This window comes from Arthrobacter sp. ISL-30 (assembly GCF_018613855.1).
In the GTDB taxonomy this organism is placed as follows: domain Bacteria; phylum Actinomycetota; class Actinomycetes; order Actinomycetales; family Micrococcaceae; genus Arthrobacter.
This window is the reverse complement of sequence record NZ_JAGGPK010000025.1, coordinates 113,503-155,983: the sequence shown is the minus strand read 5'-3', so window position 1 is coordinate 155,983 and position 42,481 is coordinate 113,503. Positions and strand designations below refer to the sequence as shown.

At 63.6% G+C, this 42,481-nt stretch carries 34 protein-coding genes and 2 tRNA genes (1 of these 36 cut by a window edge); 16 read left to right on the top strand and 20 right to left on the bottom strand.

Features of this window, described 5'->3' with window-relative positions:
- Positions 1-35: 35 nt before the first annotated feature.
- The 8 genes from metG to ilvD all read right to left on the bottom strand — a co-directional run bounded on the left by metG (position 36) and on the right by ilvD (position 12,847).
- A complete protein-coding gene (gene metG / locus J7E82_RS10955; RefSeq protein ID WP_214862632.1) occupies positions 36-1,595 on the bottom strand; it encodes a methionine--tRNA ligase in 1,560 nt (519 codons plus the stop codon).
- Positions 1,596-1,656: 61 nt separating this feature from the next.
- Positions 1,657-2,412: an ABC transporter ATP-binding protein gene (locus tag J7E82_RS10950; RefSeq protein ID WP_214862631.1), complete on the bottom strand. Its 756-nt coding sequence runs from the start codon at positions 2,410-2,412 to the stop codon at positions 1,657-1,659.
- Positions 2,409-5,213: an ABC transporter permease gene (locus J7E82_RS10945; RefSeq protein WP_214862630.1), complete on the bottom strand. Its 2,805-nt coding sequence runs from the start codon at positions 5,211-5,213 to the stop codon at positions 2,409-2,411. Before J7E82_RS10945 ends, J7E82_RS10950 begins: the two co-directional genes overlap by 4 nt.
- 204 nt (positions 5,214-5,417) lie before the next feature.
- Positions 5,418-7,013, bottom strand: a complete 1,596-nt coding sequence (gene serA, locus J7E82_RS10940; protein WP_214862629.1) for a phosphoglycerate dehydrogenase — start codon at positions 7,011-7,013, stop codon at positions 5,418-5,420.
- A gap of 191 nt (positions 7,014-7,204) precedes the next feature.
- On the bottom strand, positions 7,205-8,230 hold the full coding sequence (gene ilvC / locus J7E82_RS10935) for a ketol-acid reductoisomerase (RefSeq protein ID WP_214862628.1): 1,026 nt from the start codon (positions 8,228-8,230) through the stop codon (positions 7,205-7,207).
- Positions 8,231-8,326: 96 nt separating this feature from the next.
- Entirely contained in the window at positions 8,327-8,839 is a 513-nt protein-coding gene (gene ilvN / locus J7E82_RS10930) for an acetolactate synthase small subunit (protein WP_214862627.1), read from the bottom strand.
- 2 nt (positions 8,840-8,841) lie between these two features.
- Positions 8,842-10,743, bottom strand: coding sequence for an acetolactate synthase large subunit (locus J7E82_RS10925; RefSeq protein WP_214862626.1), 1,902 nt, complete (start codon positions 10,741-10,743; stop codon positions 8,842-8,844).
- A 382-nt stretch (positions 10,744-11,125) separates the two neighbouring features.
- Positions 11,126-12,847, bottom strand: a complete 1,722-nt coding sequence (gene ilvD, locus J7E82_RS10920) for a dihydroxy-acid dehydratase (RefSeq protein WP_214862625.1) — start codon at positions 12,845-12,847, stop codon at positions 11,126-11,128.
- Positions 12,848-13,098: 251 nt separating this feature from the next.
- On the opposite strand from ilvD, the gene J7E82_RS10915 reads away from it, so the two are divergent.
- The 3 genes from J7E82_RS10915 (at position 13,099) to J7E82_RS10905 (ending at position 15,537) form a co-directional block, all read left to right on the top strand.
- Complete coding sequence (locus J7E82_RS10915) at positions 13,099-14,193, top strand: hypothetical protein (RefSeq protein ID WP_214862624.1); 1,095 nt, start codon at positions 13,099-13,101, stop codon at positions 14,191-14,193.
- Between the two features lie 17 nt (positions 14,194-14,210).
- Positions 14,211-15,347: a PQQ-dependent sugar dehydrogenase gene (locus tag J7E82_RS10910; RefSeq protein WP_214862623.1), complete on the top strand. Its 1,137-nt coding sequence runs from the start codon at positions 14,211-14,213 to the stop codon at positions 15,345-15,347.
- A 117-nt stretch (positions 15,348-15,464) separates the two neighbouring features.
- Positions 15,465-15,537 (top strand) — tRNA-Lys (locus J7E82_RS10905).
- Positions 15,538-15,644: 107 nt separating this feature from the next.
- Here J7E82_RS10905 and J7E82_RS10900 read toward each other — a convergent pair.
- Entirely contained in the window at positions 15,645-16,112 is a 468-nt protein-coding gene (locus tag J7E82_RS10900) for a MarR family winged helix-turn-helix transcriptional regulator (RefSeq protein ID WP_214862643.1), read from the bottom strand.
- A 182-nt stretch (positions 16,113-16,294) separates the two neighbouring features.
- Here J7E82_RS10900 and bcp point away from each other — a divergent pair, with 182 nt between their 5' ends.
- The 7 genes from bcp to J7E82_RS10865 all read left to right on the top strand — a co-directional run bounded on the left by bcp (position 16,295) and on the right by J7E82_RS10865 (position 25,272).
- Positions 16,295-16,768 (top strand): thioredoxin-dependent thiol peroxidase, encoded by a 474-nt coding sequence (bcp, locus tag J7E82_RS10895; protein ID WP_214862622.1) that lies wholly within the window; start codon positions 16,295-16,297, stop codon positions 16,766-16,768.
- Positions 16,769-16,845: 77 nt separating this feature from the next.
- Positions 16,846-16,930: transfer RNA gene (locus J7E82_RS10890), tRNA-Leu, on the top strand.
- Between the two features lie 197 nt (positions 16,931-17,127).
- Positions 17,128-18,732 (top strand): ABC transporter substrate-binding protein, encoded by a 1,605-nt coding sequence (locus J7E82_RS10885; protein ID WP_214862642.1) that lies wholly within the window; start codon positions 17,128-17,130, stop codon positions 18,730-18,732.
- 79 nt (positions 18,733-18,811) lie between these two features.
- Positions 18,812-20,314 carry a malate:quinone oxidoreductase gene (locus J7E82_RS10880; protein ID WP_214862621.1) on the top strand — a complete coding sequence of 501 codons (1,503 nt, stop codon included), beginning with the start codon at positions 18,812-18,814 and terminating at the stop codon, positions 20,312-20,314.
- Positions 20,315-20,353: 39 nt separating this feature from the next.
- Positions 20,354-23,536 carry an efflux RND transporter permease subunit gene (locus J7E82_RS10875; protein ID WP_214862620.1) on the top strand — a complete coding sequence of 1,061 codons (3,183 nt, stop codon included), beginning with the start codon at positions 20,354-20,356 and terminating at the stop codon, positions 23,534-23,536.
- 111 nt (positions 23,537-23,647) lie between these two features.
- Positions 23,648-24,808, top strand: coding sequence for an LLM class flavin-dependent oxidoreductase (locus J7E82_RS10870; RefSeq protein WP_251041760.1), 1,161 nt, complete (start codon positions 23,648-23,650; stop codon positions 24,806-24,808).
- Positions 24,808-25,272: a MarR family winged helix-turn-helix transcriptional regulator gene (locus tag J7E82_RS10865; protein ID WP_214862619.1), complete on the top strand. Its 465-nt coding sequence runs from the start codon at positions 24,808-24,810 to the stop codon at positions 25,270-25,272. Before J7E82_RS10870 ends, J7E82_RS10865 begins: the two co-directional genes overlap by 1 nt.
- A 60-nt stretch (positions 25,273-25,332) precedes the next feature.
- Here J7E82_RS10865 and J7E82_RS10860 read toward each other — a convergent pair whose 3' ends face one another.
- Both J7E82_RS10860 and J7E82_RS10855 read right to left on the bottom strand, forming a co-directional pair.
- The gene (locus tag J7E82_RS10860) at positions 25,333-26,139 is read right to left on the bottom strand and encodes a transglutaminase family protein (protein ID WP_214862618.1); all 807 of its coding nucleotides are present in this window, start codon (positions 26,137-26,139) and stop codon (positions 25,333-25,335) included.
- Between the two features lie 72 nt (positions 26,140-26,211).
- The gene (locus J7E82_RS10855) at positions 26,212-27,045 is read right to left on the bottom strand and encodes a hypothetical protein (RefSeq protein ID WP_214862617.1); all 834 of its coding nucleotides are present in this window, start codon (positions 27,043-27,045) and stop codon (positions 26,212-26,214) included.
- A gap of 72 nt (positions 27,046-27,117) precedes the next feature.
- Between J7E82_RS10855 and J7E82_RS10850 the strand changes: the two genes are divergently transcribed.
- On the top strand, positions 27,118-27,798 hold the full coding sequence (locus tag J7E82_RS10850) for a DUF1684 domain-containing protein (RefSeq protein WP_214862616.1): 681 nt from the start codon (positions 27,118-27,120) through the stop codon (positions 27,796-27,798).
- Positions 27,799-27,880: 82 nt separating this feature from the next.
- On the top strand, positions 27,881-28,489 hold the full coding sequence (locus tag J7E82_RS10845) for a DM13 domain-containing protein (protein WP_214862615.1): 609 nt from the start codon (positions 27,881-27,883) through the stop codon (positions 28,487-28,489).
- A gap of 89 nt (positions 28,490-28,578) precedes the next feature.
- On the opposite strand, the gene J7E82_RS10840 is transcribed toward J7E82_RS10845, so the two are convergent.
- From J7E82_RS10840 to J7E82_RS10820, 5 genes are all read right to left on the bottom strand, one after another.
- A complete protein-coding gene (locus J7E82_RS10840) occupies positions 28,579-29,736 on the bottom strand; it encodes a cysteine desulfurase family protein (protein ID WP_214862614.1) in 1,158 nt (385 codons plus the stop codon).
- 7 nt (positions 29,737-29,743) lie between these two features.
- Positions 29,744-30,643 (bottom strand): carboxylating nicotinate-nucleotide diphosphorylase, encoded by a 900-nt coding sequence (gene nadC, locus J7E82_RS10835; RefSeq protein ID WP_214862613.1) that lies wholly within the window; start codon positions 30,641-30,643, stop codon positions 29,744-29,746.
- Positions 30,640-32,337: an L-aspartate oxidase gene (nadB, locus tag J7E82_RS10830; protein ID WP_214862612.1), complete on the bottom strand. Its 1,698-nt coding sequence runs from the start codon at positions 32,335-32,337 to the stop codon at positions 30,640-30,642. Before nadB ends, nadC begins: the two co-directional genes overlap by 4 nt.
- A gap of 80 nt (positions 32,338-32,417) precedes the next feature.
- Positions 32,418-33,725 (bottom strand): quinolinate synthase NadA, encoded by a 1,308-nt coding sequence (gene nadA, locus J7E82_RS10825; protein WP_214862611.1) that lies wholly within the window; start codon positions 33,723-33,725, stop codon positions 32,418-32,420.
- Positions 33,722-34,435, bottom strand: a complete 714-nt coding sequence (locus J7E82_RS10820; RefSeq protein ID WP_214862610.1) for an NUDIX domain-containing protein — start codon at positions 34,433-34,435, stop codon at positions 33,722-33,724. Before J7E82_RS10820 ends, nadA begins: the two co-directional genes overlap by 4 nt.
- A 324-nt stretch (positions 34,436-34,759) precedes the next feature.
- Here J7E82_RS10820 and J7E82_RS10815 point away from each other — a divergent pair, with 324 nt between their 5' ends.
- Together J7E82_RS10815 and J7E82_RS10810 are read left to right on the top strand one after the other, a co-directional pair.
- Positions 34,760-36,166, top strand: a complete 1,407-nt coding sequence (locus tag J7E82_RS10815) for an amino acid permease (protein WP_214862609.1) — start codon at positions 34,760-34,762, stop codon at positions 36,164-36,166.
- 52 nt (positions 36,167-36,218) lie between these two features.
- Positions 36,219-37,052: an alpha/beta fold hydrolase gene (locus J7E82_RS10810; RefSeq protein ID WP_214862608.1), complete on the top strand. Its 834-nt coding sequence runs from the start codon at positions 36,219-36,221 to the stop codon at positions 37,050-37,052.
- Positions 37,053-37,113: 61 nt separating this feature from the next.
- On the opposite strand, the gene J7E82_RS10805 is transcribed toward J7E82_RS10810, so the two are convergent.
- Positions 37,114-37,527 (bottom strand): MarR family transcriptional regulator, encoded by a 414-nt coding sequence (locus tag J7E82_RS10805; protein ID WP_214862607.1) that lies wholly within the window; start codon positions 37,525-37,527, stop codon positions 37,114-37,116.
- Between the two features lie 95 nt (positions 37,528-37,622).
- Between J7E82_RS10805 and J7E82_RS10800 the strand changes: the two genes are divergently transcribed.
- Entirely contained in the window at positions 37,623-38,300 is a 678-nt protein-coding gene (locus tag J7E82_RS10800) for a phosphoribosyltransferase (protein WP_214862606.1), read from the top strand.
- Between the two features lie 84 nt (positions 38,301-38,384).
- Here J7E82_RS10800 and J7E82_RS10795 read toward each other — a convergent pair whose 3' ends face one another.
- The 3 genes from J7E82_RS10795 to J7E82_RS10785 all read right to left on the bottom strand — a co-directional run bounded on the left by J7E82_RS10795 (position 38,385) and on the right by J7E82_RS10785 (position 41,917).
- The gene (locus J7E82_RS10795; protein WP_214862605.1) at positions 38,385-39,716 is read right to left on the bottom strand and encodes an MFS transporter; all 1,332 of its coding nucleotides are present in this window, start codon (positions 39,714-39,716) and stop codon (positions 38,385-38,387) included.
- A 136-nt stretch (positions 39,717-39,852) separates the two neighbouring features.
- Positions 39,853-41,307: a 4-hydroxyphenylacetate 3-monooxygenase, oxygenase component gene (gene hpaB, locus J7E82_RS10790; RefSeq protein ID WP_214862604.1), complete on the bottom strand. Its 1,455-nt coding sequence runs from the start codon at positions 41,305-41,307 to the stop codon at positions 39,853-39,855.
- Between the two features lie 73 nt (positions 41,308-41,380).
- A complete protein-coding gene (locus J7E82_RS10785; RefSeq protein ID WP_214862603.1) occupies positions 41,381-41,917 on the bottom strand; it encodes a flavin reductase family protein in 537 nt (178 codons plus the stop codon).
- Positions 41,918-42,083: 166 nt separating this feature from the next.
- Here J7E82_RS10785 and J7E82_RS10780 point away from each other — a divergent pair, with 166 nt between their 5' ends.
- On the top strand, positions 42,084-42,481 hold the 5' portion of the coding sequence (locus tag J7E82_RS10780; protein WP_214862602.1) for an IclR family transcriptional regulator. The gene runs 376 nt beyond the window's last position; the window shows 398 of its 774 coding nt (coding positions 1-398); its start codon is at positions 42,084-42,086; its stop codon lies off the right edge, out of view.

Here is a 42,481-nt window from a genome sequence, read left to right as displayed (position 1 = left end):
ACTTAAGACACGCTGCACTAGTCGATTGAATCGGCTCAGGCCTCAGCGGGCTCCTCGTACTTCGGGAACACGGGCGTCGGCGCCGGAAGCACGATTCCGGCTTTAATCGGGGTCCCGATCGCAGCAAATTGGCGGGCGAGGCCCTCCGACTGGCCGAGGACGTCGAGCAGCCTGCCCGCCGAGCCAGGCATCACCGGCTGAACCAGGATGGCCACGATGCGGACAACCTCGAGGGTGACGTACAGGACCGTATTCATGCGTTCGACGTCGGTCTTTCGCAACACCCAGGGGGCCTGCTCGGCGAAGTAGGCGTTGGTGTCGCCCAACACCGTCCAGATCGCCTCAAGGGCGCGGCTGAATTCCTGCTTGTCGAAAGCGGCGCGGGCGGTTTCCAGGAGCTCGCCCGCCCGGCCCAGCAAGGCAGTGTCTTCAGCACTGAAGGCGCCCGGTGCAGGGACCTTGCCCTCGCAGTTCTTGGCCACCATGGACAGCGAACGCTGCGCAAGGTTTCCGAAGTTGTTGGCGAGATCCGCGTTCATGCGGCCCACGATGGCCTCGTGGTTGTAACTTCCGTCGGCCCCGAACGGTACCTCGCGAAGGAAGAAGAAGCGGACCTGGTCGAGTCCGTACTGTTCCACGAAGTCCTCCGGCGCCACCACGTTGCCAAGGGACTTGGACATCTTGACGCCGTTATTGGTCAGGAAGCCGTGGATCATGACGCGCTTTGGCAGCTCGAGTCCGGCGCTCATAAGGAAGGCCGGCCAGAAGATGGCGTGGAACCGGGAAATGTCCTTGCCGATCACGTGGACGTCCGCGGGCCAGTACTTGCGGAATGCCTCGGACTCGGTTTGCGGATAACCGACCCCTGTGAGGTAGTTGGTCAGAGCGTCGACCCACACGTACATCACGTGCTTGTCGTTCCCCGGCACCGGTACGCCCCAATCGAACGTGGTGCGGCTGATGGACAAGTCCTCCAGGCCCCGCTTGACGAAGCTGATGACCTCGTTGAACCGGTACTGGGGAGCACCAAATTCCGGCTGCTCCTCGTAGAGGGCCAACAGCTTGTCCTGGTAGGCGGACAGCCTGAAGAAGTAGCTCTCCTCGGCGGTCCAGGTGACCTCGGTGTCGGTTTCCTTGGAGTAGCGGACTCCGTCTTCCTTCACCAGGGTGTCGTCCTCGGCGTAGTACGCTTCGTCGCGGACCGAGTACCAGCCTTCGTACTTGGAGAGGTAGATGTCCCCGTTGGCTTCCATCCTCTTCCAGATGGCCTGCGACGCAGCATAGTGGTCCGCATCGGTGGTGCGGATGAACCGATCATAGGAGATGCCGAGGGTGGCATGGGCGGCCTTGTAGACTTCGGCGTTCCGGTCCACTAGCTCCTTGGGGGTGATGCCTTCCTTCTCCGCCGTCTGGGCAATCTTCATGCCGTGCTCGTCCGTGCCAGTCAGGAACATCACGTCGTAACCGTCCAGGCGCTTGAAGCGCGCCATCGCATCGGTGGCAATGTACTCGTAGGCGTGGCCGATGTGCGGAACGCCATTCGGGTACGTGATGGCCGTGGTGATGTAGAACGGAGATTTCTCTGGAGACGTCACTCTATGAAGTTACCTTCTCTTTGGGGTGGAATGACCGCGCGGGGCCGCATATGACGACCGGCTAGTTCAGTTCGGTCAGGGAGTCGCTGAGCCGGACGAGCTCATGGTCGTGCGAGGCCACCAGGACTGCGATGCCGTCGGACGTGGTGTCCTTCAGGATGCTGATGATGCGGTTGGCAGACGTACGGTCCAAGCTGGCTGTGGGCTCGTCCACCACCAGGACGCGGGTGCCGAGGATGAGTGCACGAGCGATGGCTACCCGCTGGCGTTCACCGCCGGACAGCTGGGCGGGGCGGTGCCGCATGCGCCGTCCAAGGCCCACCAGGTCCAGGAGGTCCTTGGCCATGTCCCGGCGCTGTTCCACCTCGCCATCGGGCACGGCCGGCAGGAGGACGTTTTCCAAAGCGCTCATGCCATCGATCAGGGCACCACCCTGATCGACGTAACCGATCAGCGCACGGCGACGATCCGCAATTTCGTCGTCGCCCATGGTCTCAAGGGACTGTCCCTCCCAGAGGACGCGGCCCGACGTCGGAAGCGTCAGTCCTGCGCCCACGGTGAGGATACTGGTCTTGCCTGACCCGCTACGGCCGGCGACGCAGTGCATCTCGCCGGCGTGAAGCGTCAGGTTGAAGCCCTCGACCACGTTGACCGGCTCGGCTCCGCCCTTGCCGCCGCCGTAGCGGATGGTGATATTGCTCAGCTCGAGCGGGGTGGCGTGGTCCGATGCCCTGACGATGGTGTTGGCGCGGGTCTGGTAAGGATCTCCAGCCGGATCCTGGGTCGGAATCGGCTCAGAGTGGGAATTGAGAGTCATTTGACCACTTTCGTTGCAATCGGAATCCAGCAGAGAACGGCCAGGAACCCGGCCAGGGCGGCCCAAAGGGCCGCATAGGGTGCCAGCACGAGCCCCAGCCCCAGCGCCCCCACGACGCCCAGCGGCAGTGCCACGGTACCAACAAGGGCATTCTCGAAGAACCTGACCTGGCCCAGCATGTCCGGATTCCAGCCCATGGCCTCGAGGATGCCAAGATACTGGCGCTTGGCCTGAAGCTCGAAACGTCCTGTCACGAGCGTCAGCACCAGTCCCACCGCCACGCCGGCGACCGCGAGGACAATGCTCGGCAGCGCTACGCTCGTCGCCGCGGCGCCGCTCAGCGCGCTCGCTCCGGCAGCCCGGGGGATGTCGATCAGGACGGCGATGAGTGCTCCCACTGCAGCGCCGAAGACGCCAACCGCCACGGCTAGCGATACCGAGTTGAACCGGTTGGTGGTCAGCTGGCGGTTGGCAAAAGTCAGCGGAGAATCGACTGCGATGAGCTTATCGTCGTGCTGCGGCTCCTGGTCCACAACATCCTGGTGCCGCAACTGGTGGGTCGTGAAGTAGGCAGCTGCCAGATAGATGACCAGAACCGACACGGACACGAGCACGGTGGCAAGGTTCCAGCTGAGCAGGCTCAATGCCAGGCCCGCGACGGCGATCAGCCCGGCCCCAATAGCGAACTCCTCGAGGACCCAGGAACGGATCTTGCGCTGGGTCCAGCCCATGGCACGGAGGACGCCGGCTTCCTTCCGGCGCTGGCGGATGTAACTGACGGTCGACGCGCCGGTCAGCAGGGTGGCGCCGCACAGGGTCAGGAACAGCAGCGTGAGGTTGGTGCCGGTCAGGGAGCCAGAGACGGCATCAGCTGCATCCTGGCGGACCCACGACTGCTGGACGGTGCCCAGCGGGGCTTCCTTGCCGGCGTCGTCCTTGGAATATCCGGGGACGAAGATGTTGGCCTCTTCGCGGGCAGAGCCGGCCACAACAGTGGCCTCAAGACCAAGGCTGCGGATCTCGGCCGCCAGTTTTTCAACTTCCGGCTGGGCCTGCTTCCAGCTGCCGGCGGCGGTGGCGCGAACACGTACGGCGTCGATGACGTCTGCGTTGTTCTCGTAGCCGCGCGCCGCTGCCAGGCCGTAGTAGTCGGTGATGGCGCCTGCAGACTGGCTGACCAGTCCGGTGGCGCTCAGCGACGGCTTGAGTTCGGTGTTGCCAGCGTCCTTGCCGTCCGCGTCCTTGTTCAGGGTCAAGGGCGTGGGGTCATAGCCGCCGAGCGGGAGCCTGTTGATATCCCCCGCTGCTTCCTTGACCTTGTCCGCGTTGAACGTGCCGTACACCATCGGCAGCGGTTTGGCGGGCTCCTTGCCGGTTTCCAGTCCTTCGCGGTAGGAGCGCTCATCAACGGGTTTGCGCTGGGTCTGGTCCACCGGGGTCCCGGAAATCGAGCTCTCGGGAAGGCGATTGACCGTCACCCAGTCGCCTGGCGTGGCGGTCTTGTCCACGGCGCCGTTGGACTGGGTGCCGCCGTCCTGGTACTTGGGCGCGGCGGCGAAATCGGTGCTCCATTGTGCCGGGTTGTACAGGCCCTGGCCGAAGTTCCCGGGATTGCCGAGCAGTTGGCTGTGGTCAGTGGAACCGGGCCAGGAAAGGGCAAACGGTGAGCGGGACACGAAAGGCAGATAGTCCTTGTCCAGCGAACGCGTCACCGTGCCGACGTCCTTGACGACCTTTCCACTGGCATCGATTTCCTCGATTTTCACCGAGTACTTCAGGTCAAGTGAGGTCCCCTCGCGCACGATGAGCGGGATGGCCTGGGAGTCTGCGGTCAGTTCCCCGTTGCGTTTGGCCTGCTGGTACTGCGTCATGAGCGGCGCCCAGTACTTAAGCTTGACGCCCAGGAAGTCCGGGCCCTCCTCGAGCTCATCCATGCCGATTCCGTTGGTGAAGAGGCTCTCGAAGTGCCGGCCGATGGCGCCGGCATCCCGAGCATCTGCGGGCGGCGCCTTTTCCAGCGGAGCCAGGAAGTCCCCGGCCGAGCCCAGGAGGGCACGCTCCGCAGCGGGGTCGACGGCAACCACGGACTCTGTCACCTCCGGTGCGAGGGGCAGTGCCACAGAGAGGTTGAAGAGGTTGTGCTCGGAGCCTCCGGCGGGTGCGGGGAACTTGATGCCGGTCTCCCCTGCCGGGCCGGCGATCCGGATGCTCTTGCCGCCCAGGGTCTGTTCCTCGACGAACCTGCCCTTCCCCAGGCTGCCCTCGGCGCTGGTCTTGAACAGTGTCCGTTCAGAGACACCATCGGAGCTCACGGCGGTGGCGGTGAGCCGGTAGTTCTTTGGCTGTGCATCCAGCACAGACTCCGCTGCCGGCCACTTTGCGGCTTCGGTACCGGCGGGGGCTCCGACGGTTGCGGAACCGACGAGTCCGGCGTTGTAGCCCAGGTAGTCCATGGCGTCGAGCCTTGGCGCCTGGAGGTTCTGCGTGACCCGGGAGACGAGGCTGATAGGGGCAGCGACTGCGGTGCCGCCCATCGTCCGGATCTTCTCCAGCTGGTCAAAGCTGATGCCGCCCTGTCCCCCGGCGATTTCGGGCTGGATAAGGGCACCCTTCCCGCTGGAGGTGTCCGCCTTCGCCCGGACGAGGATGTCATAGAGGCCCCGCGAGTTCTCGTCCACCGTTCGATTGAGCGCCGCCTGGGACTGTCCTTGGATGAGGACCGACAGGCCCATCGCGATGATCAAGATGGCCGCGGTCAGCAGCAGCACTCGGCTTCTGATGAACCTCTGGACGGCGTTCATGGGGCTCCCTGAGTCCTTGATTGCGGGTGCACACACCTGGCCGCATCATAGGGATGCAAAGGTAGTCCCGCGCTGGTGTGGAAAAAGTATTGGCCGGCCTGCCGCCGGATCCGGAAATCGGACCAAGCCATTGTACGCAGACCGGCCAATCGAAAAGTTTCGGAGTTGCCCCCGGTCACATGAATTTCAGGTAAGTTCCCAGCTTCAGTCTTCCAGATCCACTTCGCGAACCATTTCAGCACCGATTCCGGCCTTGATGGCGTCGAGGACCTGCTGCGGCACAGAGCTGTCAATGGTCAGCAGCGCGAGCACCTGGCCACCCTCGGCCTGGCGCGCAACCTGCATGCCGCCGATGTTGATGTTGTTCATGCCCAGGATGTGGCCGATGGTGCCGATGACGCCGGGACGGTCCGCATAGGAAACCACCACAAGGTGTTCGCTGATGGGAATTTCAACGTCATAGCCGTTGACGCCGACGAGCTTCTCGACCTGCTTGGGGCCGGTGAGGGTGCCCGCTACCGAAATCTGCGAACCGTCACTCAGGGCGCCTCGGAGGGTCAGCACGTTGCGGTAGTCCTCGGCGTCCGGGGTGGTGATCAGCCGGGCGTTGATGCCCCGCTGTTCAGCGATGACAGGAGCGTTGACGTAGGAGACCTGTTCAGTGACGACGTCGGCGAAGATGCCCTTGAGGGCGGCCAGCTCCAGCACCTTGACGTCCAGTGCAGCAATCTCGCCCGCAACCTCGACGTCGATCTGGGTCAGGGAAGCGTGGGTCAGGGCAGTGAAGATCCGGCCGAGCTTCTCAATCAGCGGGATGCCGGGACGGACGTCCGGGGCAATGATGCCGCCTGCGACGTTCACGGCGTCGGGAACGAGCTCCCCGGCAAGGGCCAGCCGTACGGACTTCGCAACCGAGACACCCGCCTTCTCCTGCGCCTCGTCGGTGGAGGCGCCAAGGTGCGGGGTGACCACGACGTTGTCGAGTTCGAAGAACGGCAGGTCGGTGCTGGGCTCCTTGACGAAGACGTCGACGCCGGCGCCGGCGATCTTGCCTTCCTTCAGGGCGCTGTAGAGGGCTTCCTCGTCAATGAGGCCGCCGCGGGCCACGTTGATGACATAGGCCGTTTCCTTCATCTTGTCGAAGGCCTCAGCGCCGAGCATGCCGACCGTTTCCGGGGTCTTGGGCATGTGGATGGTGATGAAGTCGGAGTTCTCCAGCAGTTCGTCGAGGGTGACGAGCTTGACGCCGAGCTGGGCGGCACGGGCGGAGGTGATGTAGGGGTCGTAGGCGAGGATCTCGGTTTCGAAGCCCTGGAGGCGGGCGGCCACGAGTGCACCGATGCGTCCGAGGCCTATGATACCGACCTTCTTCTCGAAGAGTTCGATGCCTGTGTACTTGGAGCGCTTCCACTCGCCGCCCTTAAGGGCTGAGCTGGCCTGCGGAATGTGGCGGGCCAGGCTCAGGATGTGGCCCACCGTCAGTTCGGCGGCGGAGACAATGTTGGACGTCGGGGCGTTGACCACCATGACGCCGGCCTGGGTGGCGGCCTTGATGTCGACGTTGTCCAGGCCGACGCCGGCACGGGCAATGACCTTCAGGTTCTTCGCCGCGGCGATCGCCTCGGCGTCGACCTTGGTGGCGGAGCGCACGAGGATGGCGTCGACGTCGGAGATTGCAGAGAGCAGCTGGGAGCGGTCGGCGCCGTCGGTCTGGCGGATCTCAAAGTCCGGACCAAGGGCCTCGACTGTGGCGGGCGAAAGTTCCTCAGCGAGGAGTACAACAGGCTTGGTGCTAGTCACCGGTGACCTCTTTAGCTCTCTTTTAATTCAGGTGGGGATTTTGGTGAAACGATGCTTCACGCCCGAAAGCCGGACCCGGGGATACCCGGGTCCGGCCTCGGTGCCGGGAAGGCGTCAAAAAGAGCCTATCCCGAACGGACAAATGCGTTGAATTGCTACGGCAGCGCCGCAGCCAACCGGCACAGGGGACCTTAGCGGGCTGCGGAGCCTTCCACGTAGTCCACGTCCTGCTGCTGCCAGGAGAACAGCGAACGGAGTTCGCGGCCGACAGCCTCGATCGGGTGCTGCTCTGCCTTGGCCCGCAGCTCCTTGAACTCGACGGCACCGTTGTCCTGGTCGTCAATGAAGCGCTTGGCGAAGGCACCGGACTGGATGTCAGCAAGGACAGCCTTCATGTTTTCCTTCACCTCGGGGGTGATGACGCGAGGGCCGGAGACGTAGTCACCGTACTCAGCGGTGTCCGAAACGCTCCAGCGCTGCTTGGCAATGCCGCCTTCCCACATGAGGTCAACGATGAGCTTGAGCTCGTGAAGCACCTCGAAGTAGGCGATCTGCGGCTGGTAGCCAGCCTCGGTCAGGGTCTCGAAGCCGTACTGGACCAGCTGGGACACCCCGCCGCACAGGACAGACTGCTCGCCGAAGAGGTCGGTTTCGGTCTCTTCAGTGAAGGTGGTCTTGATGACACCGGCGCGGGTGCCGCCAATGGCCTTGGCGTAGGACTTGGCCAGTTCCCAAGCGGAACCGGAGGCGTCCTGCTCGACGGCGATGATGTCCGGGATGCCACGACCGGCTTCGAACTCGCGGCGCACAGTGTGGCCGGGAGCCTTCGGGGCGATCAGGATGACGTCAACACCCTCCGGCGCCTGAATGTAGCCGAAACGGATGTTGAAGCCGTGGGCGAAGGCCAGGGCCTTGCCGGTGGTCAGCTTGTCCTTGATGGAGTCGTTGTAGATCGCGCGCTGGTGCTGGTCCGGTGCCAGGATCATGATGACGTCGGCCCATTCGGCGGCGTCGGCAACGTTCTTGACCGTGAAGCCTGCGTCCTCGGCCTTGGCGATCGAGTTCGAGCCTTCCTTAAGGGCGATGGCAACCTCGACGCCGGAATCGCGCAGGTTCAGCGCGTGGGCGTGGCCCTGCGAGCCGTAGCCGACAATGGCAACCTTGCGACCCTGGATGATCGACAGGTCTGCGTCGTCGTCGTAGAACATTTCAGTCACTTGCGTAACTCCTCTTGAGTGGATTTCTGTGGAGATAGGTTTTTGTGGTGCTGGATACTGGGCGGCTGCGCGCCGGATAGTGCTCCAGGCTGTGGCTTACGCCGAGCGCAGCGCCCGGTCACTCATGGAGCGGGATCCCCGTCCAACGGCCAGGGTGCCGGACTGCACGATTTCACGGATGCCGAAAGGCTCGAGGACTGAAAGCAGTGCCGTGAGCTTTTCGGGATGACCGGTGGCTTCGATCACCAACGAGTCTGTGGACACGTCGACTACCGAAGCACGGAACAGGTCTGCAGCCTGGGTCACCTGCAGGCGTGTTGCGGCATCCGCACGCACTTTGACCAGGATGTGGTCTCGCTGTACGGAAGATTCTGAGGTCAGCTCCACGATCTTGATCACGTTGATCAGTTTGTTGAGCTGCTTGGTGACCTGCTCAATGAGGTCGCCTTCGGCGTCGACGACGACGGTCATCCGGGACATTCCGGGGACCTCCGTGGGGCCGACCGCCAGGGAGTTGATGTTAAAGGCGCGCCGGGCGAAGAGGCTGGCAACGCGGGTCAGCACGCCGGGCTTGTCTTCGACCAGAACGGACAGTGTGTGGCGGCTCATGGCTAGTCCTCCTCTTCCCATTCCGGGGTCATGTTGCGGGCAACCTGGATCTGGTCATTGCTGACTCCGGCGGGCACCATCGGCCACACCATGGAGTTGGGGCTGACCACGAAGTCGACAACCACTGGGCGGTCGTTGATCTCGAGTGCCTTCTGGATGGTTGCGTCGATGTCCTCATCGCGTTCGCAGCGTAGGGCTGCGCAACCATAAGCTTCAGCCAGCTTGAGGAAGTCCGGGATGCGGATGGTGTCATGGCCCGTGTTGAGGTCGGTGTTGGAGTAGCGGCCCTCATAGAAGAGGGTCTGCCACTGCCGCACCATGCCCAGCGAGGAGTTGTTGATGATGGCGACCTTGATGGGGATGTTGTTGATGGTGCAGGTGGCCAGTTCCTGGTTGGTCATCTGGAAGCAGCCGTCACCGTCAATGGCCCAGACCACGCGGTCCGGCTCGCCAACCTTGGCGCCCATCGCGGCGGGAACCGAATAGCCCATGGTGCCCGCGCCGCCGGAGTTAAGCCAAGCGTGGGGGCGCTCGTACTTAATGAACTGGGCGGCCCACATCTGGTGCTGGCCGACGCCGGCGACGTAGATGCCTTCCGGTCCTGTCAGCTCGCCGATGCGCTTCAGGACCTTCTGCGGAGCAATCAGGCCGTCTTCCGGCTCGGTCCAGCCCAGCGGGTAGGTCTCGCGCAGGTTGTTCAGGAAAGCCCACCAGTTCTCCAGGTCCGGGGTCCCGGAAGCCTCGAACTGGGTCCGGACGGCTTCCGTGAGTTCCGGAATGATCTCCTTCACGGAGCCCACGATCGGCACGTCTGCCGTGCGGTTCTTGGAAATCTCCGCGGGGTCGATGTCAGCGTGGATAACCTTGGCAAAGGGCGCGAAAGTCTTCAGCACACCGGTCACCCGGTCATCGAAGCGGGCACCGAGGGTGATGAGGAGATCGGCCTGCTGAAGCGCCGTCACGGCCGACACCGAGCCGTGCATACCGGGCATTCCGACGTGCTGCTCATGGGAGTCGGGGAAAACGCCGCGGGCCATGAGCGTGGTCACGACAGGGGCGCCGGTCAGCTCGGCCAGTTCACGCAGCTCTGCCGCAGCGTGGGCCTTGACGACGCCGCCGCCCACATAGAGGACGGGCTTGCTTGAGGCGGCGATCAGCTTCGCGGCTTCGCGAACCTGCTTGTTGTGGCCGCGCACGACCGGGCGGTAGCCCGGAAGGTCTATTTTCGGCGGCCAGGAGAACGTCATCTTGCCGATCTGGGCGTCCTTGGCGATATCCACCAGCACCGGGCCAGGACGGCCTGTAGAAGCCAGATGGAATGCCTCGGCCATGACGTGGGGGATGTCGTTGGGGTCGGTCACCAGGAACGAGTGCTTCGTGATGGGCATCGTGATTCCAACGATGTCGGCTTCCTGGAACGCGTCGGTACCGATGACTCCGCTGGACACCTGACCGGTGATGGCAACCATGGGGACGGAGTCCATATGGGCATCCATGATGGGGGTTACGAGGTTGGTGGCACCCGGGCCCGAGGTGGCGATGCACACGCCAACCCGTCCCGTAACCATGGCATAGCCTTGGGCAGCGTGGCCGGCTCCCTGTTCGTGACGGACCAGGATGTGATTCATCCTGGAGGCCATCAAGGGGTCGTAGGTAGGCAGGATCGCGCCACCGGGCAAACCAAAAATATCGTCGACGCCGAGTTCTTCGAGCGAGCGGACAATAGCTTCCGAGCCGGTCATTTCCGTTGGGGGTACAACGCTGTTCGGCCCGAGGACAGGAGAGACAGTTGCAGCAACATCGACGACGGCGTCAGCCGTGCGGTCAACTTTTTCCGGAGCCTTGGGGGCTCCAGCGGACTTTGCAGCCATCAGCGAGGGGCTGATCGGCGATCCTTTGCTCATCGGACTCTTCCTCTGGAAATCTTCAGTTGATATTGGGTGCTGCTTCTGTCTTGCGGTGCCTGCTTCGTGCAGGGCAAATAAAAAAACCCCTCAGCCTTGCGGCTCTTCGAGGGGTTGCGCGTGACAGTTCGTTACCAGTCGGGCTACTAAGCCACGCGCTTGGTAAGTACGACGACGGTGCCGGCGGTAACGAATGCGGTCATGCGTTCAGTGTTCCCTCTAAGTGAGATAGGTGTCAAACCGCGCCTTCGCCGATCTCACTATTTGGACCTCAAAGTCCATTTTGCGGACCCCTTGCCCAACTGACTCGCAGTTGTTGTCGTTATGACGCTCGATAACGACAACGAGTGCGAGTCAGTTGGGGTGGGACCAAAGGTCTCCGTTACCCGCAATAGGCGCCGGTGGAGGCGCTGTGCACCAGCTTGGCGTACTTGGCCAGGACGCCCTTGCTGAACTTGGCCGGGAGCGGCTCCCAGCCGATCTTGCGCTCGGCCAGCTCCGCCTCGTCCACCAACAGGTCGAACGTCCGGGCTGCGATGTCCACGCGGATCCTGTCGCCGTCCTTGACGAAGGCGATGGGGCCGCCGTCGACGGCTTCCGGGGCGACGTGGCCAATGCAGAGGCCGGTGGTGCCGCCGGAGAAACGGCCGTCGGTCAGCAGCAGGACATCCTTGCCCAGGCCGGCACCCTTTATGGCGCCGGTGATAGCGAGCATTTCGCGCATGCCGGGTCCGCCCTTGGGGCCCTCGTAGCGGATGACGACGACGTCGCCCTTCTGGATCTGCCCGTTATCAAGGGCGTCCAGGGCGCCCTGCTCGCGCTCGAACACGCGGGCGGTGCCTTCGAAGACGTCGGCGTCGAAACCGGCGCTCTTGACGACGGCGCCTTCCGGAGCCAGCGAGCCGTGCAGGATGGTGATGCCGCCAGTCTTGTGGATCGGGTTGTCCAGGGCACGCAGGATCTTGCCGTCAACGTCGGGCGGGTTGATCGCGTCTAGGTTTTCAGCAACGGTCTTGCCGGTTACGGTGAGGCAGTCACCGTGCAGCAGGCCGGCGTCGAGCAGTGCCTTCATGATGACCGGCACGCCGCCGATCTTGTCGACGTCGGTCATGACATAGCGGCCGAAGGGCTTCAGGTCGCCCAGGTGCGGGATCTTGTCACCGATGCGGTTGAAGTCATCCAGCGTCAGCTCGACCTCGGCCTCGCGGGCGATCGCGAGCAGGTGCAGCACGGCGTTGGTGGAACCGCCGAAGGCCATGGTCACGGCGATGGCGTTCTCGAAGGCCTTCTTGGTCATGATGTCCCGGGCAGTGATGCCCAAGCGGAGCAGGTTTACCACAGCCTGGCCGGACTTGCGGGCGAATTCGTCACGACGACGGTCGGCCGACGGCGGTGCTGCCGAACCCGGGAGGGACATGCCGAGGGCCTCGCCGATACAGGCCATGGTGTTGGCCGTGTACATACCGCCACAGGCACCTTCGCCCGGACAGATCGCCTTTTCAATACGGTCCAGGTCCTCGCGGCTCATCTTGCCCGCCGCGCAGGCGCCCACGGCCTCGAAGGCGTCGATGAGGGTGACTTCCTTTTCGGAGCCGTCCTCGAGCTTGACCCAGCCGGGCATGATGGAGCCCGCGTAGAGGAACACGCTGGACAGGTCCAGGCGTGCCGCGGCCATCAACATGCCGGGAAGGGACTTGTCGCAGCCGGCCAGCAGCACCGAGCCGTCAATGCGCTCCGCCTGCATCACGGTTTCCACGGAGTCGGCGATGACTTCGCGCGATACGAGCGAGAAGTGCATGCCCTCATGGCCCATCGAGATGCCGTCGGACACCGAGATCGTGCCGAACTGCATAGGGAAGCCGCCGCCGGCGTGAACGCCCTCTTTGGCGCCCTGGGCAAGACGGTTCAGGGAAAGGTTGCAGGGAGTAATTTCGTTCCACGAACTCGCGACGCCGATCTGGGGTTTGGCGAAGTCGTCGTCGCCCATACCTACGGCCCGGAACATACCACGTGCCGGTGCAGCGTGAATTCCGTCTGTTACGACGCGGCTGCGTGGCTTGATGTCCGGCTTGTCTTCTGTCGCGAATTGGGTGTGGTCACTCATGTTCCAAAGTCTATGGCTCTCCCGCTGCGGCCAACGACAGCGAGGCCTTGGTTAAGAGGAAAACCGGCAATATTTCGACCAAATACTGGACACTCGTCTCATCTTGCAAGACCGCCCTTGAGCGCAAAGGCCCTCGAGCGGGTGCGAGAACGAATAGACGAACCGATGGAGGAACCTAGACAGCCCCATAGCAGCGACGTAACGTCAAAGCACGGCAACATGCCATGCCATAGGAACAGAAGGGCTCTGTTATGGACTGGGTAATCTGGGTCATCGTCATTGTGCTGATTATCGCCATCGTCTGGTGGCTCATGAGCCGGGGAAGCACGCAAAGCGGCGCTGCTTCCCCACGCGGCGCTGCTTCCCAGGGGGCCGCTGCGGAACGGACCGCCGCTCCTGCTGATTCGTTCGGGACGATTCCCGGCCAGGCACCCCCATCCGTAGGCGGCGGCATCGCGGCCAGTGCCGCCGCCGCAGGAACGGCCGGACTTACCGGACTGGCCGGCGCATCGGCAGCGGCAGCGGCGCAGGAAGCCGGCCCTGGAAAGTCCGAGGATGATGAAGAAGCCGCCATGGAACAGCGCACTGCAATAGCAGAGCCCTCGCCGACGGAGCTGGGCGAGGAACCGCCGACGGTCGATGACACCCCGAGGCCCGAAGATACCTTTATCGCCGGGCAGGTGGCTGCAGCAGATGACCCGGCCGCCAGGACCGCAGCTAGCGCCCCAGGCGCAGGGGAAGGCGCAGGGGAAACGGATGCCGGCGGCGTCGACGTCGACGACTGGGATACCGAGACTTCAGGGCCATCCACCGACGTCGGATCCGGAACCGCGGGGACCGGCAGCGAGGCGACAGTCGACGAAACGACGGCACCTGGTGTCACCGCCGATGATGTGGTTCCTGCGGACCCTGGTCCGGGAGGAGCGTCCGCCAGCCCCGAGAATGAGATGGCCGACAGGGCCGAATGGGAGGCGACCTGGAGTGAAGACTCCTCGACGCCGACCCACCACCATGACTACACCGGTCCCCACACGCCGACCCTGCCGGGCGCTGAATCGGCGGCGGCGGAGGCTGCGGAGGCTGCCCCTGCTGCGGACGACATTTTCCCCGAAGGCTCGGGAGGCGGCCATCTGGCTGCCGAAAACCCGTACGGCGAAGGTTCCGCGGCTCCAGCCCCGGACGGCAGCGGTCCCGAGGGCTATGTGGTCAAGGGGGATGCGGAATCCATGACCTACCACGACGAGGAAACTCCCGGCTATGAGGACGCCAAGGCCGGAGTCTGGTTCCTGTCCGCCGCCCATGCCGAGGCGGCGGGCTTCCGCCCGCCTCGTCGAAACCGGCTTTAGGCGGCGGCAAACAAGTCATGAACCACCGAGGGCCGGGCTCAGGGCGCTCTCCCGGAGCCCGGCTCCTGTCCGCATTGGTCGCCGGGAGCCTGGCAGCGGCGCTGGCAGGCTGCACACCCCAAGGTGATCCCAGGCCGGAACCCCAAGAAAGCACCCAGGGCGGAACCGGAAGCATCCAGGGCGGAATCGACAGGCAGCCCCAGCTCGACTCGAAACTGGATCTCTCCTTGGAGATACCCTGGGCGGTCGTGTTCCTGGAAGACGGGACGGCCATCATTTCGGAGCGAGACTCGGCAAAAATCAAGATGGTGCGGGATGGCCGCGCCTCCGACGTGGGGACGATACCCAAGGTCGATCCCGGCGGGGAGGGTGGGCTTTTGGGCTTGGCCCTGTCCCCCGGCTTCCGCGAGGACCGCTACCTCTACAGTTACTACACATCGGCCACTGACAACCGAATAGCGCGAAGCCGGCTGGAACAGGAGCCGGATGGCCGGTTTCGGCTCGGTCCCACCGAAGTGATTTTCGAGGGCATGTCCAAGGCATCGACGCACAATGGCGGCAGGATCCGCTTTGGCCCTGATGGCTTCCTCTACGTGGGAACAGGTGATTCCCAGCGCCGCAACCAGCCCCAGGACCGCAACGCCCTCGGCGGCAAAATCCTGCGGCTCACCCCGGACGGCAAACCTGCGCCGGGGAATCCCTTTGGTGACAACCCCGTGTACAGCTATGGCCACCGCAACGTCCAAGGCCTCGCGTGGGACGGGGAGGGCCGGCTGTGGGCCAGTGAATTCGGACCCGACGTCAATGACGAACTGAACCTCATTGTGCCCGGTGGCAACTACGGCTGGCCCGAAGTGACCGGCGCTCCCGGCCGGCCCGGATTCATTGACGCGAAGGTCGTATGGCGGTCGACGGCGGAATCCTCGCCAAGTGGCCTGGCGATAGTGGGCAACGAGGCCTATCTGGGAGCGTTACGCGGGCGGCGCCTCTGGTCGGTTTCGCTCGACGGCGAGTCAGCCGGAGAGCCTGTGGCCTATTTCACACAGATGCATGGGCGGCTTCGGGACGTTGCACTGGCTCCGGACGGACGGTTATGGGTCCTCACCAACAATCAGAACCCTGATTTCGCGCTGATTTATCGGCTTCCCAATTAGCCCACGGCAGGCACCGGATTCCGATTTCACACCCGACCAAACTTCGTGTAGAGTTTCATGTCGTTGCGGAGATCAACGAGGAAAAGAAACGGCCTCGATTGAACGAAAACAACGGATGCACCTCTAGCTCAACTGGCAGAGCAATTGACTCTTAATCAATGGGTTCCGGGTTCGAGTCCCGGGGGGTGCACAAAGGAATCAGCCCCTGACCTGCGGAAACGCAGGTCAGGGGCTGATTTGTTTTCACGACGCCGAAGGGTAGTCGGCCGCGCACGCAGGGTGCTTCGCTGTCGCTGGTCAAACGACGTCGACGGCCGGGTCCACTGCGTTGACGATGGCCTTGGTGACTTGTGAAGAGTCGCCGGCCGCAAGATCGCGAACCACTGTCTGGAGTTCCCGGCGGAGCTTGTCGGTATCGACTGCCACGGGTGCAAGCACTGCCCGTTCAAGTTCTCGGGCCTGGGAAAGCGCCTGCGCGCCGGCATCCGTAAGGGACACAACATGGCTGCGGCGGTCGGACTGGCTGCGTACGCGCTGGATGTGGCCATGGGTTTCCAGGCGCACTAATGTCTTGCCCATGGTCTGAGCCTGCACCCGCACGATCTGCGCTAGCATCGCCTGGGTCATCGGGCCTTTTGCGGCCAGGACATCGAGGGCTATGACGCCTGCGTGCGTGAGTCCCATGGCACTCAGCTTCTCGTTCCAGGCATGCTCGACGAGCCGTGCCGCCGTAGACAACAGGCGACCGGTGGGCCAACGATCCATGTCAGGCATAGCCGACAGTATATAAAGCCCTGAGCCGGCATGTGTCCGAAACGGGCAACTTCGGCGAACAAAATGGGACTTGTGGTCTCAATTCGTGTCCGGCGCCGGAAAATCACTAAGCTGGTAGGCCGCGTGGGAATCGCCGCATAGGAACCGTGGCGTTGGAAACAAAGGAGAAACTTTTGGCTGAACGGCTTGTGCAGGGCGACGCTGCCCCGGACTTCACGCTCCAGGACGCGGCAGGCAACGAGGTCCGCCTGGGTGACTTCCGTGGAAGGAACACAATCGTCTATTTCTATCCGGCAGCCTCCACCCCGGGTTGCACCAAGCAGGCCTGCGACTTCCGGGATTCCTTGGCTGCCCTGAAAGCGGTTGGCTACGAGGTCCTGGGCGTGTCTCCTGATCCGGTCAAGGACCTGGCCAAGTTCGTCAAGGAAGAAGAGCTGACCTTCCCGCTGCTGTCCGACGAAGGCCACAAGGTTGCCGAGGCCTACGGAGCTTGGGGCGAGAAGAAAAACTATGGCCGGACCTACGAGGGCCTGATCCGCTCCACCATTGTGGTGGACCCTGAGGGCAAAGTGGCCCTGGCGCAGTACAACGTACGGGCAACCGGCCACGTCGCGAAGCTGCGCAGGGACCTCAAACTCGATAAGTAGTTCGCGAGCTTCTCGGCTCGTCGTCGAGCCTGTTTCGGCCTGCACGCCAACCATAGGTAGACTGGAGGCCGGAACCTGCGCGAGTGGTGAAATTGGCAGACACGCAGGATTTAGGTTCCTGTGCCTTCGGGCGTGGGGGTTCAAGTCCCCCCTTGCGCACCAATGCTCCGGCATTCAGTACCCCGGTCCCCGGACCGGGGTATCGCCATCTCACGGCCAGGAGCGTCACTTAGACTGAACTGCAGTCCGCTTCGCTGCGGGCCCGGCCTTTCCAACCACTTTGAGGGGGACTACGAGTGGCATTCAGCACGTTGAGCCGAGCGGCAGCCAGCATCGGCGCGGGAATTCTCGCGCTTGCCCTGGCCTCGTGCACGGCGGTGCCGGGCCCCGCACCGTCGTCGCCGACCACCTCTACCGCACCCAGCGAGCCAACAGCCACATTCAACTTCGGAACGGCCTCCCAACCCCTTGGGCTTGATCCGGCCCTCACTGCCGACGCGGAGTCCTACCGTGTCACCCGCCAGATCCTGGAAGGCCTCGTCGGGGTGGATCCCACCACCGGACAGCCGTCCCCTCAACTCGCGATTGAATGGTCAGAGGGAGACGACGGCTTAAGCTACGACTTCAAGCTCCGGCCCAACGTCACCTTCCATGATGGAACGCCCCTTGACCCCGCTGCCGTCTGCGCCAACTTCGATCGCTGGTATACCTACCCCCAGGACGTGAGGACGAAGGCGCCGGGCATCACATTCAAGGGCGTCTTCAAGGCGTTCTCGGACACTCCTGACCTGTCTATCTACAAGTCCTGCGCCACCCCCTCCGGCGACACTGTCCGCATCAGCCTGACCCGCCCGTTCACGGGTTTCCTCCAGGCATTGACCCTTCCCGCCTTTGGCATCTCCTCCCCGCAGGCACTGGCGGCACAGACGGCAAATGTGCTGGACCAGTCGCGCGACGGGCAGCCGATGTCCGCCTACGCGAACCATCCGATCGGTACCGGCCCGTACGTTTTCACGTCCTGGAACGACGGCGGCGTGTCGCTCTCCAGCTACAAGGACTACTGGGGAGAACGCGGACAGATTGCCAGCATCAACTTCATTCCCTATGACCACCCCCAGGCCCGACTCCAGGCGCTGCTGGACGGGAAGATCGACGGCTACGACCTCGTTACGGTCGGAAATTTCGACCAACTGGTAAAGAAGGGCATGCAGATCGTCCAGCGTGACCCCTTCTCCGTCATGTACCTGGGCATCAATCAGGCGGTTGCCCCGCTGGATAACCTCGAAGTGCGCCAGGCTCTGGAAATGGCCATTGACAAGGACACCCTGATCCGGAGATTCTTCATCGACAACACGGCACAGGCAACCCAGTTCGTACCGCCGAAGCTGAGTGGCTTCAACAACAACGCGCCCTCCCTGGGCTATGACCCGGACAAGGCCAAGAAGGTCTTGGCCGAAAGCGGCTACAAAGGCGAAGAACTCAAGTTCTACTACCCCCTCAATGCCACCAGGGCGTACCTTCCCACCCCCGAAAAAATTTATGCGGAGCTCAGCCGCCAGCTGACAGCCGTCGGGTTTAACATCAAACCTGTTCCCGTGGAATGGAGCGAGGGCTACCTGCAGAAGGTCCAGTCGCCAGGTGACCACGCCCTGCACCTGCTGGGCTGGAACGGGGCCTATTCCGATCCCGACAACTTCGTGGCGCCCCTCTTTGGTGAGACCAACAGCGAATTCGGCTACAAGGATCCGCAGGTCTTCTCCAAGATCGACCGTGCCCGCGGACTGCCCGAGGGCCAGGACCGGACCAGCCAATACCAGACCATTAACGCCCAGATCGCGGCCTCCGTCCCGGCCGTCCCGATCGCGTTTCCGATCTCGGCGCTGGCGCTCTCCGACCGGGTTGAAAAGTACCCCGCGTCGCCCGTCTTAAACGAAGTTTTCACAAACGTCCGCCTGAAGCCTTGACGGCCCACGGCAATTTCAGTTATTAGGCACGCCGGGGATATTCTGTGACAGCCAGTGCCGCCGTACCCGGAGATTGATCGTGACCTTCATTTCCAAGACACAACACGCCGACGTCGTCCTTATTGGCGGTGGCATCATGAGCGCCACCCTTGGGGCTTTCATCAAGCAGCTCGAGCCCACGTGGTCCATTTCCCTCTTTGAGCGGCTCGACGAAGTGGGGCTGGAAAGCTCAGGACCCTGGAACAACGCCGGCACAGGTCACGCGGCACTCTGTGAATTGAACTACACTCCCGCTGCGAAGGATGGCAGCGTCAAACCGGCCAAGGCAATTCACATCAATGAGCAGTTCCAGCTGTCCCGCCAGTTCTGGTCGCACCTGGTGGACAACTCGCTGATCGGTTCGCCCAAGCGTTTCATCAACACGGTTCCGCACATGAGCTTCGTCATCGGCGATGACCACGTTGATTTCCTGCGCCGGCGCTACGAAGCCCTTAAGCCCAACACCCTGTTCCGCAGCATGGAGTACTCCGAGGATCCCTCGCTGATTGCCAAGTGGGCTCCCCTAATCGTTCAGGGCCGTGACCCCCGGCAGAAGGTGGCCGCGACCCGTGCCGCCGAGGGAACCGACGTCGACTTCGGTGCCCTGACCCGCGAGCTCACCGGCTACCTTCGCAACAACGGTGTGGAGGTCAACTACGGGCACGACGTCACTGACATCCGCAGGGCTTCCGACGGCGGATGGGACCTCAAGCTCAAGTACCCCGCCTCCGGTGAGCATGGAGGTATCCATGCAAAGTTCGTGTTCGTGGGAGCCGGCGGAGGCGCCCTGCACCTCCTCCAGGCTTCCGGCATTCCGGAAAGCAAGGGCTACGGCGGATTCCCGGTGTCGGGCCAGTTCTTCCGCTGCACCGACCCCGCCGTCGCCAGCCAGCACGCCGCCAAAGTCTACGGCCAGGCCTCCGTGGGCGCGCCTCCGATGTCAGTCCCCCATCTCGATACCCGCTACGTCAACGGGAAGCGGTCGCTGCTGTTCGGCCCCTACGCCGGTTTCTCCACGAACTTCCTCAAGACCAGCAGCTACCTTGACCTGCCGTTGTCCATCCGCCCAAGCAACATCATTCCCATGCTGGCCGTTGCCAAGGACAACATGGATCTGACGGCGTACCTCATCAAGGAAGTAGCCAAGGGCCGCGACGCCAAGGTGGAATCGCTGCGCGAGTACTACCCCGAGGCCAAGGGTGACGACTGGGAGCTCATCACCGCCGGCCAGCGGGTGCAGATCATCAAGAGGGATCCCCATAAGGGCGGCGTCCTGCAGTTCGGGACCGAGGTTATCGCGGGCCGGGACGGCTCCATCGGCGCACTCCTCGGCGCCTCCCCCGGGGCCTCGACGGCGGTACCCATCATGATCGAGCTGCTGCAGAAGACCTTCCCGAAGAATTTCAAGGGTTGGCAGGGCAAGCTCAAGGAGATGATGCCCGGCTACGGCGTCAAGCTCAATGACAACCCCGAGCTCGCCGAGGAAATCGAAGCCAGCACCGCAAGGTCCCTCCAGCTCCAAGAGGCCAGCGTCAACAGCTAGAGGTCATAACCTGGCCCCAAGGTCCCGGGAGGCGTTGGAATGTTCCGGCTGGCACGTCTATCGCTGGGCAATCGTGCCCTGATTGCGCTGATCACCGTCTTCGCGGCGGTGTTTGGCGTTATCACTATGTCCTCCCTCAAGCAGGAACTGATCCCGTCCATCGAGTTTCCGCAGATTACGGTTATCACCTCCATGCCGGGGGTGTCGCCCGAAGTAGTGGACAAGCAGGTGAGCCGGCCCCTCGAAGCCGCGCTGAATAGCGTCGAAGGGCTCGAGTCGACCACGGCGACGTCCCGCAACGGGGTTTCGCAGATCACAATGGTGTTCACGTACGGCTCGAACCTGGATCGGGCACGGAACCAGATTGACCGGGCCATCTCCAACGCAAAGCGGATCCGGCCAGCGGATGTGCAGCCGCAACCCATCGCCGGCAACCTAAGTGATTTCCCGATCGTTTTCCTGGCCGTGTCCTCGGACAAGTCCCTGAGCGAGCTCGACGCCGATCTCCAGAGACTGAGCGTTCCCCGCCTTCTGAAGCTCGACGGCGTGCGCAGCGCCGATGTGACTGGCGGGGCAGGCCAACACATCCTGATCCAGCCTCGGCCTGACGCCATGGCCGCCACGGGTGCGTCGGTCCAGGCAATCGGCAATGCCCTGAAAAACAATGGTTCCCTGGTTCCCGCGGGCACCATCGAGGACCACGGCAAGACCCTCTCCCTCCAGGTTGGCAGTCCCATCGACTCCGTGGACGTCATCAAAGGCCTCCCCTTGGCAGGCGTGCGGGAAGCGGCGACCATCGGCACCGTGGCCGACGTCAGCATCAAGGACGAGCCACCGACGTCGATTACCCGCACCAACGGAAAGCCGACTCTCGCGCTCTCTGTGACGAAGAAGCCCGAGGGCGACACGGTGGCGATTTCGCATGCGGTAAAGGATTCAATCGCCGCCATGGAAGCCGAACTGGGCGCCAACGCAAGGTTCACGGCGGTTTTCGACCAGGCGCCTTATATTGAGAAGTCCATCAAGGACCTGACTACCGAAGGCCTGCTGGGCCTGGGCTTTGCAGTGGCCGTCATCCTCGTGTTCCTCATGTCGGTGCGGTCCACGCTGGTGACGGCCGTATCTATTCCGCTTTCGTTGCTGATCACCTTCATCGGAATCTCGGCAACACGCTACTCCCTCAACATCCTCACCCTTGGTGCCCTGACAATCGCAATCGGACGCGTCGTGGACGACTCGATTGTGGTTATCGAGAACATCAAACGGCACCTGAGCTACGGGGAGCCCAAACTCACGGCAATCCTCACCTCCGTCAGGGAAGTTGCCGGCGCCATTACCGCCTCCACCCTGACCACGGTTGCCGTGTTCCTCCCGATTGCCTTCGTCGGAGAACTTGCCGGCGAACTCTTCCGGCCCTTCGCCCTGACAGTGACCATCGCGTTGCTGTCCTCCCTGCTGGTGTCGTTGACGATTGTCCCGGTACTGGCCTACTGGTTCCTCAAATCGCCCTCTCCCTCGGGATCGACAGGACTTGCCAGTGACATTGCCGCCAAAGCCCATGCGGCGGAGCAGCGGACCCTGTTACAGAGGGCGTACATGCCGGTGCTGCGCAAGACCCAGCGGCACCCCGTGCTAACGGTGGTGGCTGCCGGACTTATCCTGGCGGGCACCGCGGCCATGGTCCCGTTCATGGCGACCGACTTACTCGGACGCTCAGGCGAAAACAGCATGACCATCAGGCAGATCCTGGCGCCCGGAACGAGCCTTCAGGACACAAGCAATGAAGCCGGAAAAGTGGAACAGGTCCTGCAGGGCATCGACGGCATCCGCGACGTCCAGGTCACCTCAGGCAATGCCCAGACCGGTTTCACCGCACTGACGTCCACAGGGGCCTCGAATTCGACCTTCACGGTGGTGACGGATGAGACGGCGGACCAGGGGGCGCTGCAGGAGCGGGTCCGGAGCGAACTCGCCCAGGCAGGTGCCGCAGGAAAGATTACGGTAGGCGCCCAGCAGAGCGGCTTCGGTTCGTCGTCGACCGTGGACGTCACCATTCGGGCAGGTGACCCCCAAGAACTCCAGGCCGCCAGTGATGCGATGGTGGCCGCGCTCGACGGCGTTCCCGGAAGCTCGGAGATAGCCACCAACCTCGCTGCTAACCAGCCGGTGGTCCAGGTCCGTGTCGACCGCGCCAAGGCAACTGCGGCGGGACTGAACGAAGAGCAGGTGGGCGCCGTGCTCGCCGCTACCGTGAGCCCCGTCCCGGCTGGCTCCGTCCGAATCGGCACCGACGAATTCCCAATACAGATCGGGGAGGGAACCCGGTTTGGCAGCATAGCTGCGGTCAAGGCCCTACAGCTTCCGACGGCGCGTGGCCCCGTGACGCTGGACAGCATTGCCTCCGTGGAGCAGGGAGACGTCCCCATCTCCATTACCAGCAGCAATGGCCAGCGCACCGCCCGCGTCTCAGTCACGCCGTCGGGGTCAAACCTTGGAGCAGTCAGCGCCGAAGTCCAGAAGCGCATGGCTGAAGTTCAGCTGCCGGCCGGAGTCACGGCGTCCATAGGCGGTGCCACCACCCAGCAGGCCGAGTCATTCCGTCAGCTCGGGCTGGCACTCCTGGCCGCGATCGCGATCGTCTACGTCATCATGGTTGCCGCCTTCAAGTCGCTGGTGCAGCCCCTGATCCTCCTGGTGTCCGTCCCGTTCGCCGCCACCGGCGCGATCGGCCTTCTCCTGCTCACGGGCGTTTCCCTGGGGCTGCCGTCCCTGATTGGAATGCTCATGCTCGTGGGAATCGTGGTGACTAACGCAATCGTGCTTATCGACCTGATTAATCAGTACCGGCGCCCCCATGACGGCCGGCAAGGAATGGGCGTGTCCGAGGCGATTATGCACGGAGCGAGACAAAGGCTTCGCCCGATCCTCATGACCGCCCTGGCCACTGTTTTCGCCTTGACCCCCATGGCCCTTGGCATCACCGGCAGCGGAGGGTTCATCTCGCGCCCGCTCGCCATCGTTGTCATAGGCGGCCTGGTTTCCTCGACCGCCCTGACACTTGTCCTGGTGCCGGTTCTGTACAACCTGGTTGAGGGGCGGCGGGAGAAGAAGGCACTGCTCCAGACCCTCCAGCAGCTGCCCGATGTTTCCGGCCTCTACCGGAGCCGAGTTGACGCCGCGAAAAGCAGCCGTAGCAGCCAGTCTCAACGGAAGAATTCGTAAGGGAATAAAAAGACCCAAGGGCCTTGTTCTGATCAGCGATATATGCAAATGCATCTATTTCAGATACGCTGGTTGCAGATTCAAGTAACCGCCAGGAAGGGCAGGCACCACATGCAGATCGGCGTCTTCAGCGTCAGCGACATCACCACCGACCCCACCACCGGGCGCACTCCAACGGAGAACGAGCGCATCAAGGCGTCCGTGGCCATTGCCAGGAAGGTCGAAGAAATCGGCATGGATGTGTACGCCATCGGCGAGCACCACAACCGCCCGTTCTTCTCCTCCTCCCCCACCACCACGCTGGCCTACATCGCGGCGCAGACCAAACGCATCATCCTGTCCACGGCGACCACGCTGATCACCACGAATGATCCCGTGAAGATCGCCGAAGACTACGCCATGCTGCAGCATCTCGCCGACGGCCGCGTGGACCTCGTCATGGGCCGCGGCAACACGGCACCCGTATACCCGTGGTTCGGCAAGAACATCCAGGACGGCATCGAGCTTGCCGTGGAGAACTACAGCCTGCTGCGGAAGCTGTGGGATGAAGACACGGTCAACTGGTCCGGCAAGCACCGCACGCCCCTGCAGAACTTCACCTCCACGCCCCGCCCCCTCGACGGCGTTCCCCCCTTCGTCTGGCACGGTTCCATCCGCAGCCCCCAGATTGCGGAACTGGCTGCCTACTACGGAGACGGCTTCTTCGCGAATAACATCTTCTGGCCGAAAGAGCACTACCAGCAGCTGATCGGGCTCTACCGTGAGCGCTACGAGCACTACGGCCATGGCAAGGCCGACCAGGCAATCGTGGGCCTCGGAGGGCAGTTCTTCATGCGCAGGAACTCCCAGGACGCCGTCAAGGAGTTCCGGCCCTATTTCGACAACGCCCCGGTCTACGGCCACGGCCCGTCCCTCGAAGATTTCACGTCCCAGACCCCGCTGACTGTTGGCAGCCCACAGGAGGTCATCGAAAAGACCTTGAAGTTCCGCGAATACTTTGGCGACTACCAGCGCCAGTTGTTCCTGATCGACCACGCAGGGCTGCCCCTCAAGACTGTCCTGGAGCAGCTGGATCTCTTCGGCGAGGAGGTCCTGCCCGTGCTGCGGAAGGAGTTCGCGGAAAGCAAGCCCGCCCATGTTCCCGATGCCCCGACACATGCGGCTCGGGTGGTAGCGCGGCTCGCCGGACAGGCGGACGAGACCCTCGACGAGACCGTCGTCGACCAGCCCGCAGCCCGTGCAGTCAGCGCAGCTGCAGGAAAGGAGTCATGATGAGCACCCAAGCTCCCTCATCGACCGCCGTGAGACTGGCAGCCGAAACCTGGGAGTCCCTGTTTCGCGCGCAGGTGGCCGTGATGCGCCGCCTGCAGGCAGGCCGGGCCTTCAAGGCGCTGCCGATCAAGGAGTACGACGTGCTCTTCACGCTTTCGCGGTGTCCGTCCGGGCAGCTCCGCCTCAATGAGATCAACGACCACGTGCTGCTGAGTCAATCAAGCCTGAGCCGGCTCGTGGACCGGCTTGAGAAGCGCGGGCTGGTGGAGCGGCGCATTGCGCCCGAGGATGGGCGGGGCGTCCTGCTCGGCTTGACCGAGGCCGGCAGGGAGCTGCAGAAGGAGATCGGCCGGGAGCATGTGCGGGATATAACCGCGCTCATCGCACCGGCGCTTACCGAGGAGGAGCAGCGGGAACTCCTGCGCCTGACGGAAAAGCTCCGTGCTTCCTTGCCCGGACGCTAAGCCCCTTGGGTTTACCGCCTGAACACGTCTACTGCGCAACCACAGCCCGCACAACCACAGCTAGTGCAGGGTGACGAGCCGGGAGGGATCTTCCACGGGAAGGTCTCCCTCGGCAATCGCGGACACTTTGAGGTTCAGGAGTTGCAGGCTGCCCCCCACGGTGGACAGGAACGCCGTGTCTGAGGAGTCCCGTCCCGCCGTAATCCGAAGCATGGTCTCCCGTGGGGCCAGGCCGGTGGGATCGATGACGTACCAGGCTCCGTTAATGTGCGCTTCGGCCACAGCATGGAAGTCCATGGGGCTCAGGCCAGGGGCGTAGACAGCCGTTAGGCGCGCAGGAATGTCCTTGGACCGAAGCAGCGCAATGGCAAGGTGTGCAAAATCGCGGCACACGCCCCGCCGATGGAGCAGCGTCTCCACCGCACCATCGGTCCCGCGTGACGAGCCGCTGAGATACCGCAGTTCACTGGAAACCCATTTCCTGACGGCCTGCAGCAGTTCCTCGCCCTGCATCCCGCCGAACTCGGCATAGGACGTGGGAAGGAGCCGATCCGATTCGGCATAGCGGCTGGGACGCACATACCTGATGAGTTCCATAAGGGAGGATTCATCTGGATCCGCCGATCCCACGACGGTCGCCTGGTAGTCCACTGTGACTTCGCTGGGTTCCGCGAACTCCATGTAGTGGAAGCGTCCGCCGTGATGGTCCGACAGTTCCTGGACCGGAACGTCCTCTCCTGCTGCCGTAATGGAGAGCCGTTCTGTCAGGGACTCGTAGCCGGGATTGCGGGCTACGGCTATTGCCAGCGCCACCTTGGTATCGGTGACAGTCTTGAAAACGAGGCGGGCGGCAACTTTACGTTCCATGGATCTCCGGAGTTGGTTGCGGCGGGACAGCCCCAGATGTCGCCGCTGGGGGTGAATCGACCAGTTGCTGGTCTACGAATTGATCTTCAGAGACAGTAGCATCCGTTGGACATTGGCGAATTCCGAGCTTTCGTTGACGTACTTCGCCGCCTGCTCAAGCGTGTCGAATGATTTGGCCGGAGCAACCTTCTCGTCGACGGCGAACGCCCGTAGCGTGGCAAGGTCACCAAAGTAGTAATCGCCTTTGCCTGCCGGGCCCTGGACTATGTTCCGCAGCTGGCAGGCCTTTCCATCGGCCCCTCCCACCATGTTCGTAATGCCGTAGGAGCCGAAGAACTTGTAGCCCTGGATAACCCGGAACACCACTCGGGGTGCGATGGTGCCTTCGCCGTCGGAATGGGGGACCTCGAGGGGCACACTATTGACCACCACGTAGGGCCGTCCCGCGTCCGTGGCGCAGGCCGCCGGGGAGGCAGGGGGGAGGCCGGTTTGCAGCGTCGCCAGGTAGAGGCCCTTCGCATCCTTGACTTCGATCTTCATGGCACCCGGGAGCGAGCCCTGATCCGGCTGCACTGACTGGACAATCCAGTCCTGCGGCAGCTCGAAGCTTACGCGCTTGGAAGCGTCGCTGTAGCTCTTCCAGGCCAAGGCAGTCGCCCCTGGTGCAGGAGAACCTCCTGTTCCAGGAGTGGGTGAACCCGTGCCATCGGAAGGAGGCGCCGAGGTCCCCGTGCTGCCAGGTTCCTGGGAGGTGGTGCCCGGTACCGAGGAGGAAGGATCCGGTTGCGCGGTCCAGGCAGGAGTCCCCTTGCCATCGCTGCTGCAACCCGCCAGGGCCGACACGGCCAGCAGAGCTGTAAGGCAGAGCGCTACCGATTGTCCTGCCACTGCAGGTGTCCCTTTCATATGGCCAGCCTACCGGCGCCGGGATCAGTCTCCGGCGAAGGATGGGGAGGTGTTTCATCTAGGCTTGGGAGCATGGCCCAGGAAGCGTTCGATGAGGCGTCAGGCATCGGCGACATGACCGCCGTCGACATTGCCGATTGGCGACTGCGAACCTTCGCACTCTACGACGCCGTTCGGCGGCTCGCCGCCGAGGACCCCTTCCAGGCGCACCTTCACTGGCGCCAGGAACGTGACCGCATGTTTGCCACACACCCTGCTTCCGCGCTGACGCCCGCCGCCAAGGAGCGGTTCGCTGGACTGCGCACCGCAGACTACGACCCCGCCTTCAGGCTCTATGCCTCCCTTGAAGCTGAGGGAGGCGGCGAAGAAATGAATGTGCGCACGGGAACCGACGGCGTTGTGCCCTTTGTCAGGCTCGGGACCTTTGATCTCCCCGATTTGGGCCGTCTGGCCGTTTGGCGCCTCCTGGGCTATGGCGGAGGAATCTTCCTGCCCTTCAGGGATGCAACAGCCGGCCGCGATGGCGGCAGCTACGGAGCGGGCCGCTACCTGCTGGACACCATCAAGGGTGCTTGGCATGGTGTTCGGAAGACGGGCTCCGGCGACGCAGCGGAGCAGGAGTTCATCCTCGATTTCAATTTCGCCTACAACCCTTCCTGCGCCTATAACGAAGCCTGGGCATGCCCGCTTGCCGGACCAGCCAACAGACTCGAAAAAGAAGTCCCTGTGGGCGAACTCTATCCGCCCTCATAATCTGGCCTGCTCTTAGGCGACGGTAAGGGGACGGTAATCTTTGAACGCTGCGAGTCGTTCTTCGCCGTCCTAGCCTTGAATCATGACGAGCCGAATCGTTGGGACCCTTCGCAGGCATCCGATCTCCACAGTCGCGGTTGGAACAGTCCTGCTTGTAATGCTGGTGGTTGGCGCGGCGCTGTTTCAGCCGTGGCGGCTTTTCACGAGCAGCACGGTAAACGAGGCGCTACCCGGACCTGCCTCCGAAATCGCGGTGACGACGCCAGCGCCAGATCCAGCATCGCCGGCACCGAACGGGGCGTCACCGTCGCCTGGCACTTTGGCACCGCCGTCGAACACTGCCTCACCCACGACGGCCGTCCTCGCCGCCGGAGCTTTCCAGTCCCAGGAGCACCCGACGTCCGGGACCGCGGTGCTGCTTCGGCTGCCTGATGGAAGCCATGTGGTCAGGCTGGAAAACCTCGCCAGCAGCGACGGCCCGGACGTCAAGGTCTGGCTCAGCGACCTGGATGCAGGCGGGGACTGGTTCAAGTACCGCTCCGGCAAGTACCTTGACCTGGGACTGATCAAGGCCACCCATGGGAACCAGAATTACACGATCCCTGCTGGCGCCGATCTGCAAGGGCTGCGCACAGTGGTCCTGTGGTGCGACCGCTTTAGCGTCGCCTTCGGATCCGCCGCCCTGCAGTAAGCGCACCTGGCCCAAGTAGCTCGCAATTGTGGTCGTTATGAGGGCTCATGGCGACAACAACTGCCAGCTAGTTGGGCACGGGACGACGCCTAGGAGCGGCTCAGTCCCCTGACAGCCAGGACCGCGGACTCGACGGCGGTCGCAGCCTCCTCCAGTTCGGCTGCCGTGATCGCCGAATTGAAACTAAACCTCACCGCCGTCTGGGCAACCTCGGCGGGGATGCCGAGCGCCGTCAGTACCGGCGACGGGGCATCCGAACCTGCCGCGCAGGCCGAACCGCTGGAACACAACACACCTAGCCGCTCCAGTTCCAGGAGCACCGATTCGCCGCTCGTGCCCGGGAAGCAGAACGAGGCGATCGAGGGCAGGCGCTGCTCGGGATGACCTGTCAGCATGGCACCGGGAACACGGTCCAGCACCCGGCGGATGAAGCCGTCCCTTAGCTCCACGACCCGCCCGACGGTGTCCGCCTGTTCCCCGTTGGCCAAGGTCAGGGCGGTTGCCAGGGCCACCGCGCCGGCAACGTTCTCGGTCCCGGAGCGCCGGCCCCGTTCCTGTCCGCCGCCGTGAACCAGCGGCTCCAGGCGCAGCCTCGACTTGGCGAACAGCACTCCGCTACCTTTGGGGGCGCCGAGTTTGTGCCCTGAAAGGCTGAGCGCATCGACTCCCAGGTCCTGGACCCGCACAGGCAGCCAGCCCGCGGCCTGCACTGCGTCCGTATGGAACGGAACCCCCGATTCCGCCGCAATAGCCGCAAGCTCGGCCACCGGCTGGACAGTTCCCACCTCGTTGTTCGCGTACATGATGCTCGCTACCGCGGTGCCGGGCTGCAGTGCCGCGCGGAACGCCTCCGGCGTCACTAGCCCGGTGTGGTCAACGGGAACGACGTCGATGGTGAAACCGTGGACGCGCTGAAGGTAAAGCGCCGACTCCTCCACGGCAGGATGCTCGATAGAGCTAAGGAGCACGCGATCCAGGGAGGGATCCTTCGCCCTGCGGGACAAGGCGATACCTTTCACTGCGAGATTGTCGGCCTCGGTCCCCCCTGACGTGAACGTGATTTCACCGGGCCTGCAACCCAAAACCCCCGCCACCGCTGCCCGCGCACCTGCGAGCGCATTGGCAGCCGCCTCACCAAGGCTGTGGTGGCTGGACGGGTTCCCGAATTCTCCAGAGAGGTACGGCCACATTGCTTCGAGCACTTCCCGGCGAACCGGGGTTGTGGCGGCGGCGTCAAGGAAAATCATGGCTTCGCTACCCGAGGCTGGATGCCGTCAGGGCTTCGGAGCTGCTCAGCGTCACGTCCAGCCCGAGGTCCAGGGCGGCAACACTGTGGGTGAGCCCGCCGATGGAGATGACGTCGACTCCTGCAGCAGCGATGTCTGCCACCGTGTGCACGTTGACGTTGCCGCTGGCTTCGACAATTGCACGGCCGGCCACCTGCAGGACGCCTGCGCGCAGCTCGTCGATGCTGAAGTTGTCCAGCATGATCGTGTCCACGCCGGCCGCGAGTACGGGTTCGATCTGCTCCGCCCGGTCCACTTCCACTTCAAAGTGGGTGGTGTGTCCCAGCTGGGCCTTGGCCGCTTTGAGCAGTGCCGTGAGCTTGAGGGGATCGCCGCCCGTCATGACCGCGAGATGGTTGTCCTTGGCCAGCACCGCATCCGAGAGGCTGTAGCGGTGGTTGGCACCGCCGCCGCAGCGCACGGCGTAACGCTCCAGGATGCGCAACCCCGGCGTGGTCTTGCGGGTGTCCGTGATGCGCGCCCTGGTCCCCTCTACCAGCCTGACGAATTCGGCGGTCTTGGTGGCGATCGCGCTCATCCTCTGGGCCAGGTTCAGGCCGACCCGTTCCGCCAGCAGCACCGACCTCGCCCGTCCGCTGACGCGCACCAGGTGCTCGCCGGCGTCGAACGCTTCACCGTCGGCAACCAGCAACTCCACCTCGGTGTCGGCGTCGACGAACTTCATGGCATCGCGGAAGACGGTTCCCCCGCTGAAGATACCGGGAACCCGCGCCCCCAGGACGGCCGTTGCGCGCGCCTCCGCCGGGATCAGCAGCTGGGAGGTGATGTCCCCGCCGGGCGCATCCTCGGCGAACGCGCGCTCCAGGATGTCCCGGACGGGTGCCGCGGGGAGGGTCAGGCTGGTCATAGGACAAGGCTCGCTTTCCGGCTCATTGAGTAGTGTTTGTCGTCGTCGACCGTCATCTCGAGCGGGCGGGTGTCATCCCTGTGGTGGGCACCGAGGGAGCTCCGCCGTTCCCGGGCTGCGTGGACCAGCAGTTGTGCGGCCAGCAGGAGGTTGGCATCCTCGTGGGCCCGCGGATCCAACGAGTCGGCTGGGATTGCCGCGGGTTCGACGGCGGTCCAGGCCGCCAGTGCTGCGCCTGCCTCGCGTAGCTGGCCACCCGTCCGTATGACGCCGGCCTTGGCCGTCATGAGCCGACGCAGGGCTGGTCGCGAAAAAATTCCAGGATTGCTGAAGGATGCCTCGACAGGCCCCGGCATCCGTTCAAACTTCCAGGCAGTATCACCGGCCGCGGCTGAGTCAGCGCTAGGAGGAACACCGTTCTCGGACCGCTCCGCCAAGAACGCCTCTACGGCCCGGCGACCGAACACGAGCCCTTCAAGCAGGGAATTGCTGGCCAGCCGGTTGGCACCTTGGACCCCTGTGCAGGCCACTTCGCCGGCAGCGAAGAGCCCCGGAACCGTGGTGCGTCCGTGAAGATCGGTGGTAACGCCGCCCATCCAGTAGTGGGCGGCCGGTGCAACGGGAACCAGCTCCCGCGTCCAATCGACGCCGGCATCACGTGTCCGGGCGCTGATCGTGGGGAAGCGCTTCTCAAGGAAACCGGACCCCTTGTGGGCCTCGATCAGTCGGGCATCCAGGTACACATGGCCGTTGGGGTCACCAAGCGCCGAAAGGTGCAGGGCAATGCTGCGCGAGACCACGTCCCTGGGCGCCAGCTCGCCGTCAGGGTGGTAATCCGGCATGAACCTTCTGCCCCCTGCGTCCAGGAGGATGGCGCCTTCGCCCCGAACCGCCTCGGAAATCAGCAGCGGATCCTGGTTCCCTTCGGACTCCCTTGCGTGCGGAGAGCGGACCATGCAGGTCGGGTGGAACTGGAAGAATTCCAGGTCCTTCACCTCGGCGCCCGCCCGCCAGGCCAGCGCCAGGCCGTCTGCAGTAGCAACAGAGGGATTGGTGGTCTGCGCGAACAACTGGCCTGCTCCCCCAGTGGCCAGCAGGACCGCGTCGCCCTCAACGCCCAGGCCCTGTCCGTCCTGCAGGAACGCGGCGCCTGTGACCCGGCCATGCTGCTGCGTCAGGGCCGTTACATGGGCGTGCCCGATCACCTGAATCCGGCCTGCGGCCTGTGCATCAAGGACGCTGCGGATGAGTGCCGCGGCAACGCGGGCACCGGTGGCGTCGCCGCCGGCATGCAGGATCCGGGGCGCTGAATGGGCGGCTTCGAGCCCCAAGGCGGGGTCGCCGTCGTCGTCCAGGTCAAACCGCACGCCGAACCGTTCCAGCCCGGCGATGTCCAGGCGGGCCTCCGTGCATAGCACCCGCACAGCGCCCTCGTTGCAGTGCCCCACACCAGCTTTGAGCGTGTCCGCAATATGGTCGGCTACTGTATCGCCGGGAGCAGGCTCATCCAGGACGGCCGAGATGCCGCCCTGTGCGTAATAGGTGTTGCTGTCCGCGAGCGCGCCCTTGGTCAGCAAGGTCACTTCGGTTCCTGCCTCAGCGGCCAGCAGTGCGGAGTACAGTCCCGCGATGCCGCTTCCGACGACGATCAGCCGCTGAGGCGTGCATCCGCCAGCAAAGCTCCCTGCAGTCATGTGAGGCTCATTTCGGGGTTGTCCTGAAGTCCGGTTTGTTTCGGGTGTGCCTATTTCGGCCTGGCTTATTTTGGCCATGCCTACTTCGGCTTGGCCGCCAGCATGCGCTCCAGCGCGATCTTTGCATGGTCCTGCACCGAGTCGTCCACAGTGATGCGGTTGACGACGCGTCCCTCAACGAGTTCCTCCAGTACCCAGGCAAGGTACCCGGGGTGGATGCGGTACATCGTGGAGCACGGGCAGATGACGGGATCCAGGCAGAAGATGTTGTGCTGAGGATTCTCTGCGGCCAGCCGGTTCACCATGTTGATCTCGGTGCCGATCGCGAAGTCCGTCGGCGTCGTGGCTGCAGCGATCGCCTTCTTGATGAAGTCCGTGGAGCCGGCGGAATCAGCGGCGTCAACCACTTCCATGGGGCATTCCGGGTGGACGATCACGTTGATGCCGGGGAAGTCGGCCCGCGCCTTCTCAATCTGGCCCACGTTAAAGCGCTTGTGGACCGAGCAGAAGCCGTGCCAGAGGATAACCCGGGAATCCAGGAGCGCCTGCTCGTCATTGCCGCCGAGCTCCTTGCGGGGGTTCCACATGGGCATCTGTTCCAGCGGCACGCCCAGGGTCTTGGCGGTGTTCCGTCCAAGGTGCTGGTCCGGGAAGAACAGCACCCGCTGGCCGCGCTCAAAAGCCCATTCGAGGACAGTGCGGGCATTGGAGGACGTGCACACGATTCCGCCGTTGCGTCCGCAGAAAGCCTTCAGTGCCGCGGAAGAGTTCATGTACGTGACCGGAATGACCGGTACACGACCGTCTGCGTCCACGTCCGTTCCGAACAGCTCTTCCAGCTGCTCCCAGCAGTCCTCCACGGAGTCTGTGTCTGCCATATCCGCCATGGAGCAGCCGGCGGCGAGGTTGGGGAGGATCACTGCCTGTTCCGGGGTGGACAGGATGTCGGCGGTCTCGGCCATGAAGTGCACGCCGCAGAAAATAATGGCTTCGGCGTCGGGCTTGGTAAGGGCTGCGTTGGCAAGCTGGAACGAATCGCCCACGAAGTCCGCGTACTGGATGACCTCATCGCGCTGGTAGAAGTGGCCGAGGATGACGGCCTTGTCACCGAGCTTCTGCTTGGCTGCACGGATCCGGGTATCAAGTTCGGCATCGCTGGCAAGCTTGTACTGTTCGGGCAGCTGGCCCTGGCGGGGTGTCGCGGCCGGCGCCACGTCAGCGCTGGATGCACCGGGACCATAGGCCGGTACCCCGGCAAGGGATTCGGCGATGTCGTATTCCCAGGGCCCCTTGGCCAGCGCAGAGCTACAGGTGGCCCCTGCGGCGGACCGGCCCTTTTCAGCTTCCTCGCGCGTGATCAGCTGGACGGCTGTGTTGACGCTGGTCATGGTGTACTCCTGTTGTCGGGCCCTAGTCCGGGCGTTCCCGTAAAGCGATAGAGGCGTGGAGGGCGGTGTTTCCCGCCCTGGAGGTATTCGCCGGTTTCCTGGATCTCCGGTGTGGCCTTGAGCTGGCGGCGGAAGTTTGCCGGATCCAGCTGGCGGTCCAGCACGGCCTCGTAGACCTCCCGGACCTGCGCCAGCGTGAAGAACTCGCCAAGCAGGTGATACGCGATGGATCCGTAGGCCATCTTGTTGCGAAGCCGCCACAACGCGTAATCCACGATCGCGTTGTGGTCGAAGGCCAACTCCCCAAGCCTGTCGGCGCGAAACCAGCGAACGTTTTCGGACTCGTCCGCAAGGACGGCCTCGGTGGGGCGCACCAGGGCCCAATACACGATTGACACGACACGTTGGGTAGGCGAGCGGTGGAGGCCCCCGAAGGCGTAGAGCTGTTCAAGGTACTGGGGGGTGAGGCCCGTGGTTTCCTGCAGATTGCGCGACGCTGCATCCTGCAGGGATTCTTCGTGCGTAAGCGGGCCGCCCGGCAGGGCCCACATGTCCTTGAACGGTTCGCGGATGCGCCGTACGAGCGGAAGCCACAGGGTGGGCCGCCCGGATGTTTCGCTCGGTCGCAGGGCAAAGATGACCGTCGAGATAGCAAGCGACGGCGGGGCAAGCCTGCGTTCCGCCACGTTCGCAGAATTTGAATACAACATGTCCACCCCCTCCTCGTTGATGCGAAGCCCGGCTGAAACTCCCGCTGAATCTCGCGGGAAGCTTCCGAAGTAGTTAAAGTCAAAATGACTAGAACTAATGCTAAACCTCCGGCTGCCGGATTCAAAATGTGTCGAAAGCTCCTCGCCGTCGCGAGCTGCCCGCGCCTTAGCAGACAATCATGGGCCGTGGCAGAAACCGGGCACCACAGAAATTCTGACCGTACGGTAAGTTCTATGGGTCAGCTTGATCACACTGGAGAACTGCCGGTCCCACAAGGACTGAGCGGACAGGTGATCGAAACGAACCCCAAGAAGGTAGGACCTATGACGACGAAGTCCACTGCCGCGCCTCGTACCGACAGGCAGGCCATCAGCCTGGGCCAGTCCATGAAGCCCCGCCAGCTCACCATGATGGGCCTTGGCAGCGCCATTGGGGCGGGCCTCTTCCTGGGCTCCGGCGCGGGAATCCAGGCCGCTGGTCCCGCCGTTCTGGTGTCGTACCTCGTTGCGGGAACGCTCGTCATCCTGGTCATGTGGGCTCTGGCCGAAATGGCGGCTGCGAACCCCAACAGCGGCGCCTTCTCGGTCTATGCGGAACGGGCGTTGGGGGCTACCGCAGGTTCAACCATTGGTTGGCTCTGGTGGCTGCAGCTGGTGGTGGTAATCGCCGCCGAAGCCATCGGTGCCGCGAGCCTGCTCTTCTCCATCTGGCCCGTCATCCCCGTATGGGCACTGGCACTCCTTTTCATGGTCGTCTTCACAGGCATCAACCTCGCCGGCGTACGGAACTTCGGCGAGTTCGAATTCTGGTTCGCCATCCTCAAGGTCGCCGCCATTGTGGGGTTCCTCCTGATTGGCTCCGCACTGCTGTTCGGCTGGCTTCCCGCAGTCCCGTCGCCCGGCCTGGCAGCCCTGACCGCCGACTTTGCCCCGAACGGGCTGGGCGGGGTCGCCGCGGCCCTGTTTGTTGTGGTCTTTGCCTTCGGAGGCACGGAAATAGTCAGCGTGGCGGCCGCCGAAACCGAAGACCCTGAACACAGCGTAGGAAAGGCCGTCCGGACAGTTGTCTGGCGCATCCTCGTTTTCTACATCGGCTCGGTGTTTGTCATCGCAGCCGTCCTTCCCGTGGGTTCGGACGCCCTTGCCTCCCCCTTTGCCGGCGTCCTGGATGCCGCTCGAATCCCCGGAGCCGGTGCAGCCATTACCCTCGTGGCCGTCGTCGCGCTGTTGTCCGCCCTCAACGCAAATCTCTATGGCGCCTCGCGAATGGTCTTCTCCCTCTCCGAGCGCGGCGAAGCGCCGGCCTTCCTGTCCAGGCTAAGCGCCGCGCAGGTCCCCCTCGCCGCCGTCGTAATCTCTGTGGCCTTCGGCTTTGCTGCGGCTGTCCTTGAACTGGTCTTCCCCGAGCGTGTCCTCCCGGCCCTGCTGAACCTCGTGGGCTCCACCTGCCTCGTTGTCTGGGGATCCGCGCTGGTTTCCCAATTCATCCTGCGGCGCCGGGCCGATCGGGACGGTAGCGCCCTGCCGCTGCGGATGAAGGCGTTCCCGTTCCTGACCCTGCTCGGCCTCGGCCTGCTTGCGCTGATCCTTGGGGTGGGCTTCTCGGCGCCGGCGAGCGCGCTGCAACTGGTCGGTACGTTCGTGCTGGTCGCAGCTATCGCCGCGGCCTCCAAAGCCAGCCAAATCCTGCGACGCCGGGGCGGAAGTTCCGTGCACGGGGCCGACCGGTAGAGTGTTGCGTAGCCAGGCCGTCACGGGTCCGGCAGAGGCGAGGAAGGACACCATGAGCGGCAGGCATACGGGCCAACAGCACAGCCACACGGTCGAAGGTACCGACCCCCGGTTGTACGTCGAACTCCATGACCCCTCGCCTGAAAAGGATGCCGGGCTGCGGCCCATACTGCTCATTCACGGATTCTCGTCCTCGTCCCAGCTGAACTGGATCGACACTGGATGGATCTCGGCACTTAAGGAGGCCGGCCGGCGGGCCGTCCTCGTCGACCTCCCCGGCCATGGTCGCAGCGGCTCACCGGAGGACCTGGATTCGTACACCCCCAGCCGCATCCGCGCTGATCTCTTGCAGGTGGCGGCCGACGCCGGCGCCCGCCCCCTGCGCGAAGGTGATCCTTCCAGCGGGCTTGACCTGATCGGCTACTCCCTGGGGTCGCGTCTGGCCTGGGAGTTCGCTGCGACGCAGCCCGAACTCGTGCACCGGATTGTGCTGGGCGGGCCCAACGTGCACGACCCCCTGGCGGACTTTGACCTGGTGGCCGCACAGCGGCACTTGGCCGATGGCACCCCGATTGACGACCAGTCCACGGCCGGACTGCTCAAGATGGCCCAGCTACTGCCGGGCAATGACCTCTTCGCGCTGCTGTCGCTCATCGAGGCAATCAAGGGTGAACCCTACGACCCCGCTGAGGCTGTGCCCCACGTTCCGATGCTCCTCGTAGCCGGAGAGAAGGATGAGCGCGCCGCCACCATGCCCGAGCTCGCAGCCCTTGCCGGCAAGGCAGGGACCCTGGCCGAACAGTTGCTGATCCCCGGCAGGAACCACACGAACGCCATCACCAGCAGGGTATTCAAGGATGCAACCGTGGAGTTCCTGGGCGTCTGAAGTTTAGGCGCCAGAGGCGGGGTGCGCCTGAAGAGCTTGGCCTGAACCAGCCGAGCCTGAATCAGCGGGCCAGGCGCTCGGCATTGATGCTCATGCGTTCCAGGACACTGAGGGCGATCTCGTATTCGTCGAATCCAATGCCCGCGGACAGTTCCCGCCGGCTGTCCTCCACAAGCCGGTTCGCCTCGGCGTGCTTGGCATAACCGAGCTCACTGAGGGTCAGGTACCCGTCCGAGAGGATGATCAGTCCGCGCCCCACAAGCGCTGCCAACTCCCTCTCCCGCAGGGCCGAGTTGTCGCCCCAGAACGGCCGCAAGGCCTCAGCCAGTTCCTCGGGTGAGATCGGGGTTTCGGCCAGGGTATTGATGGCCTGCCACTGCCGCCGGCTGAGCTTGAGCCGCGCGAGGGTGCTGTCAAGGTGGGCTTCCAGTGCGGCATCAAGCCGCTTGATCCAGTAACCGATAGGCCTGTTCACAGGCTCATCGTGGCAGCGCACGCGCGACTCGGCAAGCAGGCGGAACAGCCCGCCATGGGGGCCGTGGACCGGTAGGCTTGGCTTAGGGCCGAAAAATGTTGGAAGTGAGACACGTGGGCATTCGCTTCGAGGACCGCGCCGACGCCGGCAGTCGCCTTGCCGCCGCCCTTCCGCAGCTGCGCGAAAAGCCCGACACCATCCTGCTGGGCCTTGCGCGGGGCGGCATCCCCGTGGCAGCAGCGGCGGCGGAGGCCCTGTACCAGCCCTTCGGGGCCATGCTAGTTCGCAAACTCGGGATTCCCGGCCATGATGAAACCGCGTTTGGCGCCCTCGCCTGGTTTGGCGGCAAGATCGTCAGAATGGTGAACCGGCCCCTTGTGGAGGCGCTCCAGCAGCGGCATGGGATCCGGCAGGAATGGCTCGACGACGTCGAGGTCCGCGAGCGCCAGGAACTCCTGCGGAGGGTGGCCCGCTATCCGGGAATCAGGCACGATGTCCGGGGCAAGACTGTAGTGCTCATCGACGATGGCCTGGCAACGGGCGCAACCATGCGTGCCGCCGTCGAGGCCGTTCGGGGGCAGAAGCCGGCCGCCGTCGTCGCCGCCGCGCCTGTGTCCTCCATCGAGGCGTGCTCTTCGCTGCAGCGCGTTTGCGACGCCGTCATTGTCCTGTACGTCCCGGGGAAGTTTCGGGCGGTGGGAGGCTTCTACCTGCGCTTTCAGCAACTGGACGACTCCGACGTGATCGATCTCCTTAAGGCGCAGGCGGCCTGACGCCGCGGAAGCCTATAACGCAGCCCCAACAAAACGCGTGGGCGGGAACAGCCTCATAGCTGTTCCCGCCCACGTTGCTAATCGTCAGTGGGCACTGACGCCGAGCGGACGGCCCCTTGTTTCCCTGGCAAGCAGGACGCCTGCCGCGGAGATGACGCAGAGGACCATGATGTAGATCCCGACGGAGCCGGACCATTTGGTTCCGTCGAGCAGGGCCTGCGCAATCGTGGGGGCGAACGCACCGCCCAGGATGGCGCCAAAAGCGTAGCCGATGGAGATGCCGGAGTAGCGCACCTGGGGCGGGAACATTTCGGCGTACATCGCAGACATCGGGCCGTAGGACAGGCCGAGGCCAATCGTCAGGACGAACAGTGCCACTCCGTACAGCAGGATGTCCTTGCTGTCGATCAGCGCGAATAGCGGGATCATCCACACGAACATCAGGGCGTAGCCTGCAACAAACGTCTTTACCCGGCCGATCTTGTCCGACAGCCAGCCACCCACCATGGTGAAGATGAGCCAGCCGAAGGAAGCGACCGTCGTCGCAAGCAGGATCTGCGGCGTCGGCATCTTGAGCGCCCTGGTGGCGTAGGAGATAAAGAATGCAATGAGCAGGTAGCCTGCCGCGTTGTTGGCGATGAAGATCAGTGCCGCAAGGATGACTTCCTTGGTGTTCTTGCGGAAGAGCTCGCTCAATGGTGCCTTGCTTTCGGCCTTGCGCTGTGCCAGTTCCTTGAAGACCGGGCTCTCTCCCACGGCGCGTCGAATCAGGTAGCCCACCACGATCAGTACCACGGAGAGCAGGAACGGCACCCGCCAGCCCCAGGTGCCGAAGGCTTCCTTGGACATTCCGGAGTTGAGGAAGAAGAGGAGGCCTGTTGCCAGGATCATGCCGATGGGAACGCCGATCTGCGGGTAGGCCCCGAAGAGTCCGCGTCGACCCTTGGGTGCATGCTCCACGGCCATCAGGGCAGCGCCTCCCCATTCGCCGCCTGCGGAGAAGCCTTGCAGGATACGGAGGAAGATCAGGAGCACGGGTGCCCAGAAACCGATGGTCTCGTAAGTGGGCAACAGGCCGATGAGTGATGTTGCAGCACCCATCATCACCAGCGTCATGACCAGTACCGCCTTGCGCCCCAGGCGGTCCCCCATGTGGCCGGCGACAAACGCACCAAGCGGACGGAACAGGAAGCTGATGCCGATGGTGGCGAAGGAGAGGATCTGGGCCAGGGCTGGGCTGGACTGCTCGAGGGGGGTCAGGAACAGGGGTGACAGCAGCGTCGCCGTCAGCTGGGCGAAGATGAAGAAGTCGTACCACTCAATGGTGGTACCGACGAGTGTCCCGGCCAGGACCCTGCGCTCTTCGCGCTTGCTGCTGGGCCCGGCGTATGAGTCGACGGGGGAAGTTGCGGTCATTGAAACTCCAGGTGTGAGGGCAAAAAGATAGCCGCCTGCGTTCCGGTCATGATCCAATCGGAATTACCGACAGAACGGTCAGTTAGAAACTGTACTATGAAATTGTGACCAATGGCACAGTTTTTTCCGAAGAACTTTAATCTTCACGCTTCAGGAACTCCCGAACCCGTGCCCGCGCAGGTTCCCGGTCGTAGCTGTTCACGAGCGCCCCGGCCATGCGCACGGGATCGCCAAAGAAGAAGTACTCGTAGAGGGACTGCCGTCCCGCGAACGAGGAGATGCTGGCATCGAAGGCAAGCTTGAACAACCGGATGCGCTCCGGGCCGGTAAGCGTCTTGGCCTGCAGGTACAGTTCGATGTCCGGCAGTGCCTCGCTCGCGACGTCTGCCTCCCCCGGAAGGGCCATCAGGCCTGAAGCCGAGAACTTACGGATGATCTGGGGAAATCTCTGGGCCACCTTCGGATACCAGTTGCGGGCGGCGTTCAGCGTGGCCCAGCGCGGCAGCATGATTCCATCCTCAGTGGGAGCCGCTTCCGCTTCGGCTGCCGTCATGAGCGCCCTGCCGATTTCCACCGTTTCAACCAGTTCGGCGAGGTCTTCCTGGATGTGCTGGAAGCCGTCGATGCCGATGGCGCCGGCGATTTCCGATGCCAGCCCCAGGAAGAACTCGCTCTTCGCGATGGTTCGAGTGACCACCTGGTGCGTCATCAGGGCACCGGCACCGGTTTCGGAGTAGAACGCGTTGCAAAGTTCGGGATGTCCGAGCATAAAGATCCGCTCGTTGGGCACAAACACATTGTCAAAGACGACGACGGCGTCCATCTCCTCAAAGCGGCTGGCGAGCGGCTCGTCGTGGGTGCTGCCGCCGTGATAGAGGGAGGTCCGGCAGAGATAGCGGACACCCTTGGCATCGTTGGGAACAGCGAAGGCGTAGGAGTACGGGGCGTCCTCGGGAGCCGAGCGCAGCAGGGTGGAAGGGAACACCAGGAGTTCGTCCGCGATGGGCGCGATGGTGGCTAGCATCCGGGCACCCTGGACTACTATGCCATCGTCGCGCTCTTCCACCACCCTGGCCGAAAGCTGTCCGCCCAGCTGCTCCGTTCCAGAAACGGAGCGGTTGGCCTGCGGCGGAATCAGGGTATGGGTCGCGAGGAGGTCATTTTCGCGGCAGTACTCGTAGTAGCGGCGGATGTTTTCACCGAACATGGGATCGGCCTGGGCGAACCACTTCTCGGCCCCCGCCAAGGCTGTCAGCGCACTGTTCATGTAGTCGCCGGTGCGCCCCAGGAAGCCGTTGGAGTACTCTGCCCACGTTCGAATAGCAGCCCTCCTGTGTGCCAGGTCCTCGCGCGTCCGCGGCATCAGGAAGGAAGCTGAGACCTTCTCCCCCGACGTCGGGGATTCATACGTCAGCGACTCGGCGTAGCGGGGATCATGCTGCATGTCGAACAGCTGCGCGAAGGTCCGCGCGACCCGCCTGAAGGCCGGATGCTCGGCAATCTTGTCGCTGACAACCACGCCATCTATCAGTACATGCGGGTTCATTGAATTCAGCTTGTCCAGGTACTGCTGTCCGGTTCGAATACCCATTGTTCTCTCCAGTCGTCGTTGAACTGCAGCTTGCATGCCGGCTGTTGCCGATGAAGCGTGGTGGTAAGCCAGCCTAGAGAAGGTCCTCCATTCCGAGCTGGCTTTCGGGAATGGTGGTGAAGGCACTGTTGGCAAAGGCCAGGGCATCCCCGTTGCGGTAATTGAAATCGACCACCTCCCCCAGGTACAGCGTGTGGTCTCCGCCGTCGTATGCCGCCCAGGGCTTGCATTCGAACCAGGCCAGGACCTTGGCCAGCCGGGGCGCGACATTGCCCTCGACCCACTCGGGCTCGCGGCCCGCCCGCCCGGCAAAATGCATTGCCAGCTGCTGCTGTTCGGCCCCCAGGATGTTCACCGTGAAAGGCCTGCCCTCCAGCTCGTCGTGGGCCTTTGTTGCCCGGGCGATGCTGACCAGGACCAGGGGCGGGTCCATGGATACCGAGGTGAAGGAATTAACCGTGATGCCGTGGCGTTTGGTGACGCCGTCAAAAGTGACAATGGCGACGCCAGTGGCGAACCTGCCAAGGCTGCCACGAAAGTGGTGCGCGCGGGGAGCCGCGGTTCGAGGCGCGGCGACATTGCCGATTGATGGCCTTGGCTTGGCAATCATGCTCGCTTCCTCATGCTGAGCTGTCCCACGTTTGATTGTTCTATAATTGAACATTCAAATCACATGTAGAACAATAGTAGCGTGTGATCCACAGCACAAGAAGTTCATTGGATGGTGCCGGGTTGTCTCGCTTCCTGGCTCCCGCCTCAACCATAGGATTGAGCACATGAGTCCCGTCCGAGCCGAGAAAATTCCCGCAGCCCAAAGCGCCGACGCCGCGCCTTCGGTCGACGCGGCGCCAGCCTCACAGCCCTCGCCCTCGCAAACCCTTTCCCGGGGGATCCAGGCGTTGGAGATCCTGGCAGCGGCAGAGCGGCCTCTGACCATCGCGGAACTAGCCGGGGCGCTGCACGTCCACCGTTCAGTGGCCTACCGGATCCTGCGAACCTTGGAGGACCATTCGCTGCTTGTGCGCGACGACTCCGGCCGGGTCCAGCCGGGCCCGGGACTTGCCGTCCTGGCGCGGGGAGTCTCCCGGGACCTGCAGACCGCCAGCTTGCCCGAGCTCAGCCAGCTGGCCAACACCTGGAATATGACGGCCTTCATTGCGGTCTGGGACCACCA

Excerpts from the sequence above, each read along its gene's own strand:
- J7E82_RS10950 (WP_214862631.1), bottom strand. The coding sequence starts at position 2,412 with ATGACTCTCAATTCCCACTCTGAGCCGATTCCGACCCAGGATCCGGCT.
- J7E82_RS10945 (WP_214862630.1), bottom strand. The coding sequence starts at position 5,213 with ATGAACGCCGTCCAGAGGTTCATCAGAAGCCGAGTGCTGCTGCTGACC.
- ilvN (WP_214862627.1), bottom strand. The coding sequence starts at position 8,839 with ATGAGCCGCCACACACTGTCCGTTCTGGTCGAAGACAAGCCCGGCGTG.
- J7E82_RS10925 (WP_214862626.1), bottom strand. The coding sequence starts at position 10,743 with ATGAGCAAAGGATCGCCGATCAGCCCCTCGCTGATGGCTGCAAAGTCC.
- ilvD (WP_214862625.1), bottom strand. The coding sequence starts at position 12,847 with ATGAGTGACCACACCCAATTCGCGACAGAAGACAAGCCGGACATCAAG.
- J7E82_RS10915 (WP_214862624.1), top strand. The coding sequence starts at position 13,099 with ATGGACTGGGTAATCTGGGTCATCGTCATTGTGCTGATTATCGCCATC.
- J7E82_RS10910 (WP_214862623.1), top strand. The coding sequence starts at position 14,211 with ATGAACCACCGAGGGCCGGGCTCAGGGCGCTCTCCCGGAGCCCGGCTC.
- J7E82_RS10900 (WP_214862643.1), bottom strand. The coding sequence starts at position 16,112 with ATGGATCGTTGGCCCACCGGTCGCCTGTTGTCTACGGCGGCACGGCTC.
- J7E82_RS10875 (WP_214862620.1), top strand. The coding sequence starts at position 20,354 with ATGTTCCGGCTGGCACGTCTATCGCTGGGCAATCGTGCCCTGATTGCG.
- J7E82_RS10870 (WP_251041760.1), top strand. The coding sequence starts at position 23,648 with ATGCAGATCGGCGTCTTCAGCGTCAGCGACATCACCACCGACCCCACC.
- J7E82_RS10865 (WP_214862619.1), top strand. The coding sequence starts at position 24,808 with ATGAGCACCCAAGCTCCCTCATCGACCGCCGTGAGACTGGCAGCCGAA.
- J7E82_RS10860 (WP_214862618.1), bottom strand. The coding sequence starts at position 26,139 with ATGGAACGTAAAGTTGCCGCCCGCCTCGTTTTCAAGACTGTCACCGAT.
- J7E82_RS10855 (WP_214862617.1), bottom strand. The coding sequence starts at position 27,045 with ATGAAAGGGACACCTGCAGTGGCAGGACAATCGGTAGCGCTCTGCCTT.
- J7E82_RS10850 (WP_214862616.1), top strand. The coding sequence starts at position 27,118 with ATGGCCCAGGAAGCGTTCGATGAGGCGTCAGGCATCGGCGACATGACC.
- J7E82_RS10845 (WP_214862615.1), top strand. The coding sequence starts at position 27,881 with ATGACGAGCCGAATCGTTGGGACCCTTCGCAGGCATCCGATCTCCACA.
- J7E82_RS10840 (WP_214862614.1), bottom strand. The coding sequence starts at position 29,736 with ATGATTTTCCTTGACGCCGCCGCCACAACCCCGGTTCGCCGGGAAGTG.
- nadC (WP_214862613.1), bottom strand. The coding sequence starts at position 30,643 with ATGACCAGCCTGACCCTCCCCGCGGCACCCGTCCGGGACATCCTGGAG.
- nadB (WP_214862612.1), bottom strand. The coding sequence starts at position 32,337 with ATGACTGCAGGGAGCTTTGCTGGCGGATGCACGCCTCAGCGGCTGATC.
- nadA (WP_214862611.1), bottom strand. The coding sequence starts at position 33,725 with ATGACCAGCGTCAACACAGCCGTCCAGCTGATCACGCGCGAGGAAGCT.
- J7E82_RS10820 (WP_214862610.1), bottom strand. The coding sequence starts at position 34,435 with ATGTTGTATTCAAATTCTGCGAACGTGGCGGAACGCAGGCTTGCCCCG.
- J7E82_RS10815 (WP_214862609.1), top strand. The coding sequence starts at position 34,760 with ATGACGACGAAGTCCACTGCCGCGCCTCGTACCGACAGGCAGGCCATC.
- J7E82_RS10810 (WP_214862608.1), top strand. The coding sequence starts at position 36,219 with ATGAGCGGCAGGCATACGGGCCAACAGCACAGCCACACGGTCGAAGGT.
- J7E82_RS10800 (WP_214862606.1), top strand. The coding sequence starts at position 37,623 with ATGTTGGAAGTGAGACACGTGGGCATTCGCTTCGAGGACCGCGCCGAC.
- J7E82_RS10795 (WP_214862605.1), bottom strand. The coding sequence starts at position 39,716 with ATGACCGCAACTTCCCCCGTCGACTCATACGCCGGGCCCAGCAGCAAG.
- hpaB (WP_214862604.1), bottom strand. The coding sequence starts at position 41,307 with ATGGGTATTCGAACCGGACAGCAGTACCTGGACAAGCTGAATTCAATG.
- J7E82_RS10785 (WP_214862603.1), bottom strand. The coding sequence starts at position 41,917 with ATGATTGCCAAGCCAAGGCCATCAATCGGCAATGTCGCCGCGCCTCGA.